Annotated in this window: 38 protein-coding genes, 2 pseudogenes and 1 riboswitch; of the genes and pseudogenes, 23 read left to right on the top strand and 17 right to left on the bottom strand. The window is 51.1% G+C overall.

Going from position 1 to position 47,754, the window contains the following annotated elements:
* Positions 1-179: 179 nt before the first annotated feature.
* Positions 180-308, top strand: a pseudogene (locus BUA24_RS13385) (transposase); the annotation flags it as partial.
* Positions 309-1,349: 1,041 nt separating this feature from the next.
* Positions 1,350-2,237, top strand: a complete 888-nt coding sequence (locus tag BUA24_RS06805; RefSeq protein ID WP_072790362.1) for an alpha/beta fold hydrolase — start codon at positions 1,350-1,352, stop codon at positions 2,235-2,237.
* 29 nt (positions 2,238-2,266) lie between these two features.
* On the opposite strand, the gene BUA24_RS06800 is transcribed toward BUA24_RS06805, so the two are convergent.
* A complete protein-coding gene (locus BUA24_RS06800) occupies positions 2,267-3,163 on the bottom strand; it encodes a lysophospholipid acyltransferase family protein (RefSeq protein ID WP_072790359.1) in 897 nt (298 codons plus the stop codon).
* 117 nt (positions 3,164-3,280) lie between these two features.
* Positions 3,281-4,042, bottom strand: coding sequence for a CDP-alcohol phosphatidyltransferase family protein (locus tag BUA24_RS06795; protein WP_072790356.1), 762 nt, complete (start codon positions 4,040-4,042; stop codon positions 3,281-3,283).
* 185 nt (positions 4,043-4,227) lie between these two features.
* On the opposite strand from BUA24_RS06795, the gene BUA24_RS06790 reads away from it, so the two are divergent.
* Positions 4,228-6,216, top strand: a complete 1,989-nt coding sequence (locus BUA24_RS06790) for an elongation factor G (RefSeq protein WP_072790353.1) — start codon at positions 4,228-4,230, stop codon at positions 6,214-6,216.
* Between the two features lie 41 nt (positions 6,217-6,257).
* On the opposite strand, the gene BUA24_RS06785 is transcribed toward BUA24_RS06790, so the two are convergent.
* The 4 genes from BUA24_RS06785 to npdG form a co-directional block, all read right to left on the bottom strand.
* Complete coding sequence (locus tag BUA24_RS06785; RefSeq protein WP_084660279.1) at positions 6,258-6,770, bottom strand: HIT family protein; 513 nt, start codon at positions 6,768-6,770, stop codon at positions 6,258-6,260.
* Complete coding sequence (gene thrS / locus BUA24_RS06780) at positions 6,760-8,733, bottom strand: threonine--tRNA ligase (RefSeq protein ID WP_245790340.1); 1,974 nt, start codon at positions 8,731-8,733, stop codon at positions 6,760-6,762. The genes BUA24_RS06785 and thrS overlap by 11 nt, the downstream gene beginning before the upstream one ends.
* 63 nt (positions 8,734-8,796) lie before the next feature.
* The gene (cysS, locus tag BUA24_RS06775; protein WP_072790347.1) at positions 8,797-9,909 is read right to left on the bottom strand and encodes a cysteine--tRNA ligase; all 1,113 of its coding nucleotides are present in this window, start codon (positions 9,907-9,909) and stop codon (positions 8,797-8,799) included.
* Positions 9,910-9,918: 9 nt separating this feature from the next.
* Entirely contained in the window at positions 9,919-10,581 is a 663-nt protein-coding gene (gene npdG / locus BUA24_RS06770) for an NADPH-dependent F420 reductase (protein WP_178138739.1), read from the bottom strand.
* A 77-nt stretch (positions 10,582-10,658) separates the two neighbouring features.
* On the opposite strand from npdG, the gene fabI reads away from it, so the two are divergent.
* The 4 genes from fabI (at position 10,659) to BUA24_RS06750 (ending at position 15,269) form a co-directional block, all read left to right on the top strand.
* On the top strand, positions 10,659-11,432 hold the full coding sequence (fabI, locus tag BUA24_RS06765) for an enoyl-ACP reductase FabI (protein WP_072790345.1): 774 nt from the start codon (positions 10,659-10,661) through the stop codon (positions 11,430-11,432).
* A gap of 224 nt (positions 11,433-11,656) precedes the next feature.
* The gene (locus BUA24_RS06760; RefSeq protein WP_143146437.1) at positions 11,657-12,538 is read left to right on the top strand and encodes a hypothetical protein; all 882 of its coding nucleotides are present in this window, start codon (positions 11,657-11,659) and stop codon (positions 12,536-12,538) included.
* Positions 12,539-12,692: 154 nt separating this feature from the next.
* The gene (locus BUA24_RS06755) at positions 12,693-13,700 is read left to right on the top strand and encodes an aromatic ring-hydroxylating oxygenase subunit alpha (protein WP_072790340.1); all 1,008 of its coding nucleotides are present in this window, start codon (positions 12,693-12,695) and stop codon (positions 13,698-13,700) included.
* Positions 13,701-13,802: 102 nt separating this feature from the next.
* Positions 13,803-15,269 (top strand): purine-cytosine permease family protein, encoded by a 1,467-nt coding sequence (locus tag BUA24_RS06750; RefSeq protein WP_178138738.1) that lies wholly within the window; start codon positions 13,803-13,805, stop codon positions 15,267-15,269.
* Between the two features lie 145 nt (positions 15,270-15,414).
* Here the strand turns inward: BUA24_RS06750 and speB are convergent, their stop codons facing one another.
* Positions 15,415-16,425, bottom strand: coding sequence for an agmatinase (gene speB / locus BUA24_RS06745; protein ID WP_218587430.1), 1,011 nt, complete (start codon positions 16,423-16,425; stop codon positions 15,415-15,417).
* Positions 16,426-16,572: 147 nt separating this feature from the next.
* Here speB and BUA24_RS06740 point away from each other — a divergent pair, with 147 nt between their 5' ends.
* Positions 16,573-17,400 (top strand): maleylpyruvate isomerase family mycothiol-dependent enzyme, encoded by an 828-nt coding sequence (locus tag BUA24_RS06740; protein WP_072790337.1) that lies wholly within the window; start codon positions 16,573-16,575, stop codon positions 17,398-17,400.
* Positions 17,401-17,460: 60 nt separating this feature from the next.
* On the opposite strand, the gene BUA24_RS06735 is transcribed toward BUA24_RS06740, so the two are convergent.
* The 7 genes from BUA24_RS06735 to BUA24_RS06705 form a co-directional block, all read right to left on the bottom strand.
* Positions 17,461-18,330, bottom strand: coding sequence for a DNA-methyltransferase (locus BUA24_RS06735; protein WP_072790375.1), 870 nt, complete (start codon positions 18,328-18,330; stop codon positions 17,461-17,463).
* A 120-nt stretch (positions 18,331-18,450) separates the two neighbouring features.
* A complete protein-coding gene (locus tag BUA24_RS06730) occupies positions 18,451-20,322 on the bottom strand; it encodes an AAA family ATPase (RefSeq protein ID WP_072790335.1) in 1,872 nt (623 codons plus the stop codon).
* Complete coding sequence (cobN, locus tag BUA24_RS06725; RefSeq protein ID WP_072790332.1) at positions 20,319-23,855, bottom strand: cobaltochelatase subunit CobN; 3,537 nt, start codon at positions 23,853-23,855, stop codon at positions 20,319-20,321. The genes BUA24_RS06730 and cobN overlap by 4 nt, the downstream gene beginning before the upstream one ends.
* Positions 23,856-23,891: 36 nt before the next feature.
* Positions 23,892-25,448 (bottom strand): cobyric acid synthase, encoded by a 1,557-nt coding sequence (locus BUA24_RS06720; RefSeq protein WP_084660274.1) that lies wholly within the window; start codon positions 25,446-25,448, stop codon positions 23,892-23,894.
* Positions 25,406-26,359: an adenosylcobinamide-phosphate synthase CbiB gene (gene cbiB / locus BUA24_RS06715; protein ID WP_072790326.1), complete on the bottom strand. Its 954-nt coding sequence runs from the start codon at positions 26,357-26,359 to the stop codon at positions 25,406-25,408. The genes BUA24_RS06720 and cbiB overlap by 43 nt, the downstream gene beginning before the upstream one ends.
* Positions 26,356-27,135 (bottom strand): adenosylcobinamide-GDP ribazoletransferase, encoded by a 780-nt coding sequence (locus BUA24_RS06710; RefSeq protein ID WP_072790323.1) that lies wholly within the window; start codon positions 27,133-27,135, stop codon positions 26,356-26,358. Before BUA24_RS06710 ends, cbiB begins: the two co-directional genes overlap by 4 nt.
* Entirely contained in the window at positions 27,101-27,646 is a 546-nt protein-coding gene (locus tag BUA24_RS06705; RefSeq protein ID WP_084660273.1) for a bifunctional adenosylcobinamide kinase/adenosylcobinamide-phosphate guanylyltransferase, read from the bottom strand. Before BUA24_RS06705 ends, BUA24_RS06710 begins: the two co-directional genes overlap by 35 nt.
* Positions 27,647-27,678: 32 nt before the next feature.
* A riboswitch (cobalamin riboswitch) is annotated at positions 27,679-27,800 on the bottom strand.
* Between the two features lie 33 nt (positions 27,801-27,833).
* Here BUA24_RS06705 and cobO point away from each other — a divergent pair.
* Entirely contained in the window at positions 27,834-28,358 is a 525-nt protein-coding gene (gene cobO, locus BUA24_RS06700) for a cob(I)yrinic acid a,c-diamide adenosyltransferase (protein WP_072790320.1), read from the top strand.
* Between the two features lie 7 nt (positions 28,359-28,365).
* Entirely contained in the window at positions 28,366-29,763 is a 1,398-nt protein-coding gene (locus tag BUA24_RS06695) for a cobyrinic acid a,c-diamide synthase CobB (protein ID WP_072790318.1), read from the top strand.
* On the opposite strand, the gene BUA24_RS06690 is transcribed toward BUA24_RS06695, so the two are convergent.
* Positions 29,760-30,830, bottom strand: a complete 1,071-nt coding sequence (locus tag BUA24_RS06690; RefSeq protein WP_143146435.1) for a GGDEF domain-containing protein — start codon at positions 30,828-30,830, stop codon at positions 29,760-29,762. The two genes, BUA24_RS06695 and BUA24_RS06690, sit on opposite strands and share 4 nt — an antisense overlap.
* 252 nt (positions 30,831-31,082) lie before the next feature.
* Here BUA24_RS06690 and cobI point away from each other — a divergent pair, with 252 nt between their 5' ends.
* From cobI to BUA24_RS06640, 10 genes are all read left to right on the top strand, one after another.
* A complete protein-coding gene (cobI, locus tag BUA24_RS06685; protein ID WP_072790312.1) occupies positions 31,083-31,850 on the top strand; it encodes a precorrin-2 C(20)-methyltransferase in 768 nt (255 codons plus the stop codon).
* Positions 31,851-31,858: 8 nt separating this feature from the next.
* Positions 31,859-32,728, top strand: a complete 870-nt coding sequence (gene cobM / locus BUA24_RS06680) for a precorrin-4 C(11)-methyltransferase (RefSeq protein ID WP_218587428.1) — start codon at positions 31,859-31,861, stop codon at positions 32,726-32,728.
* Positions 32,729-32,738: 10 nt separating this feature from the next.
* Positions 32,739-33,887 carry a cobalt-precorrin-5B (C(1))-methyltransferase gene (locus BUA24_RS06675; protein ID WP_072790309.1) on the top strand — a complete coding sequence of 383 codons (1,149 nt, stop codon included), beginning with the start codon at positions 32,739-32,741 and terminating at the stop codon, positions 33,885-33,887.
* Positions 33,884-35,110 (top strand): precorrin-6y C5,15-methyltransferase (decarboxylating) subunit CbiE, encoded by a 1,227-nt coding sequence (gene cbiE, locus BUA24_RS06670; RefSeq protein ID WP_072790307.1) that lies wholly within the window; start codon positions 33,884-33,886, stop codon positions 35,108-35,110. The genes BUA24_RS06675 and cbiE overlap by 4 nt, the downstream gene beginning before the upstream one ends.
* 3 nt (positions 35,111-35,113) lie before the next feature.
* Positions 35,114-36,847 (top strand): precorrin-3B C(17)-methyltransferase, encoded by a 1,734-nt coding sequence (cobJ, locus tag BUA24_RS06665; protein ID WP_072790304.1) that lies wholly within the window; start codon positions 35,114-35,116, stop codon positions 36,845-36,847.
* A complete protein-coding gene (locus tag BUA24_RS13380) occupies positions 36,834-37,097 on the top strand; it encodes an ATP-binding protein (protein WP_143146434.1) in 264 nt (87 codons plus the stop codon). Before cobJ ends, BUA24_RS13380 begins: the two co-directional genes overlap by 14 nt.
* Positions 37,098-37,116: 19 nt before the next feature.
* A complete protein-coding gene (locus BUA24_RS06655; RefSeq protein WP_072790302.1) occupies positions 37,117-37,746 on the top strand; it encodes a precorrin-8X methylmutase in 630 nt (209 codons plus the stop codon).
* 2 nt (positions 37,747-37,748) lie between these two features.
* The gene (locus tag BUA24_RS06650; RefSeq protein ID WP_072790299.1) at positions 37,749-38,591 is read left to right on the top strand and encodes a sirohydrochlorin chelatase; all 843 of its coding nucleotides are present in this window, start codon (positions 37,749-37,751) and stop codon (positions 38,589-38,591) included.
* A 192-nt stretch (positions 38,592-38,783) separates the two neighbouring features.
* Positions 38,784-40,139: a GGDEF domain-containing protein gene (locus BUA24_RS06645; RefSeq protein WP_143146433.1), complete on the top strand. Its 1,356-nt coding sequence runs from the start codon at positions 38,784-38,786 to the stop codon at positions 40,137-40,139.
* 54 nt (positions 40,140-40,193) lie between these two features.
* Complete coding sequence (locus BUA24_RS06640) at positions 40,194-41,489, top strand: EAL domain-containing protein (RefSeq protein ID WP_072790293.1); 1,296 nt, start codon at positions 40,194-40,196, stop codon at positions 41,487-41,489.
* Positions 41,490-41,497: 8 nt separating this feature from the next.
* On the opposite strand, the gene BUA24_RS06635 is transcribed toward BUA24_RS06640, so the two are convergent.
* Positions 41,498-42,784 (bottom strand): FAD-binding domain-containing protein, encoded by a 1,287-nt coding sequence (locus BUA24_RS06635; protein WP_072790290.1) that lies wholly within the window; start codon positions 42,782-42,784, stop codon positions 41,498-41,500.
* A 156-nt stretch (positions 42,785-42,940) separates the two neighbouring features.
* Here BUA24_RS06635 and BUA24_RS06630 point away from each other — a divergent pair, with 156 nt between their 5' ends.
* Together BUA24_RS06630 and BUA24_RS06625 are read left to right on the top strand one after the other, a co-directional pair.
* Positions 42,941-44,542, top strand: a complete 1,602-nt coding sequence (locus BUA24_RS06630; protein ID WP_245790338.1) for a long-chain fatty acid--CoA ligase — start codon at positions 42,941-42,943, stop codon at positions 44,540-44,542.
* Between the two features lie 9 nt (positions 44,543-44,551).
* The gene (locus BUA24_RS06625) at positions 44,552-45,322 is read left to right on the top strand and encodes an acyl-ACP thioesterase domain-containing protein (RefSeq protein ID WP_072790288.1); all 771 of its coding nucleotides are present in this window, start codon (positions 44,552-44,554) and stop codon (positions 45,320-45,322) included.
* A 10-nt stretch (positions 45,323-45,332) separates the two neighbouring features.
* Here BUA24_RS06625 and BUA24_RS06620 read toward each other — a convergent pair whose 3' ends face one another.
* Positions 45,333-46,184: a deoxyribonuclease IV gene (locus tag BUA24_RS06620; protein ID WP_072790286.1), complete on the bottom strand. Its 852-nt coding sequence runs from the start codon at positions 46,182-46,184 to the stop codon at positions 45,333-45,335.
* Between the two features lie 190 nt (positions 46,185-46,374).
* On the opposite strand from BUA24_RS06620, the pseudogene BUA24_RS12480 reads away from it, so the two are divergent.
* A pseudogene (locus BUA24_RS12480) lies at positions 46,375-47,754 on the top strand (hypothetical protein); the annotation flags it as partial.

The raw sequence follows: 47,754 nt of genomic DNA, 5'->3' as shown, positions 1-47,754 counted from the left end.
AGCGTGCATCGCAGCGTCGCCGAGCTCACCCGTGGCATCAAGGAGTGGACTGACAACTGGAACGAGAACCCCAAGCCCTTCATCTGGACCAAGAGCGCCGACGAGATCTTCGCTTCAATGCAGAAATACCTGGAGCCTATTGTTTCTCCGCAAACTTCTGAGGAGGGACACTAGGGAGAACCTTGAAAAGCTGGCACGATGAGATCCTGGCCTGGCACAGTGCCTTTGTGACCAATGGCCCGACAGAATCGATGAACAACCTCGCCCAAGCGCATCGCCTTTGGAATGACAAACTTTGCAAACTTTAGAATCCGAGCGCTCCTAATTGCTTGTAAGCCTGACTGGTCACTACTAGGAACGCTTACCCGGTGACAACGCAGCTCTCTAGCGCACTTGGTTCGTAACAGGATCCAACCAACCCAATAAGTGAGACACCATGGAGAACCCCTTGGCTTTCCTTGCCCGTTCATAGGTTGTGTAGCCTAGACCTCTCAAAATGACGGCTTCAATCTGGCCATACACCCAAGAACGCTCAACAACTTACCGATTCCTGGTCGATCTTGGCACCGGATTACCGCTTATTTCCGAAGACCCGCTTATCTCTTCAGACTGAATCTCGCTAGCCCGTAGCGGTCTTCCCGTCATTAGACGAAAGACACGACGTCCTAGAGAGGTTCTTTCATCATCCAATGGCTCATCAGTGTTCAACATACCGCTATAACCTAGCGTTCCCCTCATAGCCTTGACTGCCTGATATCCTTCTCACCAGCCACTTTTGCTATTGCTGAGGAGAAACCTACGACATCACCACTAATTGGCTGCCAGCGACCCTAAAAAGAGGTGCGGTTGGCACGACACACCCTTGTAAACGTCATCTGCAACGCCCAAGGTTGCTTCCCAAGCCCCTGTTTATCTCTGACGCGATCAAGAACCTCGTGTCACCCCCACGTTGCTAATACCCAGGCATCTCCTGAAAACTATGTCCTTGAGATATTAGAGGAAACTCTGGTTTTGCACCATGGCGCATTAGTGTCTTTCTCCCATCCTAAGCAGGCTGTATGTACGGATTTGCAATCGCCTAGCCTCCGTTTTATTGACAAAGTCCCGTGCCCCCGGAGCGCATCGTCCCCAAATCAAAGCCTTATCGTTGTTGCGCAGAGACAAAGCCTTGGCGCTCGGACTAGAGAACTCTGGAGCTTCAAATAATAAGGAGTATCATCCAGAACCCCAGCACCTCAAGCCTCAACTTGAGGCGACTCTTTACCTACATGTCCATGCAAAACTTATGGTCAGGTGTTGGTATAGAATGAGGCTCGATAATAAAGATCTTCTTGGGAGCGTCAAATTCTATGAACAAAACCTTGAAACTCGACGACGGACGAACCATAGATTACTTCGACTCGGAACTAAAAAGCGAATATGTCGTCGTGGCTCATCACGGTACGCCAGGGTTTGGGGATCCCTCACACAAAGAACGAGAGGCAGCGGAGCGAGCTGGAGTGCGTCTCTTGGCCCTTTCAAGGCCTGGGTATCACGGCTCTTCTAGACAACGTGGACGTTCGGTGTCATCTATAGCCACTGATGTAGAAATGGTTCTAGACAGGCTTGGTATCGAAAGCTTCGCCACATATGGAGTCTCAGGCGGTGGTCCACACGCTCTAGCGTGCGCAGCATTACTACCAAGTCGAGTCAAAGGTGCAGCATCGGTAAGCGGGGTAGCACCTTACCTAGCACCTGATCTTGAATTTTTAGATGGCATGGGTGCCGACAACATAGAAGAGTTTCAAGCGGCTGTGCTCGGAGAGCCAGAGCTTACCACATACCTAGAGGCCGCCCAACACCAGCTCAAGGATCTGACGCTTCAGAGCCTTTTAGATGGACTTGAATCTTTACTGTCCAAGGTCGACGTCGAGGCGGTAACGGTACTAGGTGAGGAGATAGTTGAGAACTTTAGGGGTGCTTTGTCTTCGGGTATAGAAGGATGGATCGACGACGACCTGGCGTTTGTAAAATCCTGGGGCTTTGATGTAGAGGAGATAAAGGTTCCTATTCGGATATTTCAAGGTGAAAAGGACCTCATGGTTCCACCATCTCACGGTGTATGGCTCAAGGACCACATTCCCGGCGCACAGTTTGCCTACTTTGTAGAAGAGGGGCATATCTCCATGACACTAAATCAGAGCGACAACGTTATAAAATGGCTGTTAGAGCAACTAAAGGCCAGCAAAGTTGTCTGAGTAAGGGTTAGACCGTGTCAACCTCAAGGTCAAGGTATCTCTTCACCCTTTAGTGGAACAAAGGCGAGCCATTGCTCTGGAGCTGTATGTATCATATCGCCCATAGCGTCAGCTATTAGTTGGGTCAAGAACTCGACCTTTTGCTTTAGGTTACTCCCTTGTATTGTCTCTGGATAGATCGGGCGGTAAAAGACTATGTTGTGCTCAAGGTGGGAGGTCATAAAGATCGCACAAGGCAGGATGGGCGTCTTTGATCTAAGGGACAGGACCGCAGGCCCACCCGGTATCTGAACCTTCTCCCCCAAGAGAGTCACCTCTACTCCTGTATCTGTTATGTCGCGATCTGAGACCAAAGCTACTACGTAGTTATCTTTAAGCGCCCCCAGGATAGAGGCAGTCGTAGCTTTCCCTGGGTAGATCGGCTCAATCCCCATTCCCCTTCGGTCTCGCCAGAACCACTCCTTTAGATCTGGATCCTCAAGCTCCTCCGTTACTGCAGCCACTCGTCCACCTCTTGAGGCAAACCATCCGGCTCCGAAGTCCCAGTTTCCGATGTGCGGAGAAACTACCAGAGCTCCCATACCCCGTTCTAGCACCTCTTCTAGGTAGTGGAGATTGGTAACTCTAGCTTCTGAAGCGATCTCGAGCTTGGATAGACTCGGCGTCACAAGCAGGGACACCCAGTAACGAGCGTAGTTCTTGTAGGCTTGAATAACACGATGTTCAAGAGCTAGAATGCCCAAAGGACGTAGAGATGCCACACGCTGATGATGTCGCACTACCCTTCTTCTAGACTTTGGGGAAGTCATGTATGCAACGGCACCGGCAGTGAATGCAAGAGTCTCATGCGTCTTTGCTGACAACCTCCTAAGTACCCTTTCAGCAAGGCGAAGGTACCAAAGAGTATCTAAAGCGCGGATAAACATGGTCTTTCTAAACTAACCGAAACACCGGACAATGCGCGGGGACCTCCAACCTTATAGCAGCGACAACTAGATACAGGGGATCTCCGTCTCATCGCCGATCGAGGAAGAGTTTGGAAACTATCCCTTGTAAGTCTCTCTAAACCTCTTCAACACACCCTCAGAGGATCGTCGAGCTAGAACTCCACTGCGATAAGGACGAGGCATCTGTTTCTCCGATCGACCCAACAAGGTGTCACGCCTAGACCTTGAACGTCTAGACCCATACACCCTGCTACGTACTCTCTTAGGTCTATCCATCTGTTTAGAGGCTTGGCCCCAGATCTTCAAGAAACGTTGGACAACGGTAAGAGCACTTGCGACCAGTATGAAGATCAGCACATAGGACAGTACGGCTGAGAATGCCAGTCCAACTATGACCAAGAACACCCTCTCGGCTCGCTCCATGAGTCCACCTTTAGCGTTAAACCCTAAGAGTTCCGCCTTTGCCCTCTGGTACGAGATGAACGACGCCATACCATACGACGCAAAGGAAACGAGTGTCATTGCGGTGTTGTGGCGGTCGAGATAGAACCATCCGAGAGAACCAAATATTATAAAATCACTGATTCGATCGGCGAAGGAGTCTATGAACGCTCCACGCTTGGAGGTGGCAGCGGTAACCTTGGCCACCGGTCCGTCTAAGAGATCGGGGACACCCGCTGCAGCCACGGCAATCACGCTTAGAAAGAGATGCCCAGTTACAATCAGCCCACCCGCTACCAGTGAGAACGCAACTCCCAAGGCGGTTAGGGTATCTGCGGTCACCCCCATGCGCGCCAGAGACTTACCCAGAGGCCTCGTTACCCTATCGACCTCTGTTCTCAAATTTCCGTCAAACACCAGCTACCGACTCCCTAGTGTGTCGAGACTTTGTCCTTCTCAACCCATGTTCAGATCGGTGGTACATCGATCTGTCAAAATAATTCCTTGTACGGCTAACAGGATAGCACAAAACTTTGATATCTTTAGCCTTGAGGGTGACCTCGTTGGGCCAAACGCCTAACGCCTAGTCAGCGAGGTGTGTGATGAAGAGCTATGAAAGTTCAGACGTTCGCAACGTGGCAGTAGTCGGACAGGTCGGGAGCGGAAAAACTTCACTAGTTGAAGCACTTGCCTTTGAGGCAAAGGCAATATCCAAAAAAGGGTCCGTGACAGAAGGCAACACCTTATCCGACACCGAAGCAGAGGAGATAGCTCATCACCACTCCACTACGTTGGCGGTTACCACCCTTGAGGTAGGCGGGGTCAAGATCAACTTATTTGACACACCAGGTTCACCGGACTTTGCCGCAGAGGTAGCTCCAGCACTAGCCGCTAGCGAGATGGTAGTGCTTACGGTTTCGGCAGCCGATGAAATAGGCCCCGATACGCATCGACTCTGGTCCCTCGCAAGTGAGAACAAACTCCCGGTGCTTCTATGCGTCACCAAACTAGATAGGGAGAACGCTGACTTCTTGGCTACGATATCCAAACTCCGTGATGTGCTTAGCCCAACTATCGACGTTATAGACATCCCCGTGGGTCAAGAAGCTGCGTTTAGCGCCGTAACCGACGTTCTCTTCGAAAACACAACAAGATACACCCCAGATGCCCGGAAAACGGAAGCTATCCCTGACGAACAGCTCCCCATAGAACACCACGAACACGAACACCTCGTCGAAGATGCAATAGAAGAAGACGACGCTTTGATGGAGAGATACCTAGAAGGCGAAGAGCCGTGTCCAGATACTGTCGAGGCTCTTCTTGCCAAGCGCGTGAGAGAGCGAAAGGTCTTCCCGGCTCTGTGCTGCAGCTCGACGAGACAGGTTGGGGTCGACCTACTCATTAAATATCTGATAGAACTGGGTCCATCTCCAAAACCACCCATCAAAGAGGAAGAGCTCTTGGCGCAGGTTGTAAAGACCTACTCAGACCCCTACCTCGGTAAGGTTTCCCTGATAAAGGTGTTTCAAGGAGAACTCAAATCCGATGACACCTACGTCAATCTAACCAACCATAGCATCGAGAAACTTCACGGCATCTATCAAAGGGTAGGGCACGAATCGATACCACTAAAGTCAGCGATGAAAGGGGACGTCGTCTTTGTAAACAAACAGGCCTCGCTTCACACCTCAGACACACTTGGGCTACGCCCAGACCAGTCTCCACTACCCCCTCTTAATCTTCCACTGCCCACGTACAAGGTAGTAGTGACCACACCTAACAAGAACGACGATGAGAAGCTCTTCGGCGCACTTCTAAAGATCGCCGAGGAAGAGCCTGTTCTCTTAGTTGGCCGAGAGGAGCGTTCGCATCGCATAACGTGCCAAGGTATAGGTGACTCCCATATCGCTAACGTCTTGGAGAAGGTACAAAGAAGAACAAAGATCTCCGCAACGTTTGACCAACCAGAGATCGAGTACCTTGAGACCATAACTAAAAGCGCATCCGCCGAGGGTAAGCACAAGAAACAAAGCGGCGGCCATGGGCAGTACGGAGTCGTAAACCTAACGATCGAACCTTTGCCTCGAGGAGAGGGGTTTCGCTTTGTTGACGAGGTGGTAGGGGGGGCAATTCCCAAGAACTTCATCCCCGCCGTCGAAAAAGGGGTGTTGGAAGCCATGGAGTCAGGAGGGCCCAACGGATACCCGATCGTAGATATTTTGGTTCGAGTGATAGATGGAAAGTACCATCCCGTCGACTCATCAGAGATGAGCTTTAAGCTAGCTGGAGCACTGGCACTAAAGAACGCTGTTTCACTCGCTGAGCCCGTAGTTCTCGAACCTGTCGCCGAGGTTGTAGTGCACGTTCCTTCTAGGTTTCAAGGGGATGTCCTTGGCGACCTAAGCTCTAAGAGAGCCCAAGTACTTGGGACAGAAAACCTCGATGGCGACCTCGTTGCTATCTCGGCACTTGTACCAGAGAGCGAGATGTCAGGGTACACGATCCAGCTCCGTTCAATCACAGGGGGAAGGGGCACCTTTCAAGAAAAGCGCCATGGCTATCAAATACTAACCACCAACAAAAGGCCCTGAGTAATCGGTAGGTAGGAATACATAAGAGACACAAGGAGACGCTACGTAGAACCTTTGTTCCATGAGGTGGTAATTCTCTCGTATGAGACCTCAAGCGACTCAGGTTGAACTCGGGCGCCGGCCACTGTGGTCATGAAGTTGGTATCTCCGTTCCACCGAGGCACTATGTGGAAGTGTATGTGTTCTGCTATCCCAGCACCTGCAGCCCGCCCAAGGTTTACGCCGACGTTGAAACCATGAGGCGAATATACCCCTTTGAGCGTGGAGATTCCACGATCCAAGAGGTCGAAGATCTCAATGCGACTCTCGACACCTAGATCTGCGACCTCTGCGGAGTGAAGATAGGGAACCACCATGAGATGACCTGAGGTATAGGGGTAGATGTTCATCACCACATAGCAGTGTCGCCCGCGTTCGATCACCTTTAGATCTTTATCCGATCCCGTTGTCTGTGCGATCTCGCAGAGCACGCAGACACCTCTGTCGTAGCGATCAGAGGCCGATCCTTCTATGAAAGACATCCTCCAACCAGCCCAGATCGACTCAATCGTCATAGCTGAACCCCACCAGTTCAGGCTCTTTAACCTCTGAGCTCAGCTCTTCAAGAAAAGCTGCCAAAGCCACGCCTCTTTCAGGTGCGGACGATCCCCGCCGGTTGACCCCTACGGTACCTGCCTTCTCATCTTCCTCTCCAACCACGATGACGAAAGGCACCTTGTCCATCTTTGCACGACGAATCCTTGCACCTAAGGGCTCTCTAGCCTCGTCCACATGGCTTCTTGCTCCGATCCCCTTTGCTGCCTTGGAGACCGCCTTGGCATAGGACATGGACCCCTCACTTACCGGCAAGACAACAACCTGTGTGGGCGAGAGCCAGGCTGGAAGCGCACCGGCGTAGTGTTCGATGAGGATAGCCATGAATCTCTCGACCGAACCAAAAAGCGCCCTGTGCAACATATAAGGTGTCTCGGAGGTGTTGTCTTGGCTTGTATAGCCTAAGTCGAAACGCTGTGGCTCTTGTAGATCGACCTGCAAGGTAGAGACTTGCCATCGTCTTCCAATAGCGTCGGTAAGATGAACGTCGATCTTTGGAGCATAAAAGGCTCCCTCCCCCGGAGCGATTTTGTAAGCCACGCCTATATTGTCGAGCGCTTCGATTAGTGACGCAGTCGCCACCTCCCAATCCTCATCGGACCCTATGTACTTCTCAGGCCTTGTAGCGACCTCAGCCTCAAAGTTAGTTAGACCAAAAGCTCCAAGTAGGGCCAAGACGAATCGGATCAGCCGCTCAACCTCAGTAGCTAACTGATCCTTTGCACAAAATATATGGGAGTCATCTTGGGTAAGCCCCCTAACCCGGGCGAGACCATGCAGGGTTCCAGAGCGCTCATAGCGATACACGGTGCCAAACTCAAAGAGCCTTAGTGGCAACTCTCGATAAGAACGGGCCCGAGACTGGTAGATGAGTATGTGCATCGGACAGTTCATCGGTTTCATGTAGTACGTCGACCCCTCAAGCTCCATCGGAGGGAACATTCCGTCTTTGTACCACTGCAGATGGCCCGAGATGTTAAACAGATTTTCTTTCGCCAGATGCGGAGTCCAGGCAAACTCATACCCCGCCCGCAGATGAGCCTTCCTGGAAAACTCCTCCATAAGGTATCTAAGGAGAGCACCTTTTGGATGAAACACCGGAAGTCCAGAGCCTATCTCTGGCGGGAAGTGAAAAAGGTCGAGCTCTAGTCCCAGTTTTCGATGATCCCTCTTAGCTGCCTCTTCGAGCATCTTGAGATAACCCTCAAGAGCGGCCTTTGACTCCCACGCAGTTCCATATATCCTCTGCAGCTGCGGCCTTTTCTCATCGCCTCTCCAGTAGGCACCTGATATGCGAGTGAGCTTAAAGTGACCTAGATAGGAGGTGGATGGAACATGGGGTCCTCTGCAAAGGTCCACAAAACCCGAGGAGTTCGCATACACGGTAATTCCTGCTTGGGAGACACCTTCTTCCGAAGCGGTCGAGGAATCCTCAGACTGGCTAGCCACCCCTTTTATGATCTCGACCTTGAAGGGCTGATCTGAAAAGATCTCAAGTCCATCTTCAAAGCTGTAAGCCTTGCGCTCGAAGCTTTGACCCTCAGCTATGACCTTGCGCATCTCTGTCTCGATCTCCTCAAGGTCTTTCTCTTCGAAGTGTGCTGATCCAGGTAGTTCGAAGTCGTAGTAGAAACCCTCGTCTATCGCTGGTCCAATCGCATAGTGAGCTCCGGGCCAAAGCCTGGTAACCGCTTGTGCTAGAACATGCGCGGTTGAGTGCCTAAGTATTGAGCGACCGGTGTCTGTGTCGGCGTGTACCCATTCGATCTCGTCTCCTGCATCAAGCGGTGTGCTGAGGTCGACAAGCTCCCCGTTTTTTTTCATCGCCACAACGACCTTAGGACCCTTGCCATATCGCTTGGCCAGCTCAGCGGCCGAGTGACCGGAGTCCACAGAGAGTTCTCCGACGTCTTTTATAAACACGTTCAAATCCACACCACCTATTGATACTTAGTCTTGGAGTATATGAGACGATTTGAGTCCCAGCTAAAGAGTTACTCCCAAAAGGGCAGCAGAGGTAGAGACACCCTGACCCTTACTAACCGCTTCATCTATCGCCGACACTGCGCCTTTGACGTCTAAGTCATCGTCTAGATGCGCACGTACCTCATCAAGCGCGCCGCTGCCCGCTCCAGCCCTCTTCCACCGAGCGAGCCTCTCTTCCTCGATCTCCACGAGCCCTTCGCTAAAGTCCCAGGAAGACTTGTAGTGATTCGATGCGATAGCGAGCCTAACAGCTCCCGGGGAGTGACGCTTTAGCAGATCTCCTACGAATACAAGATTCCCAAGGGACTTTGACATCTTGATACCATCTAGATTGACCATGCCTACGTGCATCCAGTATCTAGAAAACGTCTTTCCGGTCGCTGACTCGCTCTGTGCGATCTCGCACTCATGATGAGGAAAGATCAGATCGGAACCCCCACCATGGATGTCGATGGTCTCGCCAAGTTCCCTCATCGCAAGTGCGGAACACTCAATGTGCCATCCCGGCCTTCCTGCCCCATACCTCGACTCCCACGAGGGCTCACCTGGGGCAGAGGGCTGCCATAAGACAAAGTCCAAGGGGTTACGCTTTCGCGGGTCATCGGGATCAGCCCCCCGCTCTGCTGATAGGGTGATCATCTCTTCATAGTGATAGTGGCTTAACCCTCCAAAGTCGGCAAATGTGGTGACGTCGAAGTACACCCAGCCACCTACCTCGTACGCGTGACCCTTCTCGAAGAGATCGGAGATGAGGGAGAGAATCTCAGGGATTGCAGAGGTTGCCCTTGGCTCGGAGTAACACGCAAGCACCCCTAGCGCCGCCATGTTAGCGTCAAACTTAGCCATCTCAGAGGCCGCAAGGTCTAGGTAGTTGCAGTCAAGTTCTCTAGCTTTTCGCAAGATGTCGTCGTCGACATCGGTAACGTTTCGCACACATAGAGCACGCACCCCCATGTCGATAAGACGTCTCTGTAATATGTCGAAGGTGAGGTACACAGCGGCGTGACCGACGTGGGCTGCGTCGTACGGGGTGATGCCACATGTATATATCCGAACCGTCTCCCCGACCTCCAATGGAACCTTTTCCCGTGCCTTGGTATCGAAAATTCGCATCACTTTAGATCAAGCCTCAATTCCACTTATCGAGATAGACGTCTGTGCCTTATACTTTACATTCAGATTTAATAGGACGGCCGTCATAGCCTCCACAGCCCCAGCTACCGCCAACGTCCCTGCATCTAAAAATCGCAGACCATCGATGCAGGAAAATACATCCATGACAGATCTTTTAGCCTCAGCAGAGTCACCACAGACCAACACATCTGTGTGCAAAGAAGTCTTTATATCTAGCAACTCTTTGGCAGGGACGTGTTGAAACGCAGCGATTACGTCTGAGTGAGGAAGGATGGAAGACACCATAGAAGCAACAGAGCCTCGGGCTGGCACTATGGGCTCAAAGACAGTATTTACGCGCTGGAGTGCATTAGCGACGGTCACTACCGTCTTTCCCTCTAAATATCTACGTATGGGCTTTAGGGTCTGCGCTATAGCCTCCCACGGGGTTGAAACGACGACCAGATCTGCCTTGGCTGCATCCTCATTCGATCCTGCTTGGATGTGAGCCTTGGCTGAGTCTGAAAGATCTAACTCTTCAACCAAAGACCTCGCCTTTGTCTCGTCCCTCGATCCAACCGTTACGTCCCTCCCAGACATCGCTAGCCGGATCGAAAGCCCTCGACCCAAAGGTCCCGTTCCTCCGATAACCCCAATAGATTCCCTAGCCAAACCATCTCCTAAATGTGCGCGTATCTATGTATAAGGTAACGCTAATGTTATTGAAGTCTAAATCGTAGGAGGGTCTTGTGGGGATTTTAGAAGGAAAGAAGATACTTATAACCGGCGTATTGAACACCTCGTCTATCGCGTACGCTGCTTCTGAGGTCGCCATAGCGGAAGGCGCCGAGATTGTCTTAAGCGGCTTTGGCCGAGGACTCTCCATAACACAAAGAGCTGCTAGAAAACTCGGAGAGTCGGTAAAGGTGATTGAACTCGATGTGACAGATGAAAGCCACCTCAACTCCCTGGTCGATCAGCTCCAGCCCTGGAAACACCTCGACGGCGTCCTTCACTCCATTGGATATGCACCTCCAAGCTGTATAGGCGGAGACATCTTTCAAGCAAATTTTCTTGATGTGGCTACCGCAATTGAGGTGTCGACCTTCTCACTCAAGTCACTAACGCAGGCACTACTTCCTCTTCTAAAAGAGGCTCCTACGGGTGCATCGGTTGTAGGTCTTGACTTCGACGCTCAGGTAGCCTGGCCTGGTTACAACTGGATGGGCGTGGCAAAGGCAGGGCTTGAGTCCCTTACTAGGTACCTCGCTCGAGACTGTGGTCCGATGAACATAAGAGTCAACCTCATATCAGCAGGACCGATTCGAACGATTGCAGCCAAAAGCGTCGAGAGCTTCTCCTCCTTTCAAGACGACTGGGGGCAAAAGGCACCCCTTGGATGGAACCCCACAGATGCGACCGGCGTTGGAAGAAGTATTGTGGCGCTGCTCTCAGACTATATGCCGCAGACAACCGGCGAGATAATACACGTCGACGGCGGGTTCCATGCTCTTGGAGCGTAAGAGCCTCCTAGTTCTTCCCTCAGCTCAGATCTCTAACCTACGTGCCACAACACATAAGCTGACAAGGGTAGGCAACCAAGAAATTACAGGGTCTATAACTAAAGCCACCACAAACAAAAACTAAGGAGATCACGCAGCAGAGGCTCTAAATCTCTGTTAAATTCGAGTCAGGAAAGACTGATTGGATGTTCGGTCATAGAACTATAGAGCCACGGAGGGCAGAGATGAACCGTACAAAACCTATGCGCACCTTTGCGAAGATCTTGGTGCAACTTTCTATCTTCGTACTTATGACCATAGCTACTTGGTCATCGCAGATAAGTGAAAGTAAAGTTGTCTTGATACAGCCAAATCCTATAAGCCCAGTCCAAGGAGGCACAGGTGTTGGAGTGGTCCTGCGTGGCGGATCTACGAGTAGCTCGACTGGATCGTCTACAGTTGGAATTCCTCCTATATATCTACCAAAGCTAATCACACATACAGCCAACTCTTTCTCGGTTGACTGCATCACCTACTCGGTCTACTTTGCTCCAAGTAGGTATGACTACCAGGTAGAACTGACTTATGCCCAAGACCTGTGGAGCGCGCTCCTTCCGAGGTATCCGATGTGCAGATCCACAACGAGTGCTACGACAAATCTAGGAGCCTACATCAACAACATCTGGACAAAGACCTACATGCAAAACCTCCCTGTTCCCAACGTCACCATCCCACCAGGATTCGGCGTGGTAGGCATTCCCTCTTATGTAGTCACCCACTTTCCATTCACGCTTTTGTATCGGGCCTTCACACCCTATGGGCAGCTGACCATCTCAGCGCTAGGGTCGCTGGATTTAACCACAAGACCAACCGAAAGCTCAGATGGAGGACGGATTCAGAGTCTTGGTCCGTTTTTCACCCCCTTACAGCCGTGGCCTCTTGGCACAGCGGTTATAAACTGGGGCCAGCCAGGCTTCGACTCTATCACTGCGAGCCTTACCTGGAGCGCAAGGTGGCAACTTGACGGTGAATCTGGATATTTTGCACCGGTGCTTAGGCAGTACAACATCTCTAACTTTCAAGTAGAGGCACTTCAGGCTGTGCGGGTACGCAGTGGTCAGCTGTAACGAACAATTAACACAAACTCTTTGTTAGATTGCTATAGTTTTAGCTACGTTTACTAACGGTCCATGGTTGTACACAGAAAGCCTTTCGGCCGTAATTGAAGCTAGCGAGGACCTCGATTGTTTTTTACAGTGAAAGGAGAAACTCATCAACTTCGTGAAGGCTGAAGATGAGCTTTTCTTTAACGACGACCCACGTCTCTCGAAGGGATTTCTTCCAGTCGCGTACTCTCAAGAGATCGACGAGTCTTTAAAGGTCTTTGAGGTCCTGTCAAATGAGTTTGTGCTTACCAGAATAAATGGCACGGTCCACGCCTACCTAGATCGCTGTCCTCACAGACGAGCACGGCTCTCTTTAGGCCACTGTGAAGACGGAGTCATAACCTGCGCCTATCACGGATGGCGGTTCAATGCAAAAGGCTCATGCATAGAGATACCAGCCCTCCCCCAGGGTCCCATATCGGAAAAAGCAAAACTTACCGTCCCCTACCGCGTTGTAGAGAAATTTGGAGTCGTATTTATCGCGCTTGAAAGACCCGTAGCACCACCCCCTGAAGTCAAAGAGGCGGACCTCTCTGATTTCTTGGAGGGAACAATAGCTCCCTTTGAAGAGAGGGTCTCCGTAGGGCTAATGGCAGATAACTTCCTTGACGTAGCTCACTTTCCCTTCGTACATAGATCCACCTTTGGAGATAGCACCGACGACTCTAAGGCTGAGTTTCAAGTTACACGTAAAGACCATGGCTTTGAGGCTATCTATGAGCACTGGTTTATAAATCGGGAAGATCCCTTGGCCGCCTCGGGACTACGCCCTCTTCGGCAAAGACGACGGTTAACCTATCGTTATTTTGCCCCCCTGTCCCTAACTCTTACCATCGATTTCTTAGATAGCGGTGGACGTAACGTCATCGGCTTTTTCCTCTGTCCAAGCAGCAGAGACAAAGCTCGTGTCCTCTCAAAGCTATGGCGAAACGACCTAACCGAGGAGTCTTTTATGAAAGAGGCGGTCGCCTTCGAAGAAAAGATCATAGAAGAAGATCTACTGGTTCAACGGAGCTATCGGGAGCTAGCCCTACCACTCAACCCATCTGCGGAGCTGCACACAACAGCGGATAGGGTAACCACCACCTTTAGGCGGGTCCTGAAAGAGTTCTTGGAGGCTTAGTGGAACTAAGACGACCTGGTCGACCTCCTAGACGGATCTCAAGACGAACTGATCTCTGAGAGGCACAAGTAAGTTAGAACACGAAAGTGAGGAGGAATATCTTTGAAAGAAGCCCACGAGATTCCTATAGCCGAGGCTGGACCGATAGGGATCGAACAACGCGGCATCGACTACATACCTTCCAGCGAACGCTGGGCGAAGCCACACAACCTTTTTTGGATGTGGTCCGGAGCACTCTTCAACGTGGAGTACCTAGTGTACGGAGCCGTTCTTTACGGCTTTGGCTTTACGTTTTTGCAGGCTTTATCGATAATCCTGATCGGGAACCTCTCCTACGTACTCCTCGGACTCACCTCTTTGCAGGGGCCTGAGGCCGGCACCACCACATTCACGATCAACAGAGCACCATTTGGTATTCAGGGATCAAAGCTGCTTGCGTTTTTCAACTGGCTGACCCAGGTAGGGTTTGAGACAGAAGGAGTTGCCCTAATCGTACTTGCCGCCCTTGCTCTATCGGACAAGGCCGGTATAACACACCCCTCCACGGGACTTAAGATCGCCTTCATAGTTGCGGCTGGTCTCATCCAATTAGTCCTGCCTCTTTATGGACATGAGAAGATCTTCAAGACACTTAGGGTCTTGTTCTGGCCGTTCTTAGCTCTATTCATCGTCTTTGCCGTACTAACGGTGACTAAGGTCAAGTTGTATGAGGTAAGCCACGGAGCCTCCTGGCAGGTGTACTTTGAGGGACTTGCCTTTACTATCTCAGCCTCAGGGCTTGGATGGACAGAGAACGGAAACGACTTTTCAAGGTATCTCCCAAGAAACGCCTCTAAGAAGGCGACGGTACTGTCTGTATTCTTAGGAAGCTACATTCCATCAGTGGCGCTAATGGTCCTAGGTGCAGCGGTAGCCACCTTTGTGGGGAGCCAAAATGCATCGATCACCGGTATGGCGCACGCCTTTTCTGGATGGTTCCTGTGGCCTTACCTTCTAGTCGCAATGGTGCAGCTCTTTGCAATCAACTCCCTTGACCTGTACTCTTCGGGCGTTACTCTCCAGGCGTTGGGCCTACGTCTAAAACGCTGGCAGGCGGTGGTATTAGACACCGTTATCTGCACCTCGCTCGCTGCCTACGCCATCTTTGCGAGTTCCTTCAACAACCTCCTAAACGAGTTCATCTTATTCATAATCGTCTGGGTGGCCCCTTGGACCGCAATATACCTAGTCGACTGGCTGATGCGAAAGATGAGGTACTCTCCCGAGGATCTTCAAAAGACCAAAGGTGGGCTGTACTTTAGAGGAAACGGAGTCCACTGGCCTGCGATCGTAGCACAGATCGGCGGGATGATCGCTGCACTTATGGCGTTGGACGCCTACCCACACTACGTGAGCCCCATCTCGAATCTTACAACCACAAAGACATCTGGGGGAGGTGCTGACTTTTCCATATTCACCGGTCTCATAGTCGGCGGTCTGCTCTACTGGCTGCTAGCCAGAAAAGGCGTCAAGAGGGAGAACGAGGCTTTGGAGGCTGCATCGAAGAGCGGCGACGTAACTACCGCCTAGTGCCGATCAACTTACAATGACTCAAAGAGAGGAAGTAGTTAGCTACTTCCTCTCTGTCATTTAAGAAATATTTAATCCCAAAGATATATCTCATCTTTAATTACATTGTACGACTTCGTCAAAGACCTGCGCAGAGGTGATGTCCTTACTCGCTATCTCTTAGGCGCTTCTTCGCCGAAAGCGCTGCTAGAGCCTCGAGCACAACCCGATGAGCGTTGTTGATCGTTACCTCGCTTGAGTCGTAAGGAGGAGAGACCTCTACAACATCCATTCCCGCCAATTCGACAGATCCAACGATCTTTCTCACGGCACGCAAGAGATCAGCCGGGGTCATGCCGCCTGGCTCTGGCGTACCTGTCCCTGGGGCGAATCCAGGGTCTAGCACATCTATATCTACTGAGAGATAAATTTGGTCACACCCCTCCATCGCCTCAGAGATAGCTGTCTCTATGACCCTAGGGGCACCAACCTCCCAAACCTCCTGCATCATGTGCCATCGCATACCTTGCTCTCTCATCCACTCCCAGACCTCAGGCCCAGGCCAATAACCACGAAGACCCACCTGTACGAAGTTCTCTCCCCTTACAGCTCCTGACTCGATGAGCCGCCTCATGGGAGTCCCGTGACTAAAGAGATTGCCTTCGATCGTATCGGCGGTGTCTGCATGAGCATCAAAGTGCACTACGCCTACCTTCCCCCATCCCACAGCTCTGGCGACTGCGGTGACAGATGGAAGTGTAACCGAATGATCACCACCTAGGACAATCGGCACTATAGAGCGACGACTTACCTCATGCACCCGCTGCTCGATCGCCCGGTGGGAGACCTCCGTCATGCCATGAGCACAAAGAGCATCACCAAAGTCCACGACACGCAGGTGCTCAAAGATCTCAACACCCAGATCCAGATGGTAGGTTCCAGGACCGTACGCTAACGCCCTAAGAGCCCTCGGGCCAAATCGCGCACCTGGACGATTCGTGGTAGAGTCGTCCCAGGGCGCACCGACCACGGCAACGTCAGGTGCAAGAAGATCAAGGTCCGAAGGGGACGCAGCAAAGGGTCGCTGTGCGAAGGTTGCCAGACCTTGATAGGAGGAGCCAGATAGCTGCTCCGCCATATAGGGGGATAGCTGTGACATAATAGGGTCGTCTTCCATAGCTAAATCCTAGGATCTGAACGTCACCCCAGGGGATCTTTGAACAAAATAAGCCGGTAGGTAAAGGTCTCAGACGACACCCAATGCACTTGATTGATATACTTTGGACCATGAGCGCAGTCGCAGATAACGGGAGGATCTAGATCAATGGCTATCTCACAGTTGTCTTTCGACCACAACGAAGTCTCCCGTGATCTTATAGACTCCTGGCGTAGCTTCAAAGCCTTGGTCGAGTCTTTGGAGGAGTCAGAGCTGAACTACGAAACCCAGTGTCCAAACTGGAGAGCCAGAGACGTCGTGGCTCACATAATCGGTATCGAAAAGATGTTGCTCGGAGAACCGGTCCCAGACGTCACGCTTGATGTGTCCCCACACATAAAAAACGAGGTGGGCGAGTTAAATGAGAGGTGGGTTCTAGCACTTGCCAACTTGGATGTAACCGCACTCATCACCCTGTTGAGCGAGACAGTACTGGAGAGGGAGCTTGCGCTTTCGAAGATGACAGAGTCTGACTTTGACAAGCCGGGCTGGTCCCCAGTGGGTGAGGTTCCCTACAAGCGATTCATGTCCATAAGGGTCTTTGATATATGGACCCACGAACAAGACATAAGGGAGGCTACCCACAGATACGGCAACTTAGATACATCACCAGCTAGACGCTCGTACCTTGAAGCTCTCTACACGATGGGATATGTAGTCGCAAAAAGGACCTCTGCGAAGGAAGGAGACTCTGTAGCATTTCTCATCCAAGACGCAGAGCCCTTCTCGGTCGTAGTGTCACAGGGAAAAGGCATCGTAGAAGACGCCAACGAAAGCTCTGCTAACTGCTCGATCATCACAGACCTAGCTACCTTTATGCGTCTTATAGCCGGCAGAGTCACCGCCAAGGAACTCTCTGGGGGAGATAGAGTCTCAAGCACTGGAGACGTTGTCTTAGCTCAAGAGGTGTTAGACAACATCGCTTACACGATATAGGTGACTGTAAGAGGAAACCAAAGCGTCACCGGCTTATCTTTGGTCGCACCGGCTGAGACATTAGAGACGGATGTAGGATATTTGACTCCCAGATCCTTCTTCACCAAGCCGCCTCTTGGTCACAGAGAACGCCTCTTCGTTGTTGTCAACGAGTAGAAACCTTCTGCCAAGATCTAAGGCCACTTTGCCCAAGGTTCCGCTACCGCTGAAGAAGTCCATAACCCAGTCCCCCTCCTTGCTGCTCGCCTGGACGATGCGCCTTAGGACTCCCTCTGGCTTCTGAGTGGGATATCCTGTCTTTTCCTTCCCTGTCGGCGAGACGATCGTGTGCCACCATACATCGGTTGGAAGCTTCCCCTTAGCCGCTTTTTCCTCGGTCACGAGGGAGGGAGCCATATAAGGTTCCCTGTCGACGGCTTCGGAGTCAAAGAAGTAGTTATCTGGATCTTTTACATATACCAAGATATTATCGTGTTTCGTAGGCCATCTTCGTCTACTCCGGGCTCCGTAGTCGTAAGCCCAGATAATCTCGTTCAAAAAACACTCCCTACCAAACACTGCGTCAAGAAGGACTTTGGCGTAGTGAACCTCACGATAGTCCAGGTGTAGATAGAACGTGCCTGTTGGAGCTAGCACCCTCCACGCCTCAACTATGCGAGGTTCAAGGAAGCTCCAGTAGTCATCGAAGATGTCGTCGTAAGATTTCAAGGTGGTCTTTATCGTCTCATACGACTCGCCTTTGAATCCCTTCCGCTTGCCACTTGGTGAACGGGTAGTCTTTAGAGACTGCCGTGTCTGGACCCTTCCAGTATTAAAAGGCGGATCCACGTATATAACCTGGAAGCTTCCCTTCGGAAGTTCTCTGAGCACACCCAGGTTATCTCCCAGTACAACCGCACCGGGGGCGGTTCCCCTAAAGATATCTGAAATGCTATCCACAAACCTCTGGCACCTATCCATCTAAAGTCTTAGCTACCCAACAAAGGCTACCGACTCCCAACATGTGCGATCGATCATACCGCCAAGACGCATGCAGAGATGCTGTGGAGACTAGGTCCGTTCACTTAGCTCAAAGTAGGTTGCCCCCATCTCGAGCGCTATCTCTTTTGCATAGGTCGTCGAAGACCTCTCACTTGAGATAGCACAAAAGATCGTCTCTATCGACCGCCTTTGCACCTCTTTAGCCTCTATCTTCGCAGCCTCAAAGGGCGAGAGGTTGGAGTCGGTTGCATTTGCTCTTCCATCAGAGATGAACACCAACAACGGGCGTACACCCTTTTTCTTCTCCATCTCCGCCATCTTTACCGACTCCCTTATCGCAGAGTCAAGGGGGGTCCTACCGACATAGCTCAAAGCCTCAAGCCTGCTACGAACGACCTCAAGGCTCTTTGTCGGTCGAAGTGCCACGTGAGCCCTCTCGCCGGCAAACGTAATTAAAGCTACCTTGAGCCTCTTTACATAAGCGGAGGACAGCAACTTGAAAGACACCTCTTTTGCGAGAGCAACCCTGAGATCGGCACCCATCGACTTGGAGATATCTACCACAAAGATAACGGTCGATGACAGTACCTTCTCTCGGGTTCGATAGACCAGGTCGTTCTCTTCCAATTGTGACCGAGAAGATGCATCGTCAGCCTCTTTAACGAGGTTCAAGATGGAAGCCGCAAGGTTGATCGAGGACCCTTCCTCATATCTATGGCTAGCTCTTCCCTCGCCTCCAAGACGTCTATAGACCTCAGATAATGGAGAAGAACTATCTGAGATAGAAAGCTTAGGATCGAACAGGGTTACGGCCATCTCTAGGCTCTGTCCGCCGCCTGGTTCCTCTAGATTACCTTTGGCTTCATCACTTTGAGGATCTCTGCCGATCTCTTGGTTTTGAGAGACTGAATCGTTTGGACCCTTATCTGTACCTGAGTCTCCCCTAACACGAGCACGGTTAGAGTCCTTGTTGTCCTGTTGCCCTGTTTTGTCGTTGTTGTTGGTGTTCGGCTCGCTGTTTTGTGCCCGGTAGGTCTTTGATCCTTTGCCCTCCTGGTCGTTTTGTTGGTGTGAGCGTTGAGCTCTACTTCTATGGGCAAAGACTAAAGGAGCTACCTCCAAAAGATGAGAGCGTTTCACGGAGTTCTCAAGGCGTAAGACGCATAAAGCAACAGCTGCACGCAGAAGCGTCAGATCTCCCCTCAAACCCTCCGACATCTCTTGCATCGAGATCTCTATCGCTTCCGAGACAACCTCATCGGTGATGAACATAGTTAGGCCTTGCTCAGTAAGCGTTATTCGCGCTCGTTCGATCTCTTCCTTGAGTCGCTGGTCTTCCTCTAGGTAAGGAGCGATCACGGAGCTGTCGTTAGCGTCAAAGGCAAGACGTCGGGTGACCGCCTCAAACCTCTCTTTGAACGACAGATCGTCTAGTACGCTGACTGAGAGACCAAAGCGATCTAAAAGCTGGGGTCTCAGCTCCCCCTCCTCTGGGTTCATGGTTCCAATAAGCACGAAACGCGCCGGTTGGGTAATAGATACGCCGTCTCGCTCCACCACGTTTATACCAGTCGCCGAGGCGTCCAGGATTAGATCTACGATGTGGTCGGGCAGAAGGTTTACCTCATCGACGTATAACACACCTCCGTCCGCCTTGGCCAAAAGCCCATCTTTCACCTTTATCTCTCCGTCTCTAAGTGCAACGGATATGTCAAGGGAACCCTTTACCCGATCCTCTGTTACGCCCATCGGCAACTCGACGAACTTCGAAGGGTCGCCTAGCAGATACCTAAGAGAGCGGACCAAGGTGGTCTTTGCCGAACCCTTGGTTCCAGAGATCAAGAGCCCCCCCACCTCTGGTGCAACCAAAGAGATCAAGAGAGCTAACTTGAGCTGTTCCTGACCTACAACCGCAGAGAAGGGAAAGTAGCGGTCTTTCATCGCTCTTCCTCCCACGCCTCTGACTCAAACATAGTGTCTCGGACCATATCTAGAGTCTCTCCCTTTGCACTCCAAAGTCCTCGTTGTGCGGCCTCTAGGAGGCGCTCACATATGGAGGTCAAGGCGTGAGGATTGGAGGAACGAAAGAACTTCCTCACCGTCTCATCACCTACATAAGAGGCGGCTATCGACTCATACATCCAGTCCTTTACCACATGGGCAGTGGCGTCGTACCCGTAGACGTAGTCCACCGTAGCAGCCATCTCAAAAGCTCCTTTGTACCCATGTTTCATCATCGCCTCGATCCATTTAGGGTTTACAACCCTAGACCTCACAACCTTTGCCGCCTCTTGTTCCAAAGAGCTGACCTTTATCGCCTTGGTCCTTGAGCTGTCACCGAAGTAGGCCTTTGGGTCTTTGCCACTTAGATGTCGAATAGCTGCGATCATACCTCCGTGGTCCTGTAGGTAGTCGTCGGAGTCGAAGATGTCATGTTCTCTGTTGTCCTGATTCTTCGAGGCGATCTGCGTCTGTGAAAGACGAGACCTAAAGGCTTCTTTGTTCTCGACGCCAAAGGCGTCCTTGGTGTAAGAGTACCCTCCCCAGGAGACATACACCTCCGCAAGATCCTCGTCGCTGCGCCAGTGCTGAGACTCAAGGAGTGGCAAGATACCAGAGCCGTACGCCCTTGGCTTTGGTCCAAATATTCGAGGGGTATCACGGTCTTTGACTAGTGGATTCATATCGAAGGGCTCGTCTAGAGATCCGACCAGTTCAAAGGCCTCATCTAGAAGTTTCAGGCTTTGGGGGAAAGCGTCTCTGAAAAACCCAGAGACCCGACAAGTTACATCCACCCTGGGTCTATTAAGCTCCGAAAGTGGAACGACCTCTAAGGCACTGACCCTCTGAGACGATTCGTTCCACTTCGGTCTAACTCCCAAAAGAGCTAGAACCTGGGCTACGTCGTCCCCGCCGGTTCTAATGGCAGCAGTTCCCCAGATCACAACACCAACAGAGCGAGGATACTGACCTGTCTCATTCAAATATCGTTCGATGAGACGATCAGAGAGATCGACCCCGACCTCATAAGCCAAACGTGAGGGAACTCCACGCGGATCGATGGAGTAGAAGTTGCGCCCCGTTGGAAGAGCGTTAGACATCCCCCTCGTAGGAGACCCAGAGGGGCCTGGAGGCACAAAGCGGCCACTAAGTCCCCTCAGTAGACTCTCTAGTTCATCACCACACCTTTCGATGTTGGGAACAAGTGTTTGCGCCACCCACCTCAAGGTGTCTTGCATCTCCAAAGGAGCCTCTGATATGGCGGCGTCGTCAAAGTCACAGAAGAAGAGTCTCTCCACCTCGCTGCGGACCAAGGACTCAACCTCTTCCACCTTTCTCATCTCGCCCAGATAGTTCGGTCCATAGCCGAGGTGTCTAGCAGCTGCCTCTCGAAGGGAGGCAGCTCCGGGCTGATCCTCACGGGTAATAGCAACAACTAGATCAAGGAGCTCCTCGTGGGATGGGACCTGTCCAAAGATGTGGAGCCCTCCACGGATGAGGGCGTCTTTGATCTCACATAGATACCCATCTACATGAACCAAGAAGTCGTCGAAACCGTCGTCTAAAAAGTCGGGCTCTTCCTCGAGACCAAGCTCCTTGTCGATCTCGGCGCTAACCAAGATCTCATAGATCTGTTCCCTTATCCTTGCAAGTTTTGATGGATCCAAAGAGGTAAGGCGCTGATGTTCGTCCAAGAGCGCCTCGAGCTTAGAGAGGGCCCCATAGGTCTCAGCTCGCGTCATAGGCGGAATCATATGACCTATCAAGGTGGCATGCACTCTTCTCTTTGCCTGAGTACCCTCCCCTGGGTCGTTTATGACAAATGGGTAAAACACCGGAGTGGACCCAATGGCTAGATCTGGGAAACACTGCTTTGACAGGCCGACACTTTTTCCCGGAAGCCACTCCAACGTGCCGTGCTTGCCGACGTGCACAACTGCATCTACCTTCTCTACCTCCTCCAGGTAACGGTAAAAGGCAAGGTAGTGATGGGTCGGAGCCAGCTCTGGCGAGTGATAGATCGCAATGGGATTGTCGCCAAAGCCCCTAGGCGGCTGGATACAGACGAGAACGTTTCCAAAGCGCAACCCCTGCATATAGAGCTTTTCGTCCTTATAGTACACCTCCCCAGGCGCCTTTTTATGGTCGGTTTCGAGCTGATCGCGCACCGAAGCGGGTAGTTGCGAAAAAAAAGTTAGGTAGTCTGAGGCATGCATGTAAAGTGCGGAGTCTGCTTTAGCTCCAAAGCCTAAGGGAGTATGGTAGTCCAAGGTATCCCCCAGCATCTGCATCAATAGATCGCCGTCTTTGGGGTATCCCTCGACACTGTATCCAGCCTCTGCCAGTTTGTCCAAGACCTTGATCGTTGAAGCAGGGGTATCGAGACCAACAGCGTTACCCAGACGTGAGCGCTTCGTAGGGTACGCAGACAGCACAATAGCTATCTTTTTGTCTCTGTTCGCAACCCTACCCAGGCGAACCAGCTTTACTAAGTAGTTTGCAAAACGTCCCAAGCGCTCATGATCGACTCTGTAGGCGTAGATCTTGGAACCAAACTCTTCGTCCTCATCGATGAGTTCTTTAAAGGCAACTATATGGGAGACTATCCTTCCATCAAACTCCGGTACCGCCACAGACATCGCAACATCCATAGGCATAAGGCCGTAGTCGGAGTTCTCCCACTCCGAACGAGGCCTCGTAGATACAAGCGCCTGGACTATCGGGACGTCGAGGCTGCTAAGCGTCCCCGGATCCCATGAGTGGCTCTCTTCGTCGAAAGAGCCCGCCGCTAACATCGTTGATACTACAACGTCTGCCTTATAGCTTCGACAGAGTTCGACGATTGGATCGGACCCATCATCTTCGCTATTTCGCAGTGAATAGGCATAGATTCCATGGGCATTGAGCCCCAAAGAGGCCATCTTCTCCAACATGTCCTCTATGAAGGTCGTGTTTCCTGAGATTAGGTGAGCCCTATAAAAAAGCACTACTACGTTGCCGACTGGGTCGTTCGCCAACAAAGAACGGTAAAGGCCGACGTTAGGCACCGATTTCGCTTCCTCAAAGCCAAATCCCAGACCTAGTACAGTATCTGCAACAAAACGAAGGAAGTTCTCAAAGTTATGGGCGCCTCCCTCTACGAGGTAACGGAAGGCTGACTTCCAGATACCAGAGACCACCGTGGATCTTTCCATTAGATCAAGATCCAAAGAGCTCTCTCCGGGGAAACAAAGAGTTACAACCCCAATAGAGCTAGCAAGATCTAGGAGTTCTTTCACCCCTTTACTGTTTAGCCCACCTAAAGAACGTACGATCAGAACATCAACGTCAGTCAATAACTCCACACCTAGCTGATCTTGAGCCTCAAGAGACCTTACCATCAACTCAGGAAAGCCCTCAGGTAACTGTTCCCAAACGGTTCTAAAGGCTAAGAGCTCTGTGTCTGCGTTCGTAAAATACGCTATCTTCGCCAAGTCAACCCCGCTATCTCTCCAAATGAAACTGAACTTTTAAATACTTTCTTTGGGTTTCCATCTTTTGGCTTGTTCGAAGATCCCTGCGACGTCTATCTCACGGGACGTCACATCTGCAAGCCTGTCGAAGCTCTCTTCGAGATGATCTTTGTAGCTGCGAAGGCTTGGGGTAAAGCTTTTAGACACCCTCTGTGCAACCAGGGAGAGAAAACCAGCCCGAAAACCATCGCACTCAAAGATCCCATGGATAGTGGTCCCAAAGACACTAAAGGAGGCAGAGACAGCACCTTCTAAGAACTCCTCTCCTCCTTCACCCAAAGAGAGTGATCTCACCCGGAACAACGGCGATGCCCCGGATGCATCTATGATACCCATGTGTATCTGGTACCCCGAGACAAGACGATCGGATAAGGAGTTGGCCACACACACGCCCTTTATCTGCCTAAGCACCTTATCTCTTTGAAACGTCGTCGTTATGGGTAGATGGCAAAGTCCTAAGGCAGAGTCAAACTCCGACTCCACACCGTCTTTGATCTCCCCTCCCAACATCTGAAAGCCTCCGCAGACACCAAAGATCACCGAACCAGCTCTTTGGGCACTACTAAGAGCGTCATCTAAAGCACACTCCCTGATCCAGTTGAGATCCGCAACCGTGCATTTAGAACCTGGAAGCACTACGAGATCACTGCTTTTTATATCTGAGGGAGAGTCGGTAAAGATCACCTCGAGGTCGTCCTCTAAGATCAGGGGATCGAAGTCAGATGCGTTTGACAGATAGGGGAACCTAAGGACACTCACTCGAAGTCTCTTCCTAGATGAGGAGGCCCTCTTTACCTCTTTTTGACGATAGCTAAAGAGAGAGTCCTCCTCGGGAAGGTCTAGCGCTAGGTATGGGAGTACTCCATAAGAGGTTACCCCCAGGCGCTCTTCAAGCTCGACAATGCCGCTTTTTAGAAGTTCTTTCTGCCCGCGAAACTTGTTGATGACAAACCCAAAGATCAGCTCCGAAAGCTCCGGAGGTAAGATTTGAAGCGTCCCAAAAATCGATGCAAACACCCCTCCGCGCTCTATGTCTCCTACCAATATGGAAGGTATGTTGAACCGCTTGGCGAGACCCAAATTTACAAGGTCGTTGCTCATTAGATTGATCTCTGCTGGTGAGCCGGCCCCTTCAAGTAGCACAAAGTCGTACCGACCCAACAGCTCCTCTAGAGCTTCTTCCACCGTAGCTCTTAGCTGCTTTTTTAGTAGCTGATAAGAGACCCCCGAGCTTTCATACATCGGCCTACCCATCACTACGACCTGCGAAGAGTGCTCAGAGGTAGGCTTCAACAGCACGGGGTTCATCTCCACCACCGCCTCGGTCCTACACGCAAGAGACTGAGTGTACTGGGCCCGTGCAATCTCGTGCCCTGACCGAGTCACCATAGAGTTAAGCGCCATGTTCTGACCTTTGAAGGGCGCCACCTTTACCCCTTGGTCAGCTAACACTCGGCCCAGGGCACTAACTAGAGTAGACTTGCCGGCACTCGAGCTTGTACCAGTTACTATTAGCGCCCTTCCCACGTCCCTCGACCTTCTACCAAAGTCCAAACCACCACAGAGACGATCAAAGAGAACAGATAAGCGACGTCAACGACCCGCCTCTCAAACACCAAAGCGTCAAGGAGCGACTGTAGATCCACCTCTTTTTCACCCCCAAAGCGAACCCTCTCTTCGATCCGTCCTTCATAGCTGTTTACACCTCCAACCCTTACGCCAAACCTGCACGCAAAGGCTGCTTCAACGACGCCAGCGTTTGGTGAGGGGTGCTGCCTTGCCGCCTTTAGACCTTTGCGCATCGAATCTCTTTCTCTCGGACCCGAAAGCAGATACGCGCACAACCACGTCAGCCGAGCGGGTATGAGATTTACGATGTCGTCTACTTTGGCTGGTATAAACCCAAACTCCTTGTACCGCTTGCTTTTATGGCCGAACATTGAGTCCATTGTGTTGATCGCCCGATAAAGAGCGGCTGCCTTTACACCAAAGACCGTACCAAAGAAGATTGGACCGACAGCACCATCCGAAGAGTTCTCCGCCAAAGACTCAAATGCGGCACGTAACACCTCCGCCTCATCTAAAGATCCGGAGTCTCTTCCCACGATCTTTTGCACATGCCTCCTTGCCGAGACGATGTCGCCACTTTGAATAGAGCTAGCCACCTCATGAACCACGTCTCTAAGCTGTGAGTCAGCGATTGAAAAGTAAAGCGTTAAAAGCTCAAACGGCCAGCTTGCTCTCTCTAAAACAAGCAGCAGTGAAAACACAGCTGCAAGCGATAAAGACGACACAGCTCCACCTGCTACCTTTGAGTTTTTATACAGGTGACGCTCGAGATATCCTGCAAGACGTCCGAAGTAGGCTACGAGGTGCAAGTTATCTGGGGGATCCCCAAAGACTCGGTCACCCCAAAGAGCAACTAGTACCAAAGCGCCATTACGCAGTGCTCTTCTCACCCTCATCGCAACCCCACCAGCGAGATGGCAACAAGTGCCACGGACTCTGCCAGGATACCTCCGCCGCCGACGACGTCGCCTGTAACGCCATCTATCGACCCTATGGACCACTGCATCACCGCAAAGAACACGGATGCTTCAAGTACCACGGCGACTATCGACCATATCCCCTCCATCTCAAACGCTGCGACTCCGCTGAGCAAGAAGATACCTATGACAACAAACCTTCGCACAGCTTTAGATCTACGGCTTAGGTCGTCACCGCTCAAAAAGTAGTAAAAGAAACCTTCTTTCTTAGCGGAAGGGTAGAAGTACAGAGCTATCGCCATGAGATCTCTAGACGCCACCGCCAAGGGTATAAATAGATACATCTCAGAGGTGCTAAATGAGGCGAATGCGGCCACCCTAAGTAGTACCACTGCTATGAGCCCCATGGCACCAAAAGCACCGAGCCGAGAGTCACCCATGGCCTTTAGCCTCTTGTTACGATCCAAAGGAGCAAAAAACCCATCAGAAAAGTCCGCCACAGCGTCGTAGTGCATCCCTCGAGTGACTACGCCGTCTGCTAATACGACTATCACTGCTGTCTCCATCTTGGTAAGTACATGAAAGAAGACCACGAACAAAGAGACGTCCAAAGTAGCCACGAGCAGCCCCGCCACCCAAAACCATATCGCTCCTCTTAGGGTCATCGGAGATCTTCCCCCGGGAAGTATCGTCAAAAACGACACAGAGGCTCCGATATCTCTAAGCAAGGAAGGAACCAGAGCCCTTGAGTACAAGAGGAAGCCCAGCTACTATCAGAACCACGTCTTTTGCTGATTTAGCGATTCGTTGGTTGCACATACCAAGCAGATCTACAAAGTCTCTACCTACCTTGGTAAGGGGGTGAAGCGAGAGTCCCACCTCTTCGGAGACCACCACATGGGAGTTGCCGGATCGGACGATAGCCTCTATGACCGAGAGCAGGTAAGCCCTCGCCCCTTCTTCGTCCCAGTCCTCCATGGCTCTTGCAACCAAAGAGCCAAAGGAGTCAAGCAAAACCGGATATCTCTGTTTTTGATAAAGAAACCCAACAAGTTCTTCGAGATCTATTACTTCATGAGTATGCCAGGTATCGGGTCGGCGTTCCCTATGACGCTGCACACGTCTTAGAAGTTCTCTATCGTCTTTACCTAACTGGGTGGGGGCTACGTAGGTAACTCCGCCAGCTCGCGCCAAAATGGTCTCCGCGTAAGCTGACTTACCAGATCTCGTACCTCCAAGTACGAGTGTCAAATCGACGGCGTCCACGCATCTCCTTAACTACAGTTTCTATCCATATCAGGTATCCTGACTTCCGAATCAGCATCTATCCTCGCCTTCCAGCGTCAAAGACGCCGTGACCTATGAGGTAGACTCCCCGGTTACAGTTGCGGGCCAGCTCTGGAGTTGCACCAGATTCCCTGAATATGTACTAGGAGATACTAGCTTATAAAAGGTGGAACGCGTCGAATCAAGAGTACTTATAAACACTGGACATGGAAAGGGCAAGTCGTCTGCCGCCTTCGGGGTGATGAGCAGGGCGTGGGCGAGGGGATGGCGAGTCTGCGTGATCCAGTTCGTCAAGAGCGGCAGGTGGAAGGTCGGAGAGAAAAAGCTCGCTGACCATCTCGGCATAGAGTGGAGTGCCCTAGGTGATGGCTTTACATGGGAGTCCGAGGACTTGGTGGAGACGGCCAAGCTAGGGGCACACGCATGGGAGATCGCAAAGGCAAAGATCGGCTCGGGGGAGTATGACATGATCATTATGGACGAGATCACCTATGCCATCAACTACGGCTGGATACCTCTAGAAGACGTCGTAAAGACCATCGCCGAACGTCCTAAGCGAACCAATCTGATCCTTACAGGGCGCAACGCTCCTGCTGAGCTGATCGAGGTTGCTGACACCGTAACGGAGATGACCAAGGTAAAACACGCCTATGATCAGGGTATCCGAGCTAAAAAGGGAATAGAGTACTAAACACGTAATGCCTGACGACTTACCCTTTGACGATCTAACATCCTCTCGTGGGCTAGTCGTTGCGGCCACGTCTTCTCGCAGCGGGAAGACTACCGTCTCAGCCGCACTCATGAAGGCGTACTTAGACAGGGGCATGTCTGTTCAAGGAGCAAAGGTGGGTCCAGACTACATAGACCCACAGTTCCATCGACTAGCAACGAAAAGAGCCAGCTACAACCTCGATCCCTTCTTAACAGGAGGCGAGGAAGGGCTAAGTCGCACCCTTAGACACATGGGACCGCACGATCTCCTCCTGGTCGAAGGAGTGATGGGGCTCTTTGACGGCACCTACTTAGAACCGCCGAGTTGGTATCTTGAACGCCGAGAAAGAGACTCAAAGATCCCATTCTCCTCTACCGCACAGGTAGCAGAGGTTCTTGGGCTTCCCATTGTTCTCCTAGTAGACGTCAGCTCCGTAGCGTCTTCCGTGGCAGCGGTGGTTGCGGGGTTTTTGGAGTACTCAAAGTCACTCAACATAGCTGGGGTGATCTTGAACAAGGTAGGTTCAGTAAATCACGAAGCCATCTTGGACAGATCGTTGTCAAGATGCTCGGTACCCATTGTAGGCAAGATACCCAAGCTACCAGAGCTTCACACACCATCGAGGCACCTAGGGCTCATCCAGCCTCACGAAGAGAAAGAGAGAATGGCCATATGGCTCAACGAGGCTGCTTTGGCTATATCCAACTCTGTAGATCTGGACCTACTCCTAGCCTTAGCAGAGCCACCTATCGTTCATCGAGTGAAACACAGAGTATCCAGGCTACGTTTCCTTGATAATACAGAAACTCCAATCGTATCTGTGGCCAAGGGGAGCGCCTTTTCATTTATCTACGAAGAGAACTTAGACATCCTCAAAGAAAACGGAGCGAAGATAAGGTACTTCGACCCACTTACAGACACCTTTGACACAGATACCACACATCTTTACATTGGTGGAGGATACCCCGAGCTTGAGATCGAAGAGATAGCCAAGAACACCGTACTCACGAGAGATATTCGGAGCTTTGCTTTAGGTGGAGGTTCCCTCTGGGCGGAGTGCGGCGGCCATATGCTCCTTGGAAGGGCGATAGATGGGGTCGAGGCTGTATCTCTACTACCCCATCGGAGTTACATGACCAAAAAGCTCTCGCTCGGTTATCGAGTGGTAACCGCAACCAGAGATAACCCCCTTACTCACAAAGGTATGGTCTTGCCTGCGCATGAGTACCACTACTCCCTGACCCAAGACGACTCATCGGATCTTAGGTATGTAGGTTATGGTAAAAGCGGCGCTAACGGAGTGGCGAGAGACAATATTATCAGCTCCTACATGCACTTTCATCTTGGAGCCATTCAGGCAGCTTCGCTAAAAGACAGTTACTAAAAGATCTTTATCGAGTCAGATCGAAGGTCGATCATGTGACTGCTTCCCATAGGAGTAACTGAGTTGCGTTGAGAGGCTACGCCATTTGCTCGTCTTTTTCTCTTGCACTCATAGAGCGAGGAGTCTGCGGACATAAGCAACTCTTCAATGGTAGATTTTCTATCCCACTCAGCAACACCGAAGGAGGCTCCAGAGATCGACTGGGTAGCAGATAAGATACGCTTCAGCACGGATTCGGCTTGTGTAGAGTTGCACTCTGGCATGACTACAACGAACTCGTCTCCGCCGTACCTTGCGATAAAGTCTCTGCCTCGCAGTGAAGAGCTCCATGCATAGGCGAGATCTACCAGGGCTTTATCTCCAGCAACATGACCCAAGGAGTCGTTTAGAACCTTGAAGTCATCAAGATCGACGATCGCAACGGATAAGGGTGTCTTAAGCCTTCTCGCAGCCTTGATCTCCCTCGTCAGATTCATGATCAAAAAGCGGCGGTTAGGTAGACCCGTGAGCTCATCTATGTAAGCAAACTCACCAAGCCGGGAGATAACCCTAGATACAAACACTCCGCCCACAACGAGAACCGCCAGAACGGGAATCCACGTCGAGAGTCCGGGGCCAAAACCGTTCCCTAGACCAAGGCCGAGACTGTACAGAAGTACCATGGCGAAGCTTACTAACATAGCCTGCCGGAACGAGAGAACACTGTAGAGAACCAGTGCGAGCCACGCATAAGTAAGAACCAAAATAGCGGAGAGTTCTCCGTTAGTATCGAGGTAAGCCAGGTAGCTAGAGAGTGTCGCTGCTCCGATTGCGGCGTAGATAAACCCCGTTGTGGTGGCCTTGCGTCTGATCTTGGAGACCGTTAGGTATCCACAAAGCGCCACTGTAGCGACGAGAATGTCTAAGGCTCTATCTCCAAGATGAAAGACAAAACTCTGATACAGGGTCACAAAAGCTTCGACGATGAAGAAGATCGCAAGCCAGAGGTGAGCCTCGTTCAAAAAGAGGTTCGAGAAGTGGTTCTGGCGTTTGCTAGAGTTCAAATAGGAGCTAACGCCTTTGCCCATCTCCTCCACCTTTGACCGGACTCCCCTAATCAAGAAGACCTCACCTCATTTGCAAATAGAACTCCAGCTACGTACATCGGCATCTAGACGGTTTTTCCTTAGCACTAATGCGGAGATCGTCTTTCATGCCGAGCCCTTAGACAACAAAATAGCTTAAATGTGACATATCCACCACAGAAAGTAAACAAAAGTTTTCCTAATTGTTCTAACATCTCCGATATGCTGCTCAAAGGGTTGCTACATTCTTAGACGATGACACAGTCCATTACCATCACAGGCATAGGCGTGGGACCGGGTGACCCCTCCCTGTTGACCCTTGCGGCCATTAGGGCGATTGAGGAAGCAGACCTTATAGCGGCTCCAACCTCTAAGGAGGACTCTGCCGGTAGGGCGGAGTCGGTAGTAAAGGCGATACTCCCCGACATCGAAGTCACAAGAATACTCTTTGACATGACCCAAGGACCACAGGGGATATCTCTAAGAGAGCAAAGTGCTAAGGAGGCGTCTCGGCAAATTCTGGCAATTGCCAACTCCAACTCTTTCAAAAAAGTCGCCTTCATAACACTTGGCGATCCCAACATCTACTCGACCTTTGGGCTTATGGCAAAGTATCTAAAGGCCATGGATCCCGCTTTATCTATACGTTCAATCCCTGGAGTTATGGCGTTTCAAGCGGTCCTATCGGGTCACCCTATGGAACTAACAGATGAAGACGACTCGCTGATTCTCCTAAGTGGACTGGCGGACATAAAAGATATCGACCTTGCGGCGCAACGCCCAGATAGAGCGGTCGTGATCTATAAAGGTGGATCTAAGATACCCGAGATCAAGGCTTCCCTGTATCGATCGGGAAGACTCGAGGGCGCCATAGTCGGCGTTGAGGTTGGCACAGCTACATCTAGAGTCTTGCCACTTTCAGAGATTGACGGTCCTCTTCCTTATCTAAGCACCGTAGTAGTTCCACCCCTACATCATAAAGGGGCAGATAAAAAGTCATCTTGGAACAATAAGCTTGATTAGATAGGTAGGTGACAGGTGTCCGTCGCCTGACGCCACAAGGCAAAGAGACGGTAGGAGAGTGTGAGTCTGTGATATCTCTAGTTGGTGCAGGACCCGGAGCCGAAGATCTGATAACTCTTCGAGGCGTAGAACGACTGCGAGACGCTGAGGTTGTTATCTGGGCTTCGTCCTTGATACCCCCCTCAATCCTGTCCTATGTAGATAGGTCACGCTGCGAGATATATGACTCAGCCGGGATGACCCTAGAAGATGTAGTAGCTCTTTACGACGCCAACAAGGACAAAAAGGTGGTGCGACTTCACTCAGGCGACCCTTCGATATACGGCGCAATCCAAGAGCAGATCGACTACCTCGAAGAACACAATATTGACTTCGAGGTCGTGCCGGGGGTAACCTCAGTCGCCGCTGCCTCAGCAGCTCTGCAGCGAGAACTTACGGTACCTGGGGTGTCACAAAGCGTCGTCTTTACTCGGATGGCCAAAAAGACCAAGGGATCGATGCCTCATCGGGAGACAGTATCTGCGTATGCAAAGGTCGGAGGGACCCTGTGCGTCTTTCTATCGGGAAGCTACCCAAAGGAACTTCAGGACGAACTTCTTTGTGAGGGTAGCGCTTACGATGTAGAGACGCCTGTAGCTGTTGTCGTAAGAGTTGGATGGGATGACGAAAAGCTTCAGATGACTAGGTTAGGGGATCTAGCTGCAACGATGAACTCCATTGGTGCAAGACGAACCGTCTTGGTGTTGGTAGGAGACGCCCTTGATAGCGAGCCACTACGCTCTCACCTATACAATCCAAGCTTCGCACACAAGTTCAGGAAAAAGTCGGTAGGCAACACAGTGGGAAGACCTACAAAGGCGTTACGCAGCTCCTTGTAGCTAGGTAACTATGCCTCAAGATCTAGACCCCATCGACCTTCAAGACGTGATGGCGCCAGCGCCTTCTAACAAAAAACATCTACGTAACGGCTGGACGACCGGATCCTGCGCAGCGGCCGCAGCCAAAGCCGAGGTGATAAAGAATCTAAGGGGAAGTTCTCCCGCTTTGGTGGACATACCCCTTCCCAAAGGTGGAAGGGCCACCTTCAAAGTTGAAGTAGATGAACTTGGGCGCTGTTTCGTGGTGAAAGACGCAGGAGACGACCCGGACTGTACCGACGGAGCTCACATAACCGCATCGTGCAAGCTAATAAGCTCCAGCCCCGAGATCCAAATACTGGGAGGAGAGGGAGTTGGGCGAGTGACACTCTCTGGGCTAGGGCTTCCCATAGGTGGTCCTGCCATAAATCCAGTACCTCAAAAAATGATACGGGAAGCGATCAGAGAGATATACCAAGGAGGCGTTGAGGTAACGATTTCAGTGCCCGGAGGCGAAGAGATGGCCAAGAAAACCACCAACGATCGCCTAGGCATCTTGGGGGGTATCTCTATCCTTGGAACCACTGGAATAGTAAAACCCTTCTCCACCGCTTCCTTTAGAGCGGCGATGGTCCAGCAGATAGACGTGGCGATCGCCCAAGGTTCAAACAAGATGGTGCTCGCCACAGGTTCGAGAAGCGAGGCCTGTGCTAGATCCCTCTTTCCCTTGCTATCGCCTTTGGTATTTGCGGAGGTAGGAGACTTTAGCGGCGTCGCCTTCAGACACTGCGCAAAGGTAGGGTTCCGCTCAGTTGAGTGGATCGGAATGGTTGGCAAAGTCACCAAGTTGGCACAAGGGATGATGATGACGCACTTTCACAGATCAAACGTGGACACGTCTCTACTTAGGACCGTTGCAAAGCAGTCATCAGCAAATGAGGTGATCGTAGAGGCCGCAACCGCTACGAATACCGCAAGACACTTTTTTGAGGTTTGTCTTGAGAACAACGAGCTAGAACCTCTTTATAGCCTCGTCTATTTGGCCAAAAAGAGGTGCGAGGAAGACATAGCAACCAAAGCGAACATCGATATAACAATGGTGGATCTAGAGGGAAAAAGAGCCGTCGTATCGACAAACAAAGAACTGCCGACTCTTTACAAGGAGATCCGAAGAGGTTGATAACGGTTATCGGCATGGTTGGAGATACGATCTCGGAGCTAAACCAGGATGCAATCCAACGACTAATTAGCGCAAAGACGGTCTTAGCGAATAGATCGAGAGCCAAGGCCATAGCGAAGTTTGTAGATACCGCAAACACAAAGATCGAGGAGTATCCCAAACCCCTTAGCTCCTTGGCAGAGATAGTTGCATCCGTAGAGCATCCAGTAGTGGTGGTCGCAAGTGGAGATCCAGGGTTCTTCGGCATCACAAGCTATCTCTCCGCCAACAACCTTGACTTTGAGGTTCTACCTGCCCCATCATCGGTGTCGATAGCGGCAGCAAGACTAAAGATACCCTGGGAAGACAAGGTCGTACTCTCAGCCCACGGTCGTAAAGAGGAAGAGTTTGTGTCGACCTTAGATACAGCCCTCTCCGAAGATAATGGTGGAGTGTTTGTACTTTGTGGCCCAAAGCTCCCTCCACTTGAGATCCTTAGCCTGATTGGCGCCAGAGGCGTAAAAGGGCATGAGATATGGATATTCGAAGACCTTATGACAGACAGGGAGAGAGTTACTGGACCAGAGCCCCCACATAAGGATTACTCATCCAACGCCGTAGTTCTCCTCCTAAAAAGACGCCACCCAGACACAGCGTCTTTAATCTTTAGATCAGAGCCTCCTTCTAAGATGCCATCGGCCTTTTCTGAGAAAGAGTTTTCACATCCTGATAGAAACTTCTCCAAGATAGAGGTGAAAGCCCTTGTCATGGCTCTGCTTCAAGTCGACAGCTTAAGCTTGGGCTCTGTGTTTTTAGAGGTTGGCGCTGGTTACGGCGGTGTCGGTATACTTGCAGCGAGACTTCGTCCAGACCTCGTGCTTTACCAGTACGAAAAAGATGCAAGGAAGATCCCAACGATAAGGACGAACCTAAAGTCATTCGGGGTTACATCAGTCCTAAAAAATGAGACCTTTAATCCTAACGAAGTAAACGATATCGATCCCGCAGCGATCTTCTTTGGAGGGGGCGGCGTGGAACTTGCCTACGAGACCTCCAAAGCTCTAAGGAGGCCTGCCCGGATATGTGCTGTATTCGTCTCGCCCCTAGATCTATCACTTGCCTACGAGGCTTTTGGCAACGTCAAAGAGATCGTCTCTTTTACCCTCTCTCCGTTTAGCAAAAGTAGCTCACACACTAGGCTTGTTCCTTCGAACCCTGTATTTCTAGCCTGGAACGAGATATAACCTATGACCCCTAGCGCAAGCGACTTTATACCGAGTGCCACCAACTCAGTGATAGTCTCTAACTCATTAGCAGCTGAACCGGTAAGGCAGGCAGTCGGATCCAAGATCTACACCTTCAAAGAGGCTAAAGATGTAGATGATCTTTTCAGAGTCTTCGATCTAATCATCTATGTATGTGCAGCCCCGATCGCTGTCCGAGCGATCGCTCGGGCACGTCTAACAAAGGCCGCAGATCCCGCAGTAGTGTGCGTGGATGACACCTTGCAACACAGTGTGGTCCTCCTCGGTGCGCACAAAGGTGGAAATCAGGCTGCAAGGTACCTTGAAAAGACCATAGGAGCCAAGGCGATCGTCACGACCGCATCCGACCTGAGAAACGCACCTTCGCTAGATGAGATCCCAGGGGTACGCGTCTCAGGAGACCTTCCAGCAATACAAGGTCGTATAAACAATCGTATGCCTCTTTGGCTTGAGGGTCAAAGAGAAGATCTGCCGCCGGCACTGAGAGAAGTCAACTTTGAGGCCGACCGTTCTTTAGGATTTGTCCTTAGAACAGAGGCTTCATCCACCGATCCCACCTATGACTCGGACAAGAAGATCGTCCATCTAACCAAAGAACGCTCGGTTGTATTAGGGGTCGGTTGTTCTTTGTCGTGCACTAAAGAAGAGATGCGATCCGCTGTAATAAAAGCCGCCTCACAGGTTGGGCTTAAAATCAGCGACTTCGTTGCTGTGGCAACGATCGATCGCAGGAAGGACCATCACGCAGTAACCGGCCTTGGTCTTCCCGTCTTGGCGTTTACGTCAGAGCAGCTTAGAGGAGTAAGGGTTCCAAATCCGTCCTCAAAGGTCATGGAAGAGGTAGGAACTTCCTCGGTGGCCGAGGCTGCAGCCCTCTTGGCTCTTGGACCCAGGTCTAGACTGGTCCTTGAGAAGATAAAGTTCGAGCAAGCCACAGTTGCGGTGGCAGAGATCGCGCCGAGGGGGAAGCTTAGGATCGTCGGTGTTGGACCTGGGTCACCGCTTCATAGAACCAGGCGCAGCGAGATCGCTATAGCGAACGCCGAGATAGTGATTGGCTTTAGAGGCTACTTAGAGCTGTGCAGCGACCTCCTTACAAACGGTCAGCAACGGATCCCTTACGAGATAGGTGAGGAGTCAAAGCGGGTTGAGCGCGCCATCGAGGAGGCGGAGATGGGTCACGATGTGGCCCTTATCTGCTCGGGGGATCCAGGGGTTTACGCCATGGCGTCTTTGGTCTTTGAGACCAGAGCCTCTAGAGATCTATCCTCCCTTAGCTACGACATTGAAGTAGTGCCGGGTGTCACTGCGGCGCTCGCCGCCTCAGCCGCTAAGGGAGCGATCTTGGGTCACGACCACGCCTACATATCCCTGTCGGATCTGCTCACTCCATGGTCAAAGATAGAACAGGCTATTAGGTCTCTCGCTGGCACGCACCTTGTCGTGGCGATTTATAACCCTAGATCCAAAGGAAGAAGGTGGCAGTTTCAGCGCGCCATTTCGATACTAAAGGAGATACGAGGCAACTCCACTTACGTGCTACTGGCAAAGTCTGTCACCAGAGACTCAGAGAACCTTACGGTGACTACCTTAGGCGATCTGGATGAGAACCTCGTCGACATGGAGACGGTCGTAATTGTGGGTTCTACATCCTCGGCTCTAGAAGGAGAGTATATCTATACACCAAGGGGATACAGCGTCGATGGCGCCCACTAGAACGGAAACAACCCCCACGATCCATAAAGTGACAGTAGAGATCTTAGACAGCTGCAAGGGGTGTGGTCTTTGCCTGTTGACATGTTCAGCTAAGGCTCTAGTCGCAGCCCCGTCGAGACCTCCTAAGATTTTGACACAAAACTGCACTGGCTGCCTTGACTGTGTGGACGTATGTCCCGCTGGATCGATCTCTTTCTACTACGAAGCCCCGAAAGAAAAGGAGCCTCGAGGTAAAGGTTGTCTACAATAACAAAGTTGGGAGGAGCTTCTTGCTTGGCAACGAGATAGAGACACTGAGCTTCAAGCTAATACAGAAAGAGGTCAACCTCTACGGCTTTGACCTCTACGAGCGTGAGGTTGTTGCACGCGTAGTTCATGCGAGTGCGGAACCTTCCTATGTCGAGGAGATGAGCTTCAGTCAAGATGTGGTAAGAGACATGGTTGCCACCTTCAAAGAGATGGATCAAGTACGCATCGTCACCGACGTTACCTCTCTCTCTCACCTGATCTACAGCGATGCAACCGTCTCTGCGTTTGAGCTACCTTATGCCTTGCTAGCAAATCAAACTCGGTCATATGCAGCCATGCGCCACGCCGCTCAAGTATTTGGAGATAAAGACACCATTTACGTAGTAGGATGCGCACCCACGGCTCTGGAGGCTCTATTGGACTTGGCAGCTGAAAGTAAGTTCTCACCCCTAATCATCGCAATGCCGGTTGGTTTCGTGGGAGCTTATGAGTCCAAGACCCGCCTTGTAAAAGAAGGTAGGAGATACATTACAAATCTGAGTAGACGTGGGGGCACTGCCGTTACAGCCGGAGCAGTGAACGCTGTTATCAAGATGGCAAAGGGAACTTATCAAATCGTCTCTGAAGGTGAATACGGAGAGGATCACTGACCATGAATTCAAGACGACGAGGGATATTTCTTATGGGGCATGGGACAAAGTCCCAGCGAGGCAAAGATCAGTTCATGGAGTTGATCTCTTTAGCCAATCAAAGATTCCCCATAGCTGTAAGTGGAGGGTTTATCGAGCTTGCAGAGCCTGAGATGAATCTAGCTATGGACACCTTTTTAGAGGCAGAGGACCTAGATGAGTTGGTAGTTGTACCCGTAGTCCTCTTTCCCGCTGGACACATGAAAGACGACGGTCCTGTCCTTGTAGCTCGCGCCAAAGGATCGTCGAGGAACAAGTCCCTCAAGGTCACCTACTCCAGCTTCCTTGGAACGCTACCTGAAGTAGTCACTGCGATCAGTGAACGGATCGTTGAAGCATATGGGCACACAGAGGCCAGTGAAGATCGAGCCGTGTTGTTGGTGGGGCGTGGATCCACAGATCCTGATGGCAACGCTGAGCTCTACAAAGCCTCACGGCTAGTTACAGAACAGTTGCAGCTCGACCCACTTTCAGTGCAAAGCGCCTTTGTCTCTTTGGCAGCGCCCTCCGTGCCTGATGCACTCGAAAGTCTTTACAAGATGGGGTATCGAGAGGTCGTAGTTCAGCCTTACTTTCTATTTCACGGACTACTAATCGATCGAATGTTCGATCAGGCTTACGCCTGGTCCAAAACCCATGAGCCTTCCCCAAAGCTAACTCTAGGCCAAGAGATAGGTCCCGGTAAGCTACTTCTAGATGCTATCTCCTATAGAGTAGATCAAGCCTTGGGAGAGATTACTTTAAGTTCTTGCGATCTATGCATGTATCGCTCGCCCACTATGCGTGGCAACAGTTCGTCCATCTGAGTAGCGGCTTCAGAGAACATCCCGGGACCAAAGTCCCATTTCTAAAAAACTTCTTCAGAATTTATAAATATCTGTAAAAACAGATAAACACCGACTGAGAAATAGGTATATGCTCAACAGTAGTCAATTACCGTTCTAAGTGAGTTAAGAAACACTTTCAGTGTGAGGTTCGGTTGGGTATTGGGAGGGTATGTGAACTCGGAGTACGTTAGTGGCGATGGATCAAAGGAGCCTTGGTCCATAACTAACGATCAGGCCTATGAGTCAAAGCTCTTATCCGGAGGCACCGCCATTGAGATTGGCACGCTGTCGTGCAACCGCTTTGGCCTAATTACAGCGTTTACAGCCCTCGACCCATGGTTCGACTTCATCTCCATACCTCCTGGAGCTGTAGATGGGATGAACATATCCCAATTACTGCCCGGCTTTGATGTAACGACAGCTTTTTCAGAAAATACGCTCGGTCCGGGGTATGTGGGATCTTCATACATAAAGATAAAGTCGGCTTCTAGCACTCGCAACCAAGGGTACAGGGTGGCAGCTATCGTAAAGCGCGGAGAGGACTGCGCTCCTAATGAGTACTCAGTAGCACTCTTTGCACAGACGACCGAGAGGGACACACTGAGAGTAGGGTCCGTCAGCTCTAGAAAGCTAGTTGCTCTCACCGCTCGCTTTACCGAGATCATCGCCTCTATTGGAGAACAGATCACAGAAGAGCCGCAACTAATGAGCGCTTGTATTGACAGCCTCCTTGGATCGGGAATTTTCCATGCTGCGTGGCTAGGGACAGAGTCCTTCAGTACCGGATGCTTTGACATTGTGGATGCAGCCGGAGCCGGTGCCGGTGAGATGAAAAACTTCAAGATTCCCGTACAGGTCAACGATCACCTAACCCCACTCTCTTCAAAGGCTTACGCCTCGAACTCGTTGTGCTACAACAACGACCAGATAAACGCACCAGGACTGGGCCCATGGCGGGACTTTTTTATCGCACATAGATGGCGTTCAGTAGTCGCAATGCCTGTTGGCGACGCCGTGGCCGAGTCGGTTTTAGTGGCGGCCTCTCCGATTAGCAACCTCTTCCAGCCCCACACTCTTGAGGCGATGGAGACGATAAACAAGTTGATCGTCCAGTCTCTTCGGCTTCTAAGACAGCAACAACAAGCTACTCAGTTCAGACAAAACACTCTCTGGCTCTCAACACACGACCAAGCCACGTCACTGGCGAATCGGGCACAGTTTGAGAACGTGCTTTTTGCAAAGACAAAGAAAACCAATACCGCACCTAGGCCATTCGCCCTTTGCCTTTTGGACATAGACGATCTTCGGTCGATAAACTCAATGCACGGCACGGAGGTTGGTGATCAACTAATCGTGCACTTTTCAAAGGCTCTAATTGAGACCTTTGAGGACCTCGACAGTGTATTTCGTGTCGGCGGAGACCAATTCGCGGTAATCGTCGACGACACAACAGACCCTAAAGTAGTCCTGGATCTCTTCGATACCCTTACAACCGCAGCCCAGCTGAAGATCAAATTTTTGTTTTGAACAAGCCGCTACGATACAGGCCGCATAGGTAAGCGGGGTTCAGTGTCCCATTTGGTGAGCAAGTCCAAACCTCTTGGAACCATATCTTACACTTGGACAACCGGTGTCGCATTCTTCCCCGCGGATGGAGGCGAATTTAAAGAGATCCTAAGAAGCGCCGAGCAGGCGCTTTATAGTGCCAAGAGATCCGAAACCAAGTGTGCAAGCGTCAACTTCTACTCAGAGCTTGGAGGATTCCCAAAGGTAAATAGTGCATTTCGTGCCGGTGACGCATTCCTACTCTATCAACCGATCATATCGCTACAGACAAGGGAGGTGGTTGGCTTTGAAGCCCTTACCAGATGGAAGATAGACCACCGTACTTTGACCCCGCCGGAATTTTTGCAACAGCTAGACAAAAGAGAGGCAAGAGACTTTAGGCGAGCAGTCTTCAAAGAAGCCCTGGCGGCTCAACAACGAAATCGTGTAGACAAAAAACCTCTCTTTATGAGCATTAATACAACACCAGACGACCTTGCAGATCCTAACTTTGCCACAGAGCTTCTCTCACTACTCCCCTCCTCTTCAGATCCCAAAGACATAGTTCTAGAGATACTTGAGACAGGTGAGATCCTTGCATCTCAGATAGCATATGCAAACATCGCTCAAATGAGAGCCTTCGGAATCAGGATAGCCCTGGACGACGTCGGCTCAGGATACTCCTCGTTACTACGTTTTCGAGAACTCCCGATAGACGAGATCAAGATAGACAAGGGCTTCGCTCGAGACATACTACATTCACCTAAAAACCTCGCCTTCTTTGACACGATCGTTCAACTGGGAAACGGGGTAGGGGTAGACATAGTAGCTGAGGGTGCAGAGACTCCGTTGCACGTGGAGGCTTTGAGCCAGACGGGCGTTGGCTTTTTACAGGGATATGGCATATCGCGTCCAATGCCAGAGAACAAGATAAGAGATTTTGCACAAAACTACAGGCTCGACATGGCAGACTCCTCACAGATGTGGTTTGGGGCTCTGTTGGATCATCTTCGCCTACTAGGTCGTCTAACTCAGGACGTCAAAATTCCACATCGAAGGCTTAATTTGGTACAGGAGCTTACGGCCCGATGCAGTCTGGACAACTGGATGAACATCCAACCAGAGCGATTCGGAAACCTCACACTTATTCGAGAGTCCCACACTGCGTTTCACACCTTGGCTCATGCGGTAGTTGAGTCTGCCGAGGCCGGTAGCTTTCTGCGCCTTGAGAAGCTAGCGGATATGGCAAGAATGCAGGCATCGCAGATGGTAGAGCTAATGACCATCGAGCTCACCAAACAAAAAGACGACCCAGAGATAGTTCTTTCCTAAAGGTCCACCTAATTTCTCCGACTCGCCCTATCCCCTCGCTCTAGATAAGAGCGCCACCTTGAGAACGAAGATAAAGGTTCATTTTCTTTCGGTTCTCTTAGCCAAGGGTAAGGATAGACGTTACGAAGCTGTGCGCTCTTTGCATATCTTCGCCAAAGAGGAACTGGGGAGTAACATGTGTCAACCTCCCTATCTTTTAGAAGATCCGTTGGATCACCCCTAAATACTCTAAGGTTGCTATAGTACTCCTGTATCTCCCCTAACGTCTGGGCAATGAATATCAGCCGTTTACTCGAGATCTGCAACTTCCTCAACAGCGGTTCATCGAAGATAAAGAGGACTTCTTTGCGCGGCAGCCGCAGTACCTCCTGATATAGTCCCAGATTCTCAGCTGTTATCCATGCGACATCTGAGGGTTCAACACGAGCTGAGACCATCTCCTCCATCTCCTTCACCAAGTGATCGTATCTAGCGATAGGCTCAGCCATTACAACTTCATACGTCTCTGGCCAGAACTGAATCGGACACGTACTCTTCAAGGAACACTTTGCGCAAAGGCGAGGCGCATAGCGCGCTACCTGACTCTGTGAGAATCCATACGGCCGACCGGTCGCATATCCCGCTACCCACTGCCATCCAAGACGATTCGCTGCCCTGGATCCATCTACAAGATGTCGAAAGAAGATCTCCTCGCCCTCTAGCCAGTCCTTTCTATGCCTGACCGTTGCGTGTGAGGCTAGCCACATTCGGCTCTGATTCACGATATATCCCGAACGAACCAGTTCGCCGTACACCTCCTTGATGCACAGCATCTCCTCGTCTTCGAAGTACTCAGCAGTACTTGTGCTACATACCGGATCCTTTGGTCTGTACCTGTAAGGGCGCCTCAGCCCCCTTCCATAAAAAAAGTACAGATGCCGTGCATACTCCTGCCAGAGCAGCTCGGAGCGAAAACGGTCTCGATCAAAGTCTGAACAGTGTTTCTCCGTCCAAAGATAAACCTCTTTCAACGTGATAATCCCATGTCGAATATAGGGAGAGAGACGTGACGCCCCTCGTTTGGTAGTTGGGTAAACGTTGCCTCTCTTAGACCCATATCCGCTGCAGTCGAACTCCGACAGTCTTTGATACGCTGCGCTGTGCCCACCGACAAATTGATCGGATGCGATCTCAGATCCCTCCGACTCCAAGTAAAGCCCAGAGAGAGATCCCCTCACCCAACGCGTCGCTGCCTCATGGGCTTCAGCAGCCGCCAACCCCTTTGGCGAGGGAGGCGGCTCTAACTCTACAACCATAACGAGATACTACATCGTTGTCCAAAGTAATTTATCTGTACAGTCCATCTGTCCTAAAGCCATATCAGATCGATTCGAGATGAAGTGACGTAACCACATCCAAAGTGATACCCTCTTGATAGTTAGTCTTTGCAGGAGGAGACCAAAGTGGCGATCATGAATACTCAGCTTGGTACATGGCTGATGTTGGAGCATGCCCTGACACATAACTTCGATGTCGAGGTCGTGACCCAGCAGACGATCGATACGAGACATCGATACAGCTACGCCGATATGGCAAAGAGAACTTATCAGCTTATGAACGCTCTCGACTCGCTAGGACTTGAACGCGGTGAAAGGGTTGGGACCTTGGCCTGGAACAACTATCGTCACCTCGAATGTTACTTCGCAGTTCCCTGTACCGAGCGCATACTTCACACATTGAACGCCAGATTGTCACCTGAGGACTTGGCATACATCATCAACGATGCCGAAGATCGGGTCATATTTGCAGAGCCAGAGCTCGTTGAAGCCCTCGAGAAGATCTCCAACCAAATACCTTCCGTACAGCTCGTAGTGGTTATGGGAGATGATAGCAACCTTCCAAAGAGCGGATCGTTTCAGATGGTAAGTTACGAGTCCTTGATCGCCCCGCACAAGGAAGACTACCCATATCGAGAGATAGACGAGAACACGCCAGCCGGACTTTGCTATACCTCTGGCACGACTGGGCAGCCCAAGGGAGCGCTATACACACACCGCTCTACATATCTTCACGCCATGGGCTGCGGTTCAGCTGCGGGAATGTCAATTGGACCTTCCGACGCTGTCCTTCCTGTGGTCCCCATGTTTCACGCCAACGCGTGGGGTATGGTCTACGCAGCGGTGTCAGTAGGAGCGAAGCTCGTCTTTGCATACCCTCACCTTCATCCCGAGAGCTTTGTGAGGTTACTAAGGGACGAGGAGGTCACGATATCAGCAGGCGTCCCAACGGTATGGATTCAAGTTGCAGAAGAACTCTCCAGATCTCAAATAAAGCTTCCTAACCTCAGGGAGATCGTAAGTGGAGGATCTCAACCCCCAAAGCCTCTAATAGCCCGCTATCGCGACGAGTTCAACATCCCAATCATTCAGGCCTGGGGCATGACCGAGACCTCTCCACTAGCTTCTACAGCCAGACCAAAACATCACTTACGAAGTCTTCCAAAAGATGAGCTTTTGGATAAGGTGTACTCTCAAGGCGGGATTCCCTTGCCCGGCATAACCATCAGCCTCAGAGGCGATGATGGAGCTGAGGTTCCAGCCGACGGACAGCACATGGGAAATCTCTTTGTCAAGGGCGCTTGGGTGATCGACTCCTACTTTAAGGGCAAAGGCAAAGACTCCTTTAGTAGCGACGGATACTTTGCGACTGGAGACGTGGCGATAAAAAATAGCGAAGGATACTTTGTAATCGCAGATCGGACCAAAGACCTAGTAAAGTCCGGAGGTGAATGGATCTCATCTGTTGCCATGGAGGGAGCGATCATGGGAATGGAGCAAGTGGCCGAGGCTGCCGTTGTAGCCGTTCCCGACGAAAAGTGGCAGGAGAGACCGGTCGCCTGCATTGTGCCGAAACCTGGATGCAACATAACCTTGGAAGAGGTTAGAGAACACCTCATAAAAGAGGGTTTCCCAAAATGGCAGCTCCCAGATAGGGTGGAGATTATCGACGCAGTTCCAAGGACCTCAGTAGGAAAATTCGACAAGAAAGTCTTGCGCTCGCGAATTACAAATTAGCCTTTACGTGTGACTAACGATAAGGACAAATCAACCAACGAAGATCTTTCTTCGGAGCCTTCATGGACTACGCGGACCTTCGAGCACAAGGTGCGCGTACTTCTGTCCGATACCGACCCCAAGGGCGATCTACGTGCAGACGCACTGGCGAGGTATCTCCATGACGCAGCTACCTTAGACATTGAAGAGACAAAGTTGGATCGCATAAGCATATGGGTTCTAAGGTCCATGTCGATCGAGGTAAAGGAGAACGCACACTACCTCGACTCCCTTAGACTTGTCACTTACTGTTCGGGGACTGGGAAGGCTTGGGCGCAACGAAGCACAGATGTGTATCGGTACTCCGAGAAGATCATCGATACCAGATCGATATGGGTCAACGTAGGTGGAGTGAGACAGGGAGCAAAGGCTCTACCAAGTCAGTTTTTCGACGTATATGGTCCAGACATCGGAAACATCGAAGTCAGCGCTCAACATAGACTCAAGACTCCCAAGAACTCCCCCATACGCGAAGACGTCTTTGAGCTAAGACATAGTGACCTAGACGTGATGGATCATGTAAACAACGCCATTCATTTAGTCTTTGTTGAAGAGACACTCAAAAGAGCAGGGCTTCATTCTGAAGCCACCCCGCGATCACTTCTAGTGGAGTTTAGAGACGCCCTTGAGATCGAGCCTAATCAAGTTACGTCTACGCTCTTTGGAGTTGAGGAGAAAGTATTTCACGTCGAGCTCTCGCAAGGTTCAGTTAAATCCAGAGCTCGTGTTAGATTTGCGTAACATCCTATCGCTAACCACTCGCCGTCAGCAGTCTCTTGGCTGCCTCGACGTCCGATGACCTAGGACCACTACCGTCACCAGGAACCTCTAGAAACACAAGTGAGTTCGCAAAGATCGAAGCTCCGAGGAAGGCGGCTAGAGCATCTTCCCCTATCTCACCCTCTCCTAGATTCTCGTGTCTGTCGTGTAGCCCTCCACATTTGCTCTTCGAGTCGTTCAGATGTACGCAGTCAACGGCGTCAAGGAACCTGGAGAGTTTATCTATCGTGCGTCCACGATCTTCAGGGTTCCTAAGGTCATAACCGTATGCGAAAATATGTTGGGTGTCGATGCAAAGTCCAACTCTTGCTCTCTTTGCTCCAAGTTGCAAAATCCTCTCCACCTCCTCTAAGGAACCCCCAATAGTACCTCCAGCGCCAGCGGTGTTTTCAAGCAAAAGTTTTGTTCTAGAGCTCCTGGGCAATCGCTCCCCTACCTCTTCAAACACATCGGCGAGTTGAGCCTCCACTGCATCGAGGCCGTGTCCTTTGTGGGATCCGAGGTGTAGCACCACACCGTAAGCCTCTATCGCACAGGCCACGTCTACAGTACTTATGAGCAGATCCTTTGATCTCTCAAAGAGGTCCGGGTCCGAACTTCCAAGATTAATCAGATACGAAGCATGCACCACCGCATCTTGCACGACCTCAGAGTTCGCCAAAGCTTCTCGATATCTCGATAAAACCTTTTCACCAAGAGTTGGAGTTTTCCACGTTCTCGGGCTGCCAACAAAGATCTGGATACACTGAGCTCCAATCTCTTCTCCGTTAGAAACGGCGTTATAAAGCCCTCCAGAGGCAGACACATGAGCACCGATAAGCATCACGGACACTCCGCCGCATGGTTAGTACACTTCTGCCACAACATAGAACTCCCCACTACACAAAGATGATCCAATACAAGAGTAAATTGCCTTTAGAGCGGCTAGGCTTTCTCACCGAGTGTTTTACCTTGCGATGCCCAGGTTATACCTCGAAATCTAAGGAACTAGTAGCACAACCAAAGAGAAGGTAATGTCTTCAAGGATCGACGTAGAGTTAACGAGCAAAAGAGATGATGATACCTGGACTTGGAGGGCCGCCGGAGCTAAGCAGCCCAAAGGTGTTTTGTCTTCAAAGTTGCTATACCCCGGAGCAAAGGTCGGAGATATCGTACGAGCAGAAGCGTTATTTGAGATTGACGGTATCACGATTCAACAGATCCTTCCACCAAAGGTAAAAGAGGCTCCAAAGAACGCGATCGAGCTAAAGCCAGCTACTGCTACGGGTCCGCTGGTAACGACACGTCTAACGAAGGGCACACGTCCAGACCGAGAGCGAAGACAAGCTAGAGAAAGAACTCGCAGACAAGGACCTTCAGTTGATGCTGGCGAACGAAAAAGACTATCTCGACCAGAGATCAGCAGTGAAAACAGGCACCAACGACGGACTCCTAAGCCTGATCCAACTTTGTCTCAGCCCAGCATCACTGCGAACGCACCCAAGCCACGCTTTAAACGCTTGGTGGTTGGCTCTCGACACAAAGATGAGTTCATATCGTCAGTTCCATCTGAACACAAGCCCATCGCTGAACAACTTTTGCGAGGCGGAATCCCAGCAGTAAGAGCGGCCCTTAGAGAAGGTAACGCTGAGGCACGTTTGAAGGGGCTGCCAGAGACGCCAGAAGACGTCATGATGAAGCTTGCCGAGAACCTCCTTCCCGGCTCCAAACTTGCAATCTGGCTAGATCGTGCCGAGGCCGCTCTAAAAGATGCGGACGAGATATCACTTCGTGACCTAAGGTCCGTTGTTGCATCGGCTGATTCAGTCCGATCCAAGGATGAGCGCGCTCGAGAACTTGCCGAGCAACTCAAGCAAAAACTTCAAGAGCGAAGCGAAGCTACCGCCAAGGCGTGGACCAACGATATCGCTGAGGCTCTTGATCAAGGGCGGATAGTGCGCGCTCTGCGTCTGTCCGCAAGACCACCAGAACCTACAGCGAAGTTTCCACAGGAACTCATGAATCGGTTGATCGAAGCGACAAATCAGGCTATGACTCCTGAGACATCAGAAGATCGGTGGATCGCCCTAATAGACGCTTCGTCAGAGTCGCCGATTCGTCGTCAGATCATACCAGTCGGACTTCCGGAGTCTGCTTCCCCCGCCTTGATCGAACTTGCAAAAGAGCACTCTGGACGAATCCCAGCTCTTGCGAAGATGCTCGGTATAAGCGTACCTCCTCCGCCAAAGGTCATGGGAACTGTAAAGGTAAAGCAACAGCGCGAAAGAACGCATTCTCGAAAGACTCCACAAAGGAAGCAGGCTCCTGTTGGTGAGGCTCCTGTTGGTGAGGCTCCTGTTGGTGAGGCTCCTGTTGGTGAGGCTCCTGTTGGTGAGGCTCCTGTTGGTGAGGCT

Source organism: Ferrithrix thermotolerans DSM 19514 (genome assembly GCF_900128965.1).
Classification (GTDB): Bacteria; Actinomycetota; Acidimicrobiia; order Acidimicrobiales; family Acidimicrobiaceae; genus Ferrithrix; species Ferrithrix thermotolerans.
This window is presented reverse-complemented; position numbering and strand designations above follow the sequence as displayed.

Coding starts and splice junctions, on each gene's coding strand:
- cobJ (WP_072790304.1), top strand. CDS start 35,114: ATGACCCCTAGCGCAAGCGACTTTATACCGAGTGCCACCAACTCAGTG.
- BUA24_RS06620 (WP_072790286.1), bottom strand. CDS start 46,184: ATGCTTATCGGTGCTCATGTGTCTGCCTCTGGAGGGCTTTATAACGCC.
- BUA24_RS06800 (WP_072790359.1), bottom strand. CDS start 3,163: ATGTTTATCCGCGCTTTAGATACTCTTTGGTACCTTCGCCTTGCTGAA.
- BUA24_RS06740 (WP_072790337.1), top strand. CDS start 16,573: ATGGCTATCTCACAGTTGTCTTTCGACCACAACGAAGTCTCCCGTGAT.
- BUA24_RS06675 (WP_072790309.1), top strand. CDS start 32,739: ATGCCTCAAGATCTAGACCCCATCGACCTTCAAGACGTGATGGCGCCA.
- BUA24_RS06650 (WP_072790299.1), top strand. CDS start 37,749: ATGAATTCAAGACGACGAGGGATATTTCTTATGGGGCATGGGACAAAG.
- cobI (WP_072790312.1), top strand. CDS start 31,083: ATGACACAGTCCATTACCATCACAGGCATAGGCGTGGGACCGGGTGAC.
- BUA24_RS06695 (WP_072790318.1), top strand. CDS start 28,366: ATGCCTGACGACTTACCCTTTGACGATCTAACATCCTCTCGTGGGCTA.
- BUA24_RS06635 (WP_072790290.1), bottom strand. CDS start 42,784: ATGGTTGTAGAGTTAGAGCCGCCTCCCTCGCCAAAGGGGTTGGCGGCT.
- BUA24_RS13380 (WP_143146434.1), top strand. CDS start 36,834: ATGGCGCCCACTAGAACGGAAACAACCCCCACGATCCATAAAGTGACA.
- BUA24_RS06790 (WP_072790353.1), top strand. CDS start 4,228: ATGAAGAGCTATGAAAGTTCAGACGTTCGCAACGTGGCAGTAGTCGGA.
- BUA24_RS06690 (WP_143146435.1), bottom strand. CDS start 30,830: ATGGGCAAAGGCGTTAGCTCCTATTTGAACTCTAGCAAACGCCAGAAC.
- BUA24_RS06730 (WP_072790335.1), bottom strand. CDS start 20,322: ATGAAAGACCGCTACTTTCCCTTCTCTGCGGTTGTAGGTCAGGAACAG.
- cbiB (WP_072790326.1), bottom strand. CDS start 26,359: ATGAGGGTGAGAAGAGCACTGCGTAATGGCGCTTTGGTACTAGTTGCT.
- speB (WP_218587430.1), bottom strand. CDS start 16,425: ATGGAAGACGACCCTATTATGTCACAGCTATCCCCCTATATGGCGGAG.
- BUA24_RS06805 (WP_072790362.1), top strand. CDS start 1,350: ATGAACAAAACCTTGAAACTCGACGACGGACGAACCATAGATTACTTC.
- BUA24_RS06630 (WP_245790338.1), top strand. CDS start 42,941: ATGAATACTCAGCTTGGTACATGGCTGATGTTGGAGCATGCCCTGACA.
- BUA24_RS06760 (WP_143146437.1), top strand. CDS start 11,657: ATGAACCGTACAAAACCTATGCGCACCTTTGCGAAGATCTTGGTGCAA.
- BUA24_RS06785 (WP_084660279.1), bottom strand. CDS start 6,770: ATGACGATTGAGTCGATCTGGGCTGGTTGGAGGATGTCTTTCATAGAA.
- cysS (WP_072790347.1), bottom strand. CDS start 9,909: ATGCGAATTTTCGATACCAAGGCACGGGAAAAGGTTCCATTGGAGGTC.